The following is a 55,498-nucleotide window of genomic DNA, read 5'->3' on the forward strand; positions in this document are numbered from 1 at the left end:
GCTTGCGAAGATCATTTGAAAGAGGTCGAGTCATCCGATGCTGGCCTCCACTCCAGCCAGCATCTTGAATCACAAAACAGCCAAAAACGGAATCCCTTCCGATTCAACTAAATCCAGATACGCTCTAGCACCTCGATGCCGGCGGTCTGGCAACGTCGCAGGAAAGCCATCACCCGCACGGCAAGTGTGGGGTCATAGAACAGGTCGCCGACAAGGAGGAGATCAGGCTCCTTCGGCGGTGGTGCCGCGATGATATCGGCGGCGACGGCAATGATGTCCACGCTGTTGAGCGTCGCGTTAAGGCCGATTGCGGCGATGGCATTGGCATCGACATCAATCGCCGTCACGGCGGCAGCCCCGGCCTTGGCTGCCGCGATGGCGACGAGCCCGGAGCCGGCCCCGAGATCAAGGACGCGGCGGCCGGCGACCACTTCCGGGCGATCGAGCAGATGGCGGGCAAGCACGGCGCCACCGGCCCAGGGATAGGCCCAGTAAGGTGGCGGAGCAGTTTCGCCACGGCCGGCGAGCCGCCAGAGCCCGCTCGCGGGTCCCGCTGTGTGAAGCAGAATCTCGGGAATGGACGGAACCGTCGAGATCGGCAGATTGGCCTGGATGAAGGCGGCCGGATCGAGACGCGACGTGCCGGGGCTTTTCATCGCCGTCTGATCCCTCCGATTATGAAATCCACCAATTCGGCGCCGCTACCGGCGCAATCAGCCGGGCTTCTTCTTGGAAAACTTGCCCTTCGCTCCGGCGCTGCCTTTGCCCTCATATTTGCCGCCCTCGAATTTCGGCTTGTCGTATCTGGGCTTGTCGGATTTCGGGCCATCGAAGCCGGGCTTGCCGGGTTTCTTGCTCCACGGCTTGCTGTCGCGTCGCTCCTGGCCGGCATTGTCAGCTGCAGCATAACCACCGGCCGACCCCTTGCCGAACTTCTTTTTCGGCCGCTCGTCGCGGAAGGCGTCGCCCGGCCGTTCGTCACGCGACGACTTGCCGGCATAGGGCTTCGGCGCCGCCGCGCGGCTGAAATCCGGCGTGCCGGAAAGCCTGGTGACGCGGATGCCGCGTTCGAGCGTCTTGTTCGGCCCGAGAGCCTCCTGGAAGCTATCCGCGCTTGCTACGGCGATCTCGACATAGGTTTCCTCGGGCTGCATCTTGATCGCGCCGATCTCGCGCTTCGTTACGTTGCCGTTGCGGCAGAGCATCGGGATCAGCCAGCGCGGCTCGGCATTCTGCTTGCGCCCGACCGAGACGGAGAACCAGACGCTGGGGCCGAAATCCTCGCGCGGTCCCTTCTGCGCCGGCTCATAAGACACGGCATTGTCGCGGCGCTTGCGACTGCCCCCGTCCTGCACGGTGACCTCGATCAGGTCCTCCGGCGCCGAATGATTGGTGCGATAGAGACGCAGGAAGGCAGCGGCGAGCTTTTCGGCGCCGTGGCTGGAGAGAAGCTGCTGCACCAGCCCCTGCTCTTCCTCCTGCGGAGCGTCGTGAAAAATCGGATCGGCGAGCAGCCGCTCGTCGTCGCGCTCGTTCACTTCCTCGGCCGAGGGCGGCCGCGCCCAGGCGGCCGAAATACCGGCATTCTCGAGCAGGCGCTCGGCCTTGCGTCGTGCATTCAGCGGCACGATCATGGCGCTGATGCCTTTGCGCCCGGCCCGGCCGGTGCGGCCGCTCCGATGCAGCAGCGTTTCCGGATTGGTCGGCAGGTCGGCATGGATGACGAGATCGAGGCCCGGCAGATCGATGCCGCGGGCGGCGACGTCGGTTGCGATGCAGACGCGTGCGCGCCCGTCGCGCATCGCCTGCAGCGCATGGCTGCGTTCGTTCTGCGTCAGCTCGCCGGAAAGCGCCACGACCGAAAAATTGCGGTTGTTGAAGCGCGCGGTCAGATGATTGACGGCGGCACGCGTCGAACAGAAGACGATGGCGTTGGTCGCTTCGTAATAACGCAGCACGTTGATGATCGCGTTCTCGCGGTCGCTCGGGGCCACCATCAGCGCGCGATATTCGATATCGACATGCTGCTTTTCCTCGGCCGCAGTGCTGATGCGCACCGCATCGCGCTGATAGCTCTTGGCAAGCTTGGCGATCGCTGCCGGCACGGTTGCCGAAAACATCAGAGTCCGGCGCTCGTCCGGGGCTGAATCGAGAATGAATTCCAGGTCCTCGCGGAAGCCGAGATCGAGCATTTCGTCGGCCTCGTCGAGCACGGCGGCCTTCAGATCCGACATGTCGAGCGCCCGGCGGCGGATATGGTCGCAGAGCCGGCCGGGCGTGCCGACGACGATATGGGCGCCGCGTTCCAGCGCTCGGCGCTCGCTGCGGATATCCATGCCGCCGACGCAGCTGGCGATCACTGCGCCGGTCATCTCGTAAAGCCATTCGAGCTCGCGTTTCACCTGCAGCGCAAGCTCGCGGGTCGGGGCGATGACGAGGGCGAGCGGGGCACCGGCATTGCCGAAGCGTTCGCTGCCCTCAAGCAGCGTCGGCGCCAGCGCCAGCCCGAAGGCGACGGTCTTGCCGGAACCGGTCTGGGCGGAGACCAGAGCGTCGGACGCGGCAAGATCAGGATCGAGCATCGACTTCTGCACCGGGGTGAGTTCGGCGTAACCGCGCTTCTGCAACGCCTTGGCGATCGCCGGAACGACGCCGTTGAATTCTGTCATGAGTTCGATCTTTCGGAGCTGTCAGGCGCGAAATGCGCCATGGCCGGAGCCAGCCGGCGGGATATTTGCGCCGTTCCTAGCCGCTCCCGCAGCGATTGTCAAAGCGTGCGGCTGCGCCACAGCCAGGCGTCGATATGGCTTGCCCGGCCGCGCAGCTCCGTTTCCAGCGGCCCCTCCATGCGGCCGGCCTTCAGCAGGACGCTGTCGGTGCCTGCGGCGCGGACGATTTCGGCGCTCAGCGCCAGCTCGACACCGTTGCGGGCGGCGACCTCCATCAGCCGGGCGCCGACATTCACCGTGTCGCCCGCCGCGGTGATCTGCTGCCGATCGCCGGTGCCAAGCCGCGAGGCAGCGATCGGGCCGCAATGGGCGCCAACCTTGAAGCCGATCTTCTTTTCGGCAAAGCCCGCATGCGCGCCAAGCCAGGCCCGCGTACGCTCGCAGAGGCCGACCGCGCAGGCGGCTGCACGGGCGGCATCGTCATCGGCCGGCTCCGGCAGGCCGAACAGGATCATTGCCCCATCGCCCATGAAGCTGGTGATGGCGCCACCGTGCGAGCGGGCCTCCTCGTCGATGATTTCGAAGAAACCGCTCAGCACTTCGCTGACCTTGACCGGTCCGAGCTTTTCGCTGAGACCCGTGAATCCCGAGAGATCGATGAAGATGACGGCAGCCTTCTGGCGCACCGGCGCGGCAAGGAAATTCGGATCGCGCGCCAACCATTCGCCAAGGCCGGGAGCCTCGATGCGCTGCAAGAGGGCGCTCTGCTCGGCGAAATGGCGGGCGCGGCCGCGATCGAGCCAGAGTTCGGCCGCACCGAGCATCAATGCCGGCGGCAGCGCCGCGGCGATCGGCAGCGCCGCACTCAGCCAATAGCCATGGGCAAAGGCCGACAGATTGAGCATGGCCCAGACCACCAGAACCAGCACGATAATGAGGTAACCCGCGGCACTCCGCCGCCAAGCCACCAGCGAAACGAGCAGAAGCGCCAGGCCAATGGCCGTGGCGGCGTCGATCAGTCTCATCCTGTGATCGCGCACCATGCCGTCGCTGGCGACGAGATGGGTGATTGCCGTCGACATCACCTCGACCCCGGGCATGACGGGATCGAATGGCGTCGGGAAGACGTCGCCGCCGCCGGTGACCGTCGAACCGATGACGACGATGCGGTCTGCCACCGCTGCCCCCGGCAGCTTGCCGTCAAGCGCATCAGCGGCGCTGAAGGTGGCGATCCTGCCGCGCCCGCCATAGAAGGTCACCGGCAGGCGCTGCCCGATATCCGTGGGAATACGCAGTGCTCCGAGCGTGACGGCATCGCGCTCGATGCTGGGGTCGGCGCCGAGCGCCACCGAGGCGACACGCAGCGGAAAAGCCGGGTCCAGCCGGTCGGCGCTGCGCGAAATCAGCGGAATGAAACGCGGCGTACCGGTCTGATCGGTGGCGACATTGACGATGCCGACCGCGGCCGCTTCGGCAAAGCGCGGGAGCGGCAGCAGAAGCTGGCTTGCCTCGGGGATGGCGGCCAACGGATCCTCGGCGGCATCGGTGACCCGCTGCCTGCTTCGCGCAAAGGTGGCCGCGCCCGCGATGACGGTTGGCCCCTGGCGCAAGGCGGCGGTCAGCGCTGCATCACCCTCCTCCGGTCCGGGATCGACGAGCAGAATGTCGAGCGCCAGAGCTTTCGGCTTGCCCGCAGCGATCGCGCCGACAAGGCGGGCAAGCGTGACCCGGTCGAGCGGATAGCCGTGGGCGGCGGCAGTGCGGTCATCGATCGCGACGATCGACACGACAGGCGGCGGCTCTCTTGCCCCGACGACGAGGCTGCGGATATCCGCAAGCGTCGCCTCCATCCGGTCGAGAAGGCCGACCTCGCCGTTGAGATTGAGATAACCGAGCGCCGCGCCCCAGAGACCGGCGAACAGCAGCGCGATCACGGTCAACAGACGATGGCTCATGATATTATTGGCCGAGGCGGGCAAGAAGGGCAGCGATGCGCGGTGCCGGCCAGCGGCGCACGACAAGAGGTTCGGTTGAGCTGGACACATCGACGCCCTCGCCCGGCGACAGTACCACAGGCTCGCCGGCCGGCCGACGGACAGCCACGCTGCCCCTGACCACCAGCACCGAGGTCTTGCCGCCTGCGACGTCGACCGCCCATTGCGTACCGCGCACGGCAGCAATTGCCTGCGGCGTCACCACCTGGAAGCCACCTGTGTGCTGACTGCTGTCGACATCGACGAGAATGGCCTTGCGCCGCAGAGACGCTGAATCGGGACTGCCGTCATGGTTGCGATCGGAAAGGCGGAAAGACGCACCGGCCTCTGCCGTCACCTTGACTCCGCCGGGGCAGCTCAGCACCTGACGGGCGCCGGCGTCACGTGATATCGCGCAGCCCGCAGACTGCGCCAAGGCCGCCTCATGCGGAACGAGGCCGGCAGCCAGCGCGGCGACAAACAGGTTGCGAATCGTCGTATGCATGGAAAGCCCCCGTGACCGTGCGGAACAACTTCTGCGAAAGCGCCCGCCAACCGTCTTCTTCCATATCAGGCATGATAGCCGAATTCCGATATTTCCCTAGGCGAAAAAGCAGACCGGTGAGACTGCCGGCGAATTCTCAGGCACCGCTTTTCATCTGCGGCGCCGGCCCGGCATAACGCGCACGCGGCCGGATCAACTCTCCGCTTTCGATCTGCTCCATCGCATGCGCCAGCCAGCCGGTGGAACGGGCAAGCGAAAAAATAATGATCGGCGCCTCTCGCGGCAGATCGAAGGCGGCGGCCATGGCGGAAAGCGCGAAATCGACATTGACCTTCTCGCCGACCATCTCCTCGCCCGTTTCCCGAAGCTCGGCAAATTGCGGCGACAGGGAAAAGTGCGAAAGCAGCGCCAAAGCCCTGATATCGCCATCGGGGTAGAGCGGGTGGCCGAAGGCCGAGAGGTGATTTCCCTGGACAAGCGAGCGGCGGATCGCCTGCTCCGCGCCGAGCGCCGAAGATGACTCGATCAGGGCGTCGACGCCTTGCCAGGCGGCGCCGTGCAGCGGCCCCGTCAGCGTCGCGAGACCCGAGAGCACGGCAGCCGACAAGGCGGCACCTGCCGAGGCAGTGACCCGCGCCGCAAAGGCCGAGGCGTTGAGTTCGTGATCGGCAAGCAATACCAGCGCCCGGCGCAGGCAGTCGGCGGCATCCGGCCGTTCCCAGCTTGCCGCCAGCCGCAGATGCAGCGGCTGGTCCGCCGGCCCCGGCGCCAGCGCATCGGCAATGGTCGAGAGCACGCCGTGCGCCTCGCGCCGTAGCGCTGCTTGCGATCGGCCGATCGATGGCAGATCCGCCGTTACCCGATCTGCCAGCGCCAGGAACGCAGCCTGAAGCGACGGCGGGGCATTTCCGGAGCCTGTACCCGAGAACAATGTTTCCGCGCCATTCCACAGCAGCGCCGCCGTCTGCTCCAGCGTCGCCGCCTCGGCGAACTCGGCGGCATCCCGTCCGCGATAGAAAAGCCGTCCCGCGATGATGGTGGAAATCGCCGAGGAGAGAATCGGGTCGCCCCAGCGGATCGACTCGGCAGCAACCGTTTCGGCCTTGCGGCGGCCGGCATGGCGTTCGGCCAGTCGCTGCACGTCGGCCGCCTGGTAAAGGCTGCGGCGCGGATCGGCGGGATCGGGCTTGGCGCGGATGCGCCCGCGGCTGACATTGGCGTAAAGCGTCTGCGGCTTGGTCTTCAGCGCCTGCAGCGCCTCCTCGGCGGTCAGCCACGGCATCGGAGCCTCATATTGATCAATTGCATCAAGATTGACGTCAATGAGACTAGGTCGGATCATCCTTATCGTAAAGGAGAAACAATATGAAAAACGGCTTGGAAGACGTCATCGCCGCCGAGACGCAGCTCTCGGATGTCGATGGCGAAGCGGGGCGGCTGATCATCCGCGGCGTATCGCTGGATCATCTCGTCGCGGGCGGGACCTATGAGGGCGTTGCCGCCCTCTTGCTCGATGGCCTGATGGAGCGGAGCTTCGATCAAGCGGAATTGCGCGGCTGGCTGGCGCAAGCGCGAACGAACGTCTTCGTCCACATCGAGGCCGCCGACGCCGCCCTGCTCGCACTGCCGCCGGTCGATGCGATGCGGGCGCTAATCGCCCGGTTGCCCGATGGCGACGATTTCGACACGGCGCTCGCCCTTCTGGCAGCGCCCGCAGTCTTCCTGCCCGCGATTCTCAGGCTGCAGCGCGACCAAAAACCGATCGCGCCCGACGTTGCGCTGTCGCAGGCGGCCGATATCCTGCGCATGCTGACCGGAAAATTGCCGAGCAAGGAGCAGGTCGCGGCGCTCGATACCTATCTCGTCACGATCTCAGACCACGGCCTCAACGCCTCGACCTTCGCATCGCGGGTCATCGCCTCGACACAGGCCGGCCTCACCTCTTCCGTGCTGGCGGCGCTGAGCGCGCTGAAAGGACCGCTGCATGGCGGCGCGCCCGGACCTGTCCTCGACATGCTGGATGCCGTGGGAACGGCGGAGAATGCCGGCCGTTGGCTTGGCGAAGCGCTTGATCGCGGCGAAAGGCTGATGGGCTTCGGCCACCGCGTCTACCGCGTGCGCGATCCGCGCGCCGATGCGCTGAAAGGCGCGCTAAAGCCGCTGATCGCTTCGGGACAGGTGGACAGCGCCCGCGGCGCGCTGGCCGAAGCAGTGGAGGACGCTGCGTTGGCAATCCTGAAGGCGCGCAAGCCGGATCGGCCACTCGACGTCAATGTCGAATTCTATACTGCGCTGCTGCTCGAAGCGCTCGGCTTCCCGCGGCAAGCCTTTACCGGCGTGTTCGCAATCGGCCGCACGGTCGGTTGGCTGGCGCATGCGCGCGAACAGGCGCTCGACGGGCGGCTGATTCGCCCGCGTTCGGTCTATATTGGGCCGTTGCCGGCGGCTGCATGAAGGCTGATCCGGCAGGATCTCCGGATCCGATCCAGATCGCGCAAAATCGCGCGATCTGGTGCCGCGCTCGTCAAACGAGACGGCTCTGTTCCGTTGCTGCTTCGATGAAGCTCGCAAACAGCGGATGCGGGTCGAGCGGGCGGCTCTTCAATTCGGGATGATACTGCACGCCGATGAACCAGGGGTGATCGGGATATTCGATCGTCTCCGGCAGAACGCCATCCGGCGACATGCCGGAGAAAACGAGGCCGCAGCTCTCGAGCCGGTCCTTGTAGTCGATATTGACCTCGTAGCGGTGGCGATGACGTTCGGAAATATCGGTCGAACCGTAGATTTCCGAGATCTTCGTGCCCTTCTTCAGCGCGGCCTTGTAGGCGCCGAGCCGCATCGTGCCGCCGAGATCGCCGGCCGCGGTGCGCTTCTGCAACTCGTTGCCCTTGACCCATTCGGTCATCAGGCCGACCACCGGCTCTTTCGCAGGGCCGAACTCGGTCGATGAAGCATCCGGCACGTCGGCGAGATTACGCGCCGCCTCGATAACGGCCATCTGCATGCCGAAGCAGATGCCGAAATACGGCACCTTGCGCTCGCGAGCAAAACGCGCCGCATGAATCTTGCCTTCGGAGCCACGCTCGCCGAAGCCGCCCGGCACGAGGATGCCATGCACCTTTTCCAGATAGGGTGCCGGATCTTCCTTCTCGAAGACCTCAGACTCGATCCATTCGAGCTTGACCTTGACGCGATTGGCGATGCCGCCATGATGCAGCGCCTCGATCAACGATTTATAGGCATCCTTGAGGCCGGTATATTTGCCGACGATCGCGATCGTCACTTCGCCTTCCGGCGTGCGGATGCGATTGCAGACCTCTTCCCACTGGTCGAGGCGCGGCTTCGGCGCCGGCTCGATGCCGAAGGCGGCGAGCACTTCGTCGTCGAGGCCTTCCTTGTGGTAGGCCATCGGCACGTCGTAGATATTGGCGACATCGAGCGCCTGGATGACGGCGGACGGGCGAACATTGCAGAACAGCGAGAGTTTGCGGCGCTCGGCTTCCGGAATTTCGCGATCGGCGCGCACCAGCAGGATATCGGGATGAATGCCGAGCGCCTGCAGTTCCTTCACGGAGTGCTGGGTCGGCTTGGTCTTCAGTTCGCCGGCCGCCGGAATATAGGGCATCAGCGTCAGATGGACGTAGACGGCGGTGCCGCGCGGCAGGTCGTTGCCGAGCTGGCGGATCGCCTCCATGAACGGCATCGCCTCGATGTCGCCGACCGTGCCGCCGATCTCGCAGATGACGAAATCGTAGTCTTTATTGCCCTCGGTGACGAAATCCTTGATCTCGTTGGTGACGTGCGGAATGACCTGCACCGTCGCGCCGAGATAGTCGCCGCGCCGTTCCTTGTCGATGATGTTCTTGTAGATGCGACCGGTGGTGATGTTGTCGGTCTTGGTTGCCGAACGCCCGGTGAAGCGCTCGTAGTGACCGAGATCGAGATCGGTTTCCGCGCCGTCGTCGGTGACGAAGACCTCGCCGTGCTGGGTCGGGCTCATCGTGCCCGGATCCACGTTCAGATAGGGATCGAGTTTGCGAAGCCGGACCCGATAACCACGAGCCTGCAGCAAGGCTCCGAGAGCCGCGGCCGCGATTCCTTTTCCGAGGGAGGAAACCACGCCGCCAGTGATGAATACGTATCGCGCCATGGGATTCACCGGATACCTTTTCAAAATCGATTCCACCAGCCCAAAAATTCTTTTCCAGAACTTTCGAAGCCTGACGCGGAATCTGAACAAAAGAAAACCGGCAGACCCGAGGGCCTGCCGGCGGTTTATGTCGAAGACCGGTTTACTGTCCCGTCGGGACGCCGGAGGGCTGAGCCGGCGCCGGCGCGGCCGGAGCTGCTGGCGTTGCCGGGGCAGTCGTTGACGGAGCGGTTGCTGCCGGCGCATCCGTTGAAGGCGCGCTGGCCGCCGGGGCCTGGGCTGCCGGAGTTTGTGCGGCCGGAGCGGGCGCGGCGGCGCCGCTGCTCGGAACCCCGTTGCCGGCCGGCTGGTTGGCCGGAGCCTGTGCGCCGCCGCCGAGCGAATCGAGAATGCCGTTGCCCTGGCCGCTCGTGGCTGGGATGCGGTTGAGGATGTCGCTTGGACGGCCCTCGTAACGCGTCAGTATGCCGAGGCCGAGCGACGTCAGAAAGAACAGCGTGGCAAGGATCGCGGTCGTCCGCGTCAGCGCATTGGCCGTGCCACGGGCCGACATGAAGCCCGAACCGCCGCCGATGCCGAGGCCGCCGCCTTCCGAGCGCTGAATGAGCACGACGCCGACGAGGGCGAGCACGATCATGAGATGGATGACAATCAATACTGTCTGCATGGGTCCAGTCCTGCCCGTCTGGAGACGGACATAAGTAAGAATTCTGGCGGCTCTTTACATGAGGCTCTCGCCTATTCCAAGCCCTTCGGCCAGGAATAAACCAAGCAATGAACAATGCCTCAGGCGAGCAGCGCCTCGTAGGCCCGGTAGATGGCGAGGAAGTCGGCGGCTTTCAAGCTCGCGCCGCCGATCAGCGCGCCGTCGACATTGGCAATGCCCATCAGTTCGCCGGCATTGGCCGGTTTGACCGATCCGCCATAGAGAAGGCGCATCTTGCGGCCCTCTTCGCCGAAGCGCGCCGCCATTTCGGCGCGCATGAAGGCATGCGCCTTTTCCACGTCGCTCGATGTCGGCGTGACCCCGGTACCGATCGCCCAGATCGGCTCATAGGCGATGACAGTGTTTTCGGCGGTTGCGCCGTCGGGAACGGAGGCCGAAAGCTGGCGCTTGATGATGTCGAGCGCCTGACCGGCGCGGCGTTCGTCCGCCGTCTCGCCGATGCAGATGATCGCCGTCAGCCCGGCGGCAAAGGCAGCCTCCGCCTTGGCGCGCACCAGATGGTCCGTTTCGGCGTGGTCGGTGCGGCGTTCGGAATGGCCGACGATCACATAGGTGCCGAAACTGTCGGCGATCATTTCGGCCGAGATGTCGCCGGTATGCGCCCCGGACGCCTTTTGATGGCAGTCCTGCGCGCCGATCGAAAGCGGGCTGTCGGTGCAAAGCGCGGTCGCTACATAGAGCAGCGTCGCCGGCGGGCAGATCAGCGCCTCGACCTTATCGGCGAGCGGCGGGCGAACACCTTCGGCGATCGCCTTGATCTGATCCAGAGAGGCACGCGTGCCGTTCATTTTCCAATTTCCCGCCACGAGCGGGCGCACGTCAGGTGTCATGCCGGCCTTCCCTAATCTGCTTATGCCTGCGGCCATATCAAAAGCTTGCGGCAAAGAAAAGCATCATGCCCCTGGCGTAAGGGGAATCTCGGCGATCCTAGGCAAATTTTGCCGTTAGGTCGCAAGAATCCAGTTCAATACCCTGCGCCAGTCGACCATCCGGATCGGCGTTCCGTGATTGCCGGTCTGAAACAGCGTGAAGCGCGCCGGATATTTCGCCTTGTGCAGTTTTTCGAACAGCGCCTGCTGGTCGCCGGCGGCATAGACCGGATCACGGCTGCCATGCGCGAACCAGAGCGGCAGCTTCGCCTTGTAGAAGGCGCTTTTGGTGAAATCGGGATCGGTGACGCCGCTCATGATCAGCATGCCCTTCAGCCGCTGGACGCTGGCCTCATCGCGGGCAATGCCCCAGCAGACCTGGCTGCCCATCGAGGCGCAGGACAGGATGACCGGCCGGCCAGGCGATTGAGCGCTGGCATAGCGGATGAGGCCGGCAATGGCGGCAACGCCGTTGCTGTCGAAGCTCTTGACCGTCGGCGAATAGTAGACGCCGCCATTGCCGGCAGCGAGGTTCTTTAGCCGGTTGAAATTGCCGCCGAAACTGTAATCGTTGGCCCCGAGCCGGCGGTCGCCGTCGCGGCCATGGATGAAGATCACCGTGAAGGCGGCATTTTGCGCCGGTCCCACCCTGGTGACATCGAGGTTGATACCGTCGAGGGAGAGCGTTTCGTCCGCCTGGGCCTTGCGGATGCCGAGCGACACATATTTCTGCTGCACCCGCTTTTGCGGCACCTGGTCGCGGCCGTTGATATCGCGCATCTCGTCGTAATCGACGACCTCGAAAGCACCGTCGTCGCCCGTCTGCAGAATGGTCTGCTTGGAGAACAGTTCGTCCTTGAAGGGCGCCAGCGCGCCGGCCGCCTGCGCCGGCCCGCCTGATGACAGCATGGCCGCGGATAGGAAAAACGCCGCAATTGCGGATATAACAGTGCAATCACTTGTGGACATTCGCATGCGGATGGTTTCCTGAAGCCTGCCGCCGCTTGCCATTCCGCGCCCGGCAACGCAAATCATGTGTCAAACTCCGCCCAAATTGGCGGTGTCGCGTATAGAGGTGCTTTCTGGCAGAATCTGCCTGATTCGCAAACGTGGCATGAAATGCGGTGATTTTGGGTCGGCGGCGGATGCAAGCCCAAGACAGGATGAAGATCTGAACGGCTCCATGGACGATAGCAACGACCTTTTTTCCGGACTGCCCCTTTCTGAAAAACGCGAGGAGGCGCAGAAGCCTGCGGCTGCGGCCGAACGGCCAGCACCCGCCACCGCGACACCGCCCGCCGCCTCTGCGCGCCCGGCGCCCGCCGGATCGAATTCGGACGAATACGGCGCCTCGTCGATCCGCGTCCTCGAAGGCCTCGAACCGGTGCGCATGCGCCCGGGCATGTATATCGGCGGCACCGACGAAAAGGCACTGCATCACCTCTTTGCCGAAGTCATCGACAATGCGATGGACGAAGCGGTTGCCGGACACGCCAATTTCATCGAGGTGCATCTCGATCTGCAGGGCTATCTCACCGTCACCGACAACGGCCGCGGCATTCCGGTCGAGAACCATCCGCAGGTGCCGGGCAAATCGACGCTCGAAGTCATCATGACCAAGCTGCATGCGGGCGGCAAATTCGACGGCAAGGCCTACGAGACATCGGGCGGTCTGCACGGCGTAGGCGTCTCGGTCGTCAACGCGCTGTCCGACTTCCTCGAGGTCGAGGTGGCGCGCAACCGCAAGCTCTATCGCCAGCGCTTCTCCCGCGGTCTGCCGCAAGGCGGGCTCGAGGAATTGGGCGACGTCCACAATCGCCGCGGCACCCGCGTGCGCTTCCATCCCGACGCCCAGATCTTCGGCGAGCATATGAAGTTCGACGCCGCCCGCGTCTTTCGCATGGCGCGCTCAAAGGCCTATTTGTTCGGCGGCGTCGAGATTCGCTGGAGCTGCGACGCCGGCGTTCTGCCGGAAGGCTCGGAGGTGCCCGACAAGGCGGTCTTCCACTTCCCCGGCGGCCTGAAGGACTATCTCCAGGCGACGATGGGCAAGGAGTTCACCGTCACCCGCGAAATCTTTGCCGGCAAGACCGAGAAAGCCAGCGGCCACGGCTCGATGGAATGGGCGATCACCTGGTATGGCGGCGACCCGCAGGTGCATTCCTATTGCAACACCATCCCGACCCCCGAAGGCGGCACGCATGAGGCCGGCCTGCGCATCGCGCTGACCAAGGGGCTGAAAGCCTATGCCGAGCTGACGCAGAACAAGCGCGCCGCGCAGATCACCACCGACGACGTGATGATCTCGGCCGTCGGCATGCTGTCGGTCTTCATCCGCGAGCCGGAATTTGTCGGTCAGACCAAGGACAAGCTGGCGACCGTCGAGGCCCAGCGCATCGTCGAGAACGCGCTGCGCGACCCCTTCGATCACTATCTCGCCGACAATCCGAACGAGGCGGCCAAGCTGCTCGATTGGGTGATCGAGCGCGCCGAGGAGCGTCTGCGCCGCCGCAAGGAAAAGGAAGTCAACCGCAAGACCGCAGTGCGCAAGCTGCGCCTGCCCGGCAAGCTCGCCGACTGCTCGCAGAATACCGCCGAAGGCGCCGAACTTTTCATCGTCGAGGGTGACTCGGCAGGCGGTTCGGCCAAGCAGGCGCGCAACCGCGCCAACCAGGCGATCCTGCCGCTGCGCGGCAAGATCCTTAACGTCGCCAGCGCCGGCCGCGAGAAATTCGGCGCCAATCAGCAGCTCGCCGATCTCATCCAGGCGCTCGGCTGCGGCACCCGCGCGAAGTATCGTCAGGAAGATCTGCGCTACGAGCGCATCATCGTCATGACCGATGCCGACGTCGACGGCGCCCACATTGCTTCGCTGCTCATCACCTTCTTTTATCAGGAGATGCCGGAGCTGGTGCGCGGCGGTCACCTCTTCCTCGCCGTTCCGCCGCTCTACAAGATCACGCAGGGGGCGAAATCCGCCTATGCTCGCGACGACAATCATCGCGCCGAACTGATGCAGACGGAATTCAAGGGCAAGGCCAAGGTCGAGATCAGCCGCTTCAAAGGCCTCGGCGAAATGATGCCTGCCCAGCTCAAGGAAACCACCATGGACCCGTCCAAGCGCACCCTGCTCCGGGTGCTGATCGACGAGGTGGATTTCGAGGGCACACGCAGTGCCGTCGACGATCTCATGGGCACCAAGCCCGAGGCCCGCTTCCGCTTCATCCAGGAGCGCGCCGCCTTCGCCGAAAACCTCGATATTTAAGCAGGCCTGGAGCGCGCCGACCCGCTCGGCGCGCCCTCATTTTAGCATTCGCGATTTCACGGAACTGACGAAGAACCGTAACAGCTCCGTCAAATAACCGGCGCATGAAGCGGTCGGCGCGTTCCCTCCCCGGGGCGGAACGCCTGCGTTCGAACCTTTTCAACCTTTGCCGGATATTTGCCATGACCAAGCGTTTTCTCGCGACTGCCGCTTTCGTTCTCCTGTCCAGCACCGTCACTGCTAGCGCCACCGATATCGGCGCCACCTTCGAGACCGCCTGCCCCTTCGGCGATTGCGCCGCCGGCATTTCGCTCTCCTATCTCGGTGAATTTGTCATCGCGACCGGCCAAATGGAAAACGGCGTCGAATTCGGCGGCATTTCCGGCCTCGATTTCGATGCCGCCACCGGCCACTATTTGGCCATCAGCGACGATCGCTCGGACAAGGCCCCGGCCCGCTTCTATGAACTCGACGTCAATGTCGACGCGTCCGGCCTGAAGGCTGTTTCCATCGTCAAGCATGTGACGCTGAAGGACAAGAATGGCGAGCCTTTCGCGGCAAAAACCGTCGATCCGGAATCGATCCGTTTCGGCAAGGACGGCATCTATTGGGGCAGCGAGGGCGACGCCAAGGTGCTGTTGCCGCCGTTCATCCGCGTCGCCGCGCCGGACGGGTCGTTCCTGCGCGAATTCAAGCTGCCGGAAGGTTTTGCGCCGACCATCGACAAGTCCGCCGGCATCCGCGACAATCTCGCCTTCGAGGATCTCGCCATCGCACCCTCGGGCGACGTTTTCGTCGGCGTCGAAGCCGCCCTTTACCAGGACGGCCCGAAGCCGTCGCTGACCACGGGCAGCCTGTCGCGCATCATCCGTTATGACGGCGCAACCGGCGAGCCGAAGGCGCAATATGTTTACCCGGTCTCGCCGATTCCGCAGGCCGCCGCCAAGGCCGACGGCGGCAACGACAACGGCATGTCGGAAATGCTCGCTCTCGACGATCACCGCCTGCTCGCCGCCGAGCGAAGCTATGCCGAAGGCGTCGGCAATAACATCAAGATCATGATGATGGATCTCGCCGATGCGACCGACATTTCCGCCATCGCCTCGCTCGCCAAGAACGACCAGCGTGTCGTCCCGGTTCGCAAGAGCCAGATCCTCGATCTCAGAGCCATCGGCCTTGTCCCCGACAATATCGAGGCCATGTCGCTGGGCAAGGCCAAGGATGGCACCGATGTCCTCATTCTCGGCTCGGACAACAATTTCTCGGCCGCGCAGAAGACGCAATTCTACGCCTTCAAGATTTTGCGTCGTCCGCAACAGTAAGACATCGGCACTGGCGGCTGAATAGCGACGCTTTGTATACGCTTTCACGGCGCGCACCTTGAAACCGCCGGGTTCATAGCCCATAACCAGAAGACAAGAATAAGAAGAGGCGCGCGTGGGTGTGTTTGACCGTCAGAGAAGCAATCATGAACCGCGATGGCTGGGCTCGTCGGCGCCGACACGCACGCCGCTGATCCCCTCCATCTCCGCGGCGCGCTGGCTGCTGGTGCTGATCGTCGCCGCCGGCGTCTATTTCTTCTACGGCTTCCTCGTGCCGGTGCTGGCCGCTCTCGTTATCGGCTTCGCCAGCTGGCCGCTCTACCGCAAGCTTCTTGCCCGTGTCGGCGGCAATACGACGATCGCTGCGACCATCGCCATCATCATGATCGTCACCTTTCTGGTCATTCCGATCGGATTTGCGGCCACCTATACGACGGGCGAAGTGCGCACCTGGCTCGCCTGGGCTATCCACGCCAACCGTTCAGGCGCCTCGACACCCGGCTGGATCGCCGCCTTGCCGTTTGCCGGCCCCTATCTCGATGAGCTTTGGACAAAGTATATCGGCAGCCCGGGCGCGCTCGGCGAGCTCATCCAGGCGGTCAGCGGCGCCCACATCGGCAATATCTATCGTGCCGTCCTGGCGGCCGGCGGTGGCGCCTTCCATCTTCTGCTGACGCTGCTCTTCATGCTGATCGCGCTGTTCTTCGTCTATCGCGACGGCTTCTCCTTCTCCAAGCAGCTCGACATGCTCGGCGAGCGCATCCTGCCGAACCGCTGGGAACGCATTTCCCGGGTCGTGCCGGCGACAATCAGCTCCACCGTCATGGGTATGACGCTGATTGCGATCGGCGAGGGCATCGTACTCGGCCTTGCCTATTGGATCGCTGGCGTGCCGTCGCCGGTGACGCTCGGCGTGCTGACGGGCGTGATGGCGCTGATACCAGGCGGTGCGCCGCTCTCGTTCACGCTGGTCTCGATCTATCTCCTGGCGAGCGGCTCGCATGTTGCCGGCGTCGGCCTCTTCGTCTGGGGCACGGTCGAGCTCTTCATCGTCGACAAGACACTGCGGCCGAAGCTCGTCGGCGGTCCGATCAAGCTGCCCTTCCTGCCGACCTTCTTCGGCCTTGTCGGCGGCGTCAAGACGATGGGCTTCCTCGGCCTCTTCATCGGCCCGGTGCTGATGGCGCTGATCGTCGCCATCTGGCGCGAATGGATCCACGAGGCCCGCAACGCCGACACTGGCGAGCGGGGCCCGCAGATCGTCATCGACGAACAGGCCCCACCGTCGAAGCCGATCTCCCGCGTCGCCGAAGGCTGAAGCTGGGCCGCTCGTCGCTATCCCAGCCGTTTTTCCATGAACAGGCTGAGCGGGTCCGGCAGATAGGCGCCGAAGGCCTCGATCTCCCGATATCCGTATTTGCGATAGAGAGCGATCGCCTCGGGCTGGTAGATGCCGGTTTCGAGACGGATCGCCGTCAGCCGCTTTTCCCTCGCGACCGCCTCCAGCGCGTTCATCAGGCCGCTGGCAATTCTCAGTCCCCTCGCCTGCGGGTCGACGAACATGCGCTTGATCTCTGCGGTTCCGTCGCCGGCCTCCACCAATGCGCAGCATCCGACGATTGCGCCAAGGTTGCGCGCGACGAAGAAACTCACTGAGGGCTTTTCCAGGAGAGAAAGATCCACCAGATGATTGCTCTCGGCCGGATAGAGCGATTGCGCATAGGCATCGGAAAGATCGAGAAGGCGGATGATGCCCTCTTGCCGCGGCGGCTCCTGGGCGATGGTGACGGACATGCAAACTCCCGATGCTGGCGAGACGCAATTTTTCCCCGACGTGACGCAGAGTTAATGCTCTTGCCTTCATTCGGTTGGAATTGCGCCGTCTAAGGCAATATCGGGTTCAATAGCCAAGGAAGCAGAATATGCAAGCGGTGCTCATCGCAATGACGATTCTCGGTTGCGACGATTCCGTCAGCCAGTGCAGCTATGTCGCGACCGTCGACAAGCGTTGGGAAACGGTCGCCGCCTGCGATGCCGAAGCCGAGCGTCGGCTGAAGGCCTATGCCAATGTCAGCTATCCCTCGGTGATCGCGGTCTGCGAGGCGCCGAAAGCTCTCGCCGCCGCCGAACCGCCGAAGTCGGCGCCCGTGCCGGCCTCGATTCCTGCGCCCGAGCCTGTCGAAGAACCCGTGGGAAAACTGGCGAGCTTCGCTGAAAATATCGCCGGCCAGGTCCGCGCACACCTTCCCTCGGGCCAGGACTTCAAGGAAACGCTCTCCAAACCGGTGCACTTCGTATCCGCGAGCTATTCCTGGGTGGTGACACGGATAGCCGATTAAAGCATGTCGAGCAAAAGTGCGCGGTTTTCGGCAACGACATGCGTGAAAACCAAGAGCTAAAGCGCAAGGAGCGAATCTGAAAGATCACGATGCGCTTTAGGCCGCGGCTAGCGCGGCATAGACGCGCGCTGATTGCCGCTGTTCGGCGACGTGCAGCTTCTCCACCATATCGAGCAGTTCGCCGACCGCGCCATGTGCGCCGTCGTGACGGCGGAATTTTTCGAGAAGTCGACCGCAGACCGTGCCGAGCACGCTGCCGGGCGCCTTGCGGGCCGCCTCGCGCCACAAAAGCGTCGCCTCCACGAAGATCACGCTGATATCCCTCGGCAGACCGGCGGATTCATAAAGCGCGCGCACTGCATGCATGCGCCCCGTCGCCAGGATCGCACGCACGCGGCGCTCACCGCAGCCGGTCAGATCGACGATCGCTCCGGCGAAGAAGTCCACCTTGCCCGAGCAGAGGGCATGCATCAGGAAGGACGGCGTCAGGCGGCCGTTGAGGCGCAAATGTTCGACGAGGTCGGGTATCTCCCGCGGGGCTATATCGCCGGCGATCGATACGATCGCCGCTTCCGTCGCCTCGCGGCTGATCCGCTGCAGCCGCTGCAGCCCGATCGCCGCTTGGGCGAGCGGCAGACCGATCAGCGCATTGCTGACATGCTGGGTGAGCAGCTGGCGGGCGTCGGCCGGAAGATCACTGCGTTCGAGAAGCAGATTACGGATATCGCAGCAGCCACCGAGCCGTTCGGCGATGCGCTTCAACGAAAGGCTGGAAATGACAGCGCCCTCATTCTCGAGCAGGCAGAGCAGCTCCTCTTCATCGCCGACCTCGGCAAGGGCGGCCGACACCGGCCGCGTCACGCGCGCCCTCGCAGCGATCAGCATCCGGGTTGCGCCATTGCCGCGTGCGGCGAGATCGACGAGATCAGCATCGGTCAGAAGCGGCGAACAGGTTACGGCGTGGCAGGCGATCTCAGGCTGATCTGCGGCAAGCGAAAGGACCAGGCTGCGCGGCGCGTCGGGCGACCAGGCGACCGCCTCGGCAAGTGCCAGCCGCACGCGCGGCGACGGATCGTCGAGCAGGAAGGTCATCGCCATCTCGGCCGCCGCCCGCTCCTCCGCGCTCATCCGAGATTGCAGATAGGCTCGACCGAGTGCGTTCGCGGCCCGGGCCCGATCGCCGGTCTTGGCCGTTTCAATCCAACGAAGGAAAGCTTCTACGATCACGCGACGCCCCAGCACTTGAACGCGATTCCCTCGCGTTCCTTTCATTGCTGCGACCGTAGCGGCAAAAGGTTTAAGATTCGTTCACCATATTTCTTAAGCCTTTGTATGCCTTCGCGTCAGCGATCGACCTGCGGCCGAAGCATCTCGAAGACATCGCTGCCCTCGCTGTAATCCATGTAGCCCATGCGGGCCACAGGCCGTGCGATCGACATGTCGAGGCGGCCGTCCCTGACAATCGCCTCGTCGATGCGGATGCCGATGACCTCGCCGAACACCATGACATTTTCGGACGGCGCACCCGACAGCGTCTTCGGCTCGATGATCTCGGTGACCCTGCATTCGAGCACCGCGAAAGCCTCGCCGACATAGGGGGCATCGATGAGTTCGGCCTGCTTGGCCGTCAGCCCGGCGAAGCCGAATTCGCTCTCGCCGTAGGGCAGTGCGGCCGAAGAGAGGTTCATCTTTTCGGCGAGATCGCGGCTGACGAAATTGCAGGTGAAGACGCCGGTCTCGGCCGCGTTGCGCTGGCTGTGTTTGCGCCCGGCGGAAGAAAACATCACCAGCTTCGGCCGGTCGGCGACGGCGTTGAAGAAGGAATAGGGCGCGAGATTGATCGAACCGTCCCTGCCCTTGCTGCCGATCCAGCCGATCGGCCGCGGCGACACGATTGCCTTGAAGGGATCATGCGCCAGCCCATGGCGGTTGCTGTCGGTCGTGTAGAACATCAATCCTCTCCGCCGACCCAGGTGACGGTATCGGCAAGCTCCGGGCGCGGCCGCTCGATTGCCGGAAATGTCGTCGAGCCGATATGGATGAACCCCGCCACCTTTTCATCGGATCCGACGCCAAGCAGCGGATAGGCGCGCTCGTCATAGGCGAACCACTCCGTCAGCCAGTTGGCAACGTAACCATGAGCATTGGCCGACAGGATGACGTTGAGGCAGAGGGCGCCGGCCGACATCAGCTGCTCCCATTCCGGGATCTTGATGTGCGGCCCCGCCTTGCTGACGACTGCCACGACCACAGGCGCGCGGGTGAAGCGGGTGCGCTCGACCTGGATCATCTCTTCGGAAAGGTCGGGTTTCGTCTCGAGCGCCAGCTTCAGCAGCGCCTCGCCGAGGCGGACGCGTTCCTGCCCGCGAAAGACGATAAAGCGCCACGGCGCGATCTTGCCGTGATCGGGAACACGCGAGGCGAGACGCAGGATTTCCTCGATTTCGGCCTTCTCGGGGCCAGGTTCGCACATCTGGAAAGCAGGGATGGAGCGGCGCACGGCGAGATAGTCGATCAGCTTGATGTCGGATTTCATGCGGGAGAAACTTTCATTTTTATGCTGCTGCAAAGCGTGGGTCTTGAATTTGCCATCGCGTTGGTCTTGAAGTGGCCTTTGCGATTTCAGAAGTCAATCGGTTCACGAAACAGATGTTTGGCATTTCGCCTTTTGCACGCCTCGGCCTCGCCATCGTCCTGATGGTCGTGACGCCCCTCGGCGCCGGCGCGCAGGACGCTTTCAAGGACTTCAAGCAGATCGAATCGACGCCGAAGATGCCGAAGCTCAACGCTTTCATCGCGCCCGGCACCGCCCCTGAAGCCGCCAAGCTGCGCGACGTCGCGATGGAAGCCAAGCTGACGGCTGACGGCACGCCGGTCGAGGATGGTCTGTCCTGGTACGTCTTCAGCCCGATCGCCGGAACCGACGGCAAGCTGCCGCTGATCGCCAGCGCCAAGGGCGGGCCCGCCGCGTTCCAGCTCGCTCCGGGCGACTATTTCGTCAATGTCTCCTTCGGCCGCGCCGGCGTCACCAAGAAGCTGACGGTACCGGCCGACGGCGAGGTCGACAAGCAGGTGATGGTGCTCGATGCCGGCGGCCTGCTACTCAATGCCGTTTCCGGCACGGATGCCCGCATCCGACCCGATGAGCTCAGCTTCTCGATCTATTCCTCGGAAGTGCGCGACGATGGCGAGCGCGGCCTCGTCGTGGCCGACGTCTCGCCGAACACGGTCGTGCGCCTCAATGCCGGCACCTATCACATCGTTTCAGAATACGGCAACGTCAATGCCGTGATCCGCGCCGACATCCAGGTCGAGGCCGGCAAACTGACCGAGGCGACGATCCAGCACCGCGCCGCCCAGATCACTTTCAAGCTGGTCTCCGAAGCCGGCGGTGAGGCGATCGCCGATACGGCCTGGTCGATTCTGACGGCAGCCGGCGACAGCGTCGGCGAAAGCGTCAGCGCCTTCCCGACCATGGTGCTTGCGGAAGGCGAATATTCGGCCGTTGCCCGCAACAAGGACAAGATCTACCAGCGCGATTTCACCGTCGTTGCCGGCAAGAACACCGATGTCGAGGTTCTGATGAAGGACCAGCAGCCGCAGCAGCCGGCAAGCGCGGCCCGCACGGTGCAGCAGGTGCCTGCCGGCACACCGACGCCGCCGGGCGTTCAGCCGATCCCCGAAACGCCTCTGCCCTCCTATGAACAGCTCGCGCCGCAGAGTGGCGACGGCGCCAGCCTCGATTGATCTCACCGCAAGCGCTGCCGGCTCATCCGCGCGGTCTGGGCCGCTTCGAAGGCGCCATGACGCCTTCCTTAAGCAGCCGCACCGCCTCGTGCCGGGTCTTCATATTCATCGCCAGGGCCTCCCGGGTCTCTTCAAAGGAAATCGGCAACGAATAGGACGCCATCTCCGGCACCCTCAGGAGGTCGTTGTGAATGAGTATCTTGAAGGGACGACCGAGTTGTTCGGCAAGCGCCAGGATAGCGATGCCGTCGCCGATGCCGAAAGGGTGATTAGCGACGATGACGATCGGCTCAGTGGGAAAGGGTTCTAGCGGCCAGTGGCCCTTGACGTCGATCGCGACGTCGATGAGATCGAGCGTCCTGGCGAAGACGCGATCGCCTTTTTCCGATGATGTCGCGGCGCCAGATCTGGTAGAGGCAGGCATAGTGATTGCGGCCCGAAATCCCCTCGATCGAGCGGATCAGCCACCGCTTCAGCCGCGGATCTGCGTCATTGGCATAGGATAGTTCTTTGAAGCGCACGCCGGCCCCGGGATGATCCACTCTCCGTTCGCGACAACATTATTGCGCTTTCATATCAGATTTCCGACAGCGCCGGTTGGCGCTGCCGGATAGGACATTGTCAGGCCGCCCTGGCTTTTTTTGCTTCGGCCTTGCGGCGGATATCCGGCGGCGTCGCCTCGAGCGTCAGGCTCTCGACGGCGGCGTCGAGCCGCATCGAAACCTGGTCCTGGCTGCCGAGGCGGCGGATGTTGACCGTGCGCTCCTCGGCTTCCTTCCTGCCGCAGACGATGATGACCGGAACCTTGGTGACCGAGTGCTCGCGGATCTTGTAGTTGATCTTCTCGTTCCGGAAGTCGGTTTCGACGTTGAGACCGGCATCACGCAGCGCCTCGGCCACCTCAAGCCCGTAGGCATCGGCCTCCGAGGTGATCGTCGCGACCACCACCTGCAGCGGCGATACCCAGAGCGGCATATGGCCGGCGAAGTTCTCGATCAGGATGCCCAGGAAGCGTTCCATCGAGCCGCAGATGGCACGGTGGATCATCACCGGCTGCGTCTTTTCGGAGTTGCTGTCGATGTAGAAGGCGCCGAAACGTTCCGGCAGGTTGAAGTCGACCTGCGTCGTGCCGCACTGCCATTCGCGGCCGATCGCATCCTTCAGCGTATATTCGAACTTCGGACCGTAGAAGGCGCCCTCGCCCGGCAGAATGCCGGTCTTGATGCGGCCCTCGGACTGCGCCTCGATCGTCTTCAAAACGTCGGTCATCACGGCTTCCGCGCGATCCCAGAGCGCATCGGAACCGACGCGTTTTTCCGGCCGGGTGGAAAGCTTGACGACGATTTCCTTGAAGCCGAAATCTTCATAAACCGAGAGGATCAGGTCGTTGATCTTCAGGCATTCGGCCGCCATCTGCTCGTCGGTGCAGAAGATATGCGCGTCGTCCTGCGTAAACCCGCGCACACGCATCAGCCCGTGCAGCGCGCCCGACGGCTCGTAGCGATGCACCAGGCCGAATTCGGCAAGCCGGATCGGCAGCTCGCGATAGGACTTCAGGCCGTGTTTGAAGATCTGCACATGGCCGGGGCAGTTCATCGGCTTCAGCGCAAAGACGCGGTTGTCGGCTTCCTTGTCTTCGGGATGGGTCATCGCATGCGCCGATTTCACGGCGAACATGTTTTCCTGATACCAGCCCCAGTGACCCGAGGTTTCCCAAAGCGACGTGTCGAGCACCTGCGGCGCGTTGACTTCCTGATAATCGGCGGCGAGACGACGGCGCATATAAGCGACGAGCGTCTGGAAAATGCGCCAGCCCTTGCCGTGCCAGAAGACGACACCGGGGCCTTCCTCCTGAAAGTGGAAGAGGTCCATTTCCCGGCCGAGCTTGCGATGATCGCGCTTCTCGGCTTCGGCCAGCATATGCAGGTAATTGTCGAGATCGGCCTGGTCAGCCCATGCCGTGCCGTAGATACGAGACAGCATGGCGTTGTTGCTGTCGCCGCGCCAATAGGCGCCGGCAACCTTCATCAGTTTGAAGGCGGTGCCGACCTGGCCGGTGGAGGCCATGTGCGGACCGCGGCAAAGATCGAACCAGTCGCCCTGATGATAGATCTTCAGATCCTGTCCTTCCGGGATCGCATCGACGAGCTCGACCTTGTACTGTTCGCCCTTGGCGGCAAAAACTTCCTTGGCCTTCTCGCGCGACCAGATCTGCTTGGTGAAGGGCGCGTTGCGGGCGATGATCTCCTTCATCTTCTTTTCGATCTTCGGCAGATCGTCGGGCGTAAACGGCTCGTTCTTGGCGAAGTCGTAATAGAAGCCGTTTTCGATGACCGGGCCGATCGTCACCTGGGTGCCGGGCCAGAGTTCCTGCACGGCCTCGGCCATCACGTGCGCGGCGTCATGCCGGATAAGCTCCAGTGCGCGCCCGTCCTTGCGGGTGATGATCTCGATCTTGCCATCCGTAACGGCATCGGAAAGGTCGCGCACGGCGCCGTCGATCGCAATGGCGACGGCACTCTTGGCAAGCGACTTGGAAATGGATTCGGCGACATCCTTGCCGGTTGCGCCAGCCGGGAAGCTGCGCACGGAACCATCGGGAAATGCCAGGGAAATAGCTTGGGACATCGAAATTCTCCTTGTCCAGTCCCGCCAACGAATGCGGGTGGTTGAAACGAAGCGTCATCCACGCGGGAGGGCGCTGCCGCCTGATACCCAGATTTGCCTCGGGAGTAAAGAAGAAGCGGGTCTACATGATCATCTGAGCAAGGCCGCAGACCGTGTTCCAATTGCGCATCGTACCGATGCCTATCCGCTTGGTGGTCAGCGCCGACAGCAGTTTGGACTGGCTCGGTTTGCCGGCGAAATCGATCCAGAGGTCGCCGCCGACGATGGCGATGCGTTGGCCTTCCGTCATCAGCGGCTTCAACGCCTCGACCTTCTTCGGGTCGACCGGCAGGCGCATCACCCGGACGATCACCTGGTCGCCGCTGCCGTCCCTGAACGGATTGGTGCTGCAAAGCGCCATCCAGGTGCAGTCGCTGCGCACGATGATATCGACATGTTTTCCGAATTTCTCTTCGAAACCCTCCTCCAGCGCGACCTCGAGTTCATGCGGCCGCATTTCGTCGGCTTCGAAAACAAGATTGCCGGTCGAAACCAGCGTGCGCGGTTCGCGATAACCAAGCTCTTTGGCAAGCGCGCGCAAATCTTCCATGATCACACGGCGATCGGGCGTCAGGACGATGCTGTGCAGGAGGGCGATGAAGGTGCTCATGGCCGCCAGGACTCCTCGTTATCCCAGGTGAGAAACCACGGTCACCGAATGGTGACCATACCTCACCCGTCGTCGCCGTCGTCTCTTCGACACGCACGCAACTTCGCCTGATGTCGTCATGGCGCTCACCCTCTTTTGCGTCCGAGGGAGAGATACCGCCAGGGCGTCCACCAGTAGAAGTCGTCGCCGAGCGTCTCGGGCACCGGGTCGAGGCCGCTGGTTCCGCCCGGGCCGCAGCGGCTGACGCGAAACAGCGTCATCCAGCCGCCGGCCCACAATCCATGGCGAGCGACCGACTCATAGCCATATTCGGAGCAGGTCGGGATATGACGGCAGGAATTGCCGACAAAGCCAGACAGCGTCAACTGATAGAGGCGGATCAGCCCCATGCCGAGCAGGCGGTCGGGAGTTTTGCGGAATGCACCGGTATAATTGCGGGAATAGCGCGCAGATCTTTTCCGCGGCTGGCTCGATCCGGCCGCGCCGCCATCGCCCTCATCGTCAGCCTGCCGGACGCAGAACTCGCACATCTCGGTTACGCCTCGATCACTTCCGCCCGTGTCGCCTCGATCTGCCCGATCGCATCGACGACCGCATCGAAGGTCAGCATCGTCGAAGCATGGCGGGCCTTGTAGTCGCGCACGGGCAAGAGGTAGCGCATGTCTTCGAACCGTCCGCCGGGCCCCGCCCCGTCCGCCTTCAGCATAGCAAGCATGTCCTCGCGGGCCTGTCGCAATTCACCCGATGTAGCGCCGACGACATGGCGGGCCATGATCGAGGACGATGCCTGGCCAAGCGCGCAGGCCTTCACGTCATGAGAAAAGCCAGTAACGACATCGCCGTCCATCTTCAGCCAGATCCGCACCTTGGAGCCGCAAAGCTTGGAGTGTGCCTGGGCGGTCGCATCGGCGTCCGCCAGCGTGCCGGTCAACGGAATATTGCCGGCGAATTCGAGGATTTTGCTGTTGTAGATGTCGTCCATGCTGGGTTTCCGCTCCAAAATCGCTGCGGATCGGCCTTAATGGTGCTGTTATTGTTATTGAAACAAAAAACACACCGTGTCATGTGAGGATACTTACATACGATGGCCGTCTTCCTATATGTATGTCGTTCGAAGGCCATCAAAATGCAATGGCCTTGTGTAAGTTTGATTGGGAAACCGTGCCGGACGGGCGTTGAATTTGCCCTGAAAGCCCCGGAGCCTGCCAAAGGTGCATGAATTCCCGCATGGGACTGACCAGTGGCAATTCCGACAGATGGGTCCGCGGTGCGGACCAGGAGACCATTGATCATGGACGCCATCGTGAAGAACTTTCCGCAGCCGAACCGCGACTCGGACCGCCCCTCCCAGCAGGAGGCGGAGGAAGCCGTGCGCGTTCTGCTGCGCTGGGCCGGTGACGATCCGACACGCGAAGGCCTCATCGAGACGCCCGCCCGTGTCGCCAAGGCCTATCGCGAGCTGTTCGCCGGTTACGACATGGCGCCGGAGGACGTGCTCGGCCGGACCTTCGAAGAGGTCGCAGGCTACGACGACATGGTGCTCGTCAAGGACATTCCCTTCTACTCGCATTGCGAACATCACATGGTGCCGATCATCGGCAAGGCCCATGTCGCCTATATGCCGGATGGACGCGTGCTCGGCCTGTCGAAGATTGCCCGTGTCGTCGAGATCTATGGCCGCCGCCTGCAGACGCAGGAAACGATGACGGCGCAGATTGCCCGCGCCATCGACGATACGCTGCAGCCGCGCGGTGTTGCGGTGATGATCGAGGCCGAACATATGTGCATGGCGATGCGCGGCGTTCAGAAGCAGGGTTCGACGACATTGACGACCACGTTCACGGGAACGTTCAAGACGGAACCGGCCGATCAGGCCCGTTTCATGAGCATGGTGCGGAGCCGCTGATACGGCTCCCGCAGGAGGGCCGCGATGAGTCACCTGATCTTCAATCAACCATCCGAGGACAAGTCGGCGTTGGAAGACGCCGGCGATTTCACGCCGCGTTTCGATGATCGCGGCCTGATCACCGCGATCGTGACCGACGCCGGCGACGGTGAACTGCTGATGGTGGCGCATATGAACGCCCAGGCGCTGGCGCTGACCATCCAGACCGGCACGGCCCACTATTTCAGCCGATCGCGCGGCAAGATCTGGAAGAAGGGCGAGACCTCGGGCAACCTTCAGACGGTGAAGGAAATTCGCACCGATTGCGATCAGGACGCCATCTGGCTGAAGGTCGAAGTCGCCGGCCATGACGCCACCTGTCACACCGGCCGCCGTTCCTGCTTCTATCGCACCGTCACGCTTCGCGAGGGAAAACCGATGCTCGATATCGTCGACGACGAACGTCATTTCGATCCGCAAGACATCTACGGAAAATAGGTCGAACTTCCCGGCATCTGCCCCTTATTGTGCCAGAAACCGCTTCTATATACCATTTGGCAACTGATCGGGCACACTATCTGAGATACGTGTTCTGCTGGGAGGGGAGAGCGCAATGCTGAACTGGAGTCTGCATCGTCAAAGCGCTGAAGGCGAAGGTTCCGGTTCCGGCATGTCGACGATACTCGAGACAATCCCCTCCCCTGCGCCTGTCAAAAAAATCAAGATCGCGCTCGCGCTTGGCGGCGGCGCGGCCCGCGGCTGGGCCCATATCGGCGTATTGCGCGCCCTTGACGAAGCCGGGGTCGAAATCGGCATGATTGCCGGCACGTCGATCGGCGCCCTGGTCGGCGGCTGCTATCTTGCCGGCAAACTCGACGAACTCGAAACCTTCGCACGCTCGCTGACCATGCGCCGGATCGCAAGCCTGCTCGATCTGACCATCGGCGGCAGCGGCTTGTTCGGCGGCATGCGGCTGACCAAGCGCATGCAGGAGCATCTCGAGGGCCTGAATGTCGAGGATCTGGACCGGCCTTTTGTCGCGGTCGCCGCCGAGGTCAATACCGGCCACGAGGTCTGGATCGCCAATGGTTCGCTGATCACGGCGCTGCGCGCTTCCTATGCCCTGCCCGGCATTTTCGAGCCGGTGCGCAGCAATCACCGCACGCTGGTCGACGGCGCGCTGGTCAATCCCGTTCCCGTTTCCGTTTGCCGCGCCTATGAGCAGCCGCTGGTCGTCGCCGTCAATCTCAATTACGATCTTTACGGCCGCTCGGCCGTCGTCCGGCACAATGCCAGCCTCTCGCCCCAGGAAGTGCAGAAACAGGAAGAGGCGCCCTATGCCCGCCTCGGCATGACCGGCGTCATGGTGCAGGCCTTCAACATCATCCAGGACAGGATTGCCCGCGCCCGCCTTGCCGGCGATCCGCCCGATATTTCGCTGCAGCCGCGTCTCAGCTATATCGGTCTTTCAGAATTCCACAGGGCGGGCGAGGCGATCGAACGCGGCTACGAGGAAGCCAGAGCCAGGCTTCCCGAAATCAAGCGCATGCAGGAAGTCTACGCCAGCGCTCCGTGAGGCGTCGCCCCGCAACAGCAGCTTGGGCGACGGCATCCTTCGGACCAATGGGGCAAGCTCAGCCGGCAATATAGGCCTTGATATCCTCGGCCTCGCGCTCGACTTCGGCAATCCGCGATTTCACCACGTCGCCGATCGAGATGATGCCGGCAAGCTTGCCGTGGCTTTCCACCGGCACGTGACGGAAACGGCGGCTGGTCATCAGCTCCATCAACTCGTTGACGGTCGTCTCCTCATGGCAGCGATAGACCTTCGCGGTCATGACTTGGCCGAGCGACTGGTCGAGGCCATCCTTGCCGTGTTTGGCGATGGCATGCACGAGATCGCGCTCGGTGAACATGCCCGAAATCCGATTCTCCATGCCGACGACGACGATGGCGCCGATCTTTTTCTTGCTGAGGATGACGGCTGCCTCGGCGACGGTCGTGTTAGGCCCGGCGGTAACGACGTCCCTGCCCTTCAGGTCGAGGATTGCTTTGACTGAACTGGTCATTCGAACCTCCTATCTCGGAACTGCAACGCTTGTTACAGCTATCCGCGGCGGTTTCTCCCCCCAATCGCGGATGCTTCGATGGTGCACTGCCCCGCTCAGGATTGCAACAGATCCTTGTCCGCTTCCGCCGCTTCCTCAGGCGGCTGCGGTGCCCGGTCAAACAGCGAAAACAGAAAGAAGCCGAAGACGAAGCCGCCAATATGCGCGTCCCAGGCAATCTCCTGATCGCTGTCGCCGACGAGCGGGATGCCGACGGCGATCAGGGCGTTGCCGACCAGCCAGAGCAGCATGAAGATGACGACGGTCCGGCTCTTCAGCGCCTCGACGATGGAAAGCCGCGCATTGAGATGCGCCGCCAGCATAGGGCGCCGCTCAGCAGGAAAGGCGAAGCGGCAGGCTGCCCCCATCAGCCCGGATATGACGCCGGACGCACCGATCAGCAGCGACACGTCTCCCCAGTTGAGCACCGCGTGCAGGCCCGCGGAAGCAGTGGCGGAAAACAGCCAGAACAACACGAATCGCAGCGCCCCGATGCGACGCACGACCGGCGCGCCGAAGGCCATCAGCCAGAAGGCGTTGAAGACGATATGCTGGACGCTGCCGTGCAGCAGCGAATAGGTGACCGGCGTCCAGAACAGCTCCAGGCCCTGCTGCGACAGCGGAATCACGTAGTGGGCGGGCACGAAGCCAAAGGTGAAGAGCAGCCAGCCGACAGCATCGTCGGAGAGGACGAGCGCTTGCACCGCATAAATGACGACAAGCAGGCAAAGGCTGAAGAACAGCGCCGGCGGAAGGTTGAAGACCGGCACGCGCGGGGGACGCGCCGGCGGCTGGGCCTCGAAAGGTTCGGGCACCTTCTGCGGCTCGCCCGTCTGCTCATTCATCTGTGTTCGCCTCGTTGTGGCCTCAGCCATACAGGAGCGATGGTCAAAAAAAAAGCCGCCCGAAATGTTGGGCGGCGTAACCGGGAACCCTGAGGAAAGATCTCGGCCCGGGCAGGTTGTGCAGAACTTCGAAAGTCGAAGTGATGGCACGACAGTGTCACGACAGGCGCCACGCCTCAACCGAAACCCTTTCTTAACCTTAACGGCCGGGATTTGGCATGAAATCCGCAAGGTAGAAGTTGTCCGGGCAATGAGTGCCCGAAAATGATCCGGAATGGGACAGGTTGGTGTGAAATGCGTGTGCAAACGACCATCGAAATTTTTGACTATTGGAACCGTATCCGCGGCGCTGCCGATGCGCCGCTGAAATCTCAGGTCGAACCGTCCGCCGTACCCCATCTACTGCAAAGTCTGTTTATCCTTGAGGCGCGCGAGGACGGCGACATCGTTTTCCGGCTCGCCGGTACCCGCATCTGCGATCTCTTTGGACGGGACCTGCGCGGCGAACGGTTCTCCTCGCTCTGGGCGCATGGCCAGCACGCGGATATCGAACGCACCGCGATCGGTGTCATGGACCACGCGATGCCGGCCCTGTTCAATACCACCGGCTACAGCATCGTCGGGCACCAGGCCTCGTTCGAGATCATCATGATGCCGCTGCGGTCGTCCAACGGCGCTTGCGACCGGGTGCTCGGCGCGATCGCGCCGGTGGCGGCTGCAAGCTGGCTGGAGATCGTGCCGCTCGAATTCCTGGCGCTCGACCGCAGCCGCCTGCTGCCGGAAAAATTCAGCAAGGTCGCACCGGCCGAACTGCGCCCGATCAACGAGAGCGTCGCGGCAAAAAGCATCGGGTTCGGCCAAGCCATGCGCCGCGTGGTGTCGCAGCTGCTGAGTGCCGAGGCGCGCTGAGCGTCTCGTTTCAGCACAGCCGCCATACTCGTTTTCGGCTATGTCGCAAGAGGCCAAACAACCTTCTGTTAATGGATTGTGGGTAAAGATTGGTTTCTGCGATTTTCATGAAGAAGCCTTTTGATGCACTCGTTCCAGCCAGCTCAGACGCAACGACCTGCGCCGCGCCCTGAACAAGGCGTATTCCAGCGCGTGCCGATCAATATGCAGGGCCGGCTGATGCTTGCAAACTACGAGGAGTTCGAATGCATGGTGATCGACATGTCGCCCGGCGATATGTACGTCACCTGCCCCGGCCGGCCGCGCGCCAACGAACGCGTCGTCGCCTATATCGACCATCTCGGGCGCGTCGAAGGTTATGTCCAGACGCTCGACGGCCGCGGCTTCACTATGTCGATCAATGCCACCGAGCGCAAACGCGAAAAGCTCGCCGCTCAGCTCACTTGGCTTGCCAATAAGCACGAGCTCGGCCTGCCGGAAGATCGCCGCCACGACCGCCTGTCCCCGCGCGACATCAAGACCGAACTGACGCTCGATGATGGCACGCGATATGCCTGCCGTATCATGGACCTTTCGCTCTCGGGCGCGGCCATCGACGTCGAAATGCGTCCGTCGATCGGCACGGCCGTACGTCTCGGCAATATGCGCGGCCGTGTCGTACGCCATTTCGTCGAGGGTGTGGCAATCGAATTCCTGTCGATCCAGTCCCGCGAGACGCTGCGGGAATTCCTCTGACAGCTGCTGCCAGCGCCGGCGCGCACCCGGTCAGGTCGTGTCGACAACGGCCTGGATTTAACCGCAACAGATCTGCAAGCGGCAACAAAATCCGGCTTTGAAAAGCAGGGGCGAAATCCTGTCGCAAGTTGTTCCACCCAGTAGATATCTAATATTATGAGTGGAACAACCTGCGACACCGATCAGCCGGAGGCAGGTCGCGAAAATCGGGTATGCGCCCGGCAGTGCCGCCTCTTCCCTTCGTCATCGACATGATGGATAAGATCCGCCTCGACCGCAGAGGCACCGATGTCAGCTCTCTATCCGGAAATCGAACCCTATGATCATGGTCTGCTCGATACAGGCGACGGCAATCTGATCTATTGGGAGACCTGCGGAAATCCGATTGGGCGGCCGGCACTGGTGCTGCATGGTGGGCCGGGCTCCGGCTGTTCGACCGACGCCCGACGCCAGTTCGATCCGGCGGCCTACCGGATCGTCCTCTTCGACCAGCGCAATTGCGGCCGAAGCCTGCCGAGTGCGGCCGATCCCGCGACCAATCTTTCCCTGAACACGACCTGGCATCTCGTGGCCGATATCGAAAGACTGCGGCTTCTTCTCGGCATCGACAGCTGGTTGCTTTTCGGCAACTCCTGGGGCTCGACGCTGGTGCTCGCCTATGCCGAAACGCATCCGCAGCGGGTCGCCGCGATCGTCCTGTCGGGCGTCACCACCACGCGGCGACAGGAAATCGACTGGCTCTGTCGCGGCATGGCGCCGCTCTTTCCGGAAGAATGGCATCGTTTCCGTCAGGGAATTCCCTCCAGCATGCAGGGGCTGGATGCGGACATGGCTAGAGACTACCACCGGCTCCTCAACGATCCGGACCAGCAGACATGTCTGAAGGCGGCGCGCGATTGGCATGACTGGGAGGCAGCCTCGATCCTGCTCGCCGACCCGGACGGCCTGCCGCGCCGCTGGGCCGATCCGGCCTCTGTGCTGACGCGCGCCCGCATCATCACCCATTACTTTACCAACGGCGCCTGGCTTGAGGACAGCCAGCTGCTAAAGAACGCTGACCGGCTCGCCGGCATTCCTGGCATCCTGCTGCAGGGAAGGTTCGACATCGAGGCGCCGCTTGTCACCGCCTGGGAACTGGCGCGCGCCTGGCCCAAAAGTGAACTCCGGGTTCTTCCGCACGCTTCCCATTCCACCGGAAATCCCGATATGAGCGCGGCGATCATCGCCGCCACCGACCACTTTCGCGATTTCTCCCAAAAATAATTTTTCCGTTTGAGTCGGTGAGCGCGGTGTTTTTCCGGTGATCAGCCGGACAATTCGCGTCATTCCGGCTTTTTGTCGGAAGACCGCGTGCCGCCTGCAAGGGTCGCCTTCCCGCAGGCATTTACTCCGCTCAGCGAAAACCCTTAATGGCCGGGCGGCAGCACCGCCTCTGCGAGCGAAAAAGCCTTGCTGCGTAAATTACAATTTTAATCGACTTCGAGACAAATACACCTCGAATTTTATGCGCATTCGAGTTTGTTTTTAGCCGAGTTTTATCGGCATTTGATTCAACTAAGCATTTAATTCTATTGCGTAATTTTGCGTGAGATAAAAACGTCTGTGTCATTGTCGCCTCAACTTAGGGGAGACGGCAATGACGACTGCGAATATCCTGAAAGGCGGCCTTCTGGCCGGTGTCATCGCGATGACCATGGCAGGCTCTGGACAGGCGACGCCCGCCCGCATGGCCCTGGCAGGCAATGCCAGCCCGCCGATCGGACATTACGAATTCTGCAAGGCGAATCCGAAGGAATGCGCCTATGCCGGCGGCGATGCCGGACCGGCCATCCTCACCGAGGATCGCTGGAAGGAAATTCTCAAGGTCAACTACACCGTCAATTCGTCGATCCAGCCGGAAACGGATGAGCAGATCTACGGCGTCGAAGAGCGCTGGGCCTATCCGACCAGCGTCGGCGACTGCGAGGACTATGCGCTGCTGAAGCGCAAGATGCTGATCGACGACGGCTTCTCGCCATCCGACACGCTGATAACTGTCGTGCTGCAGCCGAACGGCGAAGGCCATGCCGTGCTGACGGTGCGCACCGATCATGGCGACTTCATTCTCGACAACATGCGCAACAAGGTGCTGCTGTGGTCGGACACCGAATATACCTATCTGAAGCGCCAGTCCGCCGACGACCCGGCCCGCTGGTCGAAGCTTCAGGATGGCCGCGCTGTCGCCGTCGGTAGCGTCAAGTAAGCAGTGACCCGCCGGCCAATCCGGCGCAGGTTTCGGCCCGGTCAGTCCCCGCATCCCGTCCCCGACCGGTGCCTAAGAGCCGTTCCCGCTGTCCCGGGAACGGCTCGCTTCATTTTGGGGCACAAGCGGCAGCTTACGCCTCCCAAATCTTAGCAATTTATTAACCCTGCCGGTCTGATCATGCCGATCAGATTCATCATCGGCACCGGCGGCTCATGTTCTTCCTGCGGCGGACCGAAACGCAACGAGCCGCCATGAGCCATGCCGCGCAAAGCGCCCCCGAAGAGCAGCCGCTGCTTTCCATGGGATTTCTCCTCCGCACGACGGCGGTGATCGCCGTCCTGGCTGTCCTGACCGTCGCCATCAGCATCGGCGGCCGTTGGTTCGGCCGGCACATCTCGCTTGCCGGCAACAGCGACAGCCCAGCTGAAATCACGCTGACCATCGGCCGCGACACGGTGAAACTGCCTGAAAATACCATCCGCTTCCCGAGCCAGCGGCATGAAGGGGCGGCCGAGCGCGTCGATCTCTACCTCGCCTGGCCTGACATGCGGGGTTACGGCAAGGACAATCATCTTCGGTTCGACGATGTCGCCCAATCCTCCGGCCTGATCTTCCTGCAAATCGCCCAGAGCACCATGTCGCGCGACATGTCCGGTCGGCTGGAGCCGATCTATTCGCACTTGATCGAAGGACCAGCCGAGGCTTTTCGCGACGGATTGACGCTCCACCGTCTTCGCGCCGACGCCGGTTATGGAGAAGAAGTGCTGCTGACGGCAGCCGTCAAGGGCGGAGCGGACTACGTCGTGCGCTGCATCTTGCCTTCAACCCCGGACAAGGCGACGAGCGGAGACTGCCAGCGAGATATCAAGGTCGGCAAGGATCTTAGCGTCCTTTACCGCTTTTCGAGCAGCCATCTCGACGACTGGGAACATATTGATGCCGCGATCCGCACCTTTGTGGAGGCGCGGCTTATGAACCGTTCTGCGACAGGTCCCTAAAATGCTTCGGGACGGCGAGTGAAACGATTCATCATAAACGGATTGGTAACGCTGAATCGGTATTTTCTAAAGACGAGCTGTGCGGCGGGGGGTGTGCGGTTCCTGCCCAATATCTGAAATGCAAGCGAAGAGTGGAATAGTGTCAAGGTCAGTCTCCTCCGTATCATCGTTCCGGTCCGGCAGCTTTTTCGCAAAGCTCCTGGCGATCCTTTCGATGGCCGTCACGGTCGTCCTGGTCGATTCGGTCAATGCCGAAGCGGAAGCGGCCAATCCGAAATATGCGGGCATCGTCGTCGACGCCAGGACCGGCAATGTCCTCTACAGCGAGAACGCCGATCGGCTGCAATATCCCGCCTCGCTGACCAAGATGATGACCCTCTACATGACCTTCGAGGCATTGGAGCAGGGTCGCATCCGCCTCGACACGCCGGTCCCCTTCTCCGCTCACGCCGCCGCCCAGGCGCCGACCAAACTCGGCGTGCGCGCCGGCGGCACGATCACCGTCGAGCAAGGCATCCTCGGCCTTGTCACCCTGTCGGCCAACGATGCCGCGACAGCGCTCGGCGAGATGCTGGGCGGCAGCGAAGATCGCTTCGCCCAGATGATGACGGCCAAGGCGCATGCGCTCGGCATGACGCGCACCACCTATCGTAACGCCAACGGCCTGCCGAATACGGCGCAGATGACGACGGCGCGCGACCAAGCCCGCCTCGGCATCGCCCTTCGCCAGCATTTCCCGCAATATTACGGTTATTTCTCCACCCGCGCCTTCAAATTCGGCACCCGGACGATCCGCAGCCATAACCGCCTGGTCGGCTCGGTGCGCGGCGTCGACGGCATCAAGACAGGATACACGCGCGCCGCCGGCTTCAATCTGGTGAGTTCGGTGCAGGTTGACGGCAAGTCGATCGTCAGCGTCGTGCTCGGCGGTACTTCGGGGCCGGCTCGCGACGCACAGATGCGCAATTTGATCGCCACCTATCTGCCGAAAGCATCGAGCCGCGGCGGATCTTCGCAGCTGATCGCTCAGGCAGCCCCTGCCCCGGCGATGATCGAAACGCCCGCCCCCGTCCAGCCGCAGAAGGCCGCACAGGTCGCCCGGCAGGCCGTGCCACAGCAGCAGGTTGCTCCCCAGCAGGTCGCAAAGACGATCACCGCGGCGCAGCCGCCGATTTCCGCCGCTGCCGCCGATCTTGGCCTGCCGCGTAAGGGGCCGCTGCCGGACGCCCGCTATCAGGTTGCCGAGACAGAAGTCGCCTATACCGAAACATCCGCCACGAAGTCCGACAATCCGCTGGTTGCCCAGGCTATGCCGGCACCGACCAAGGTTAAGATCACGAGCTTCAAGCAGCAGGCTCCCGCCGCCGCACCTGCCGAACCGGACAGCGCCACGGTCGATCATGTCACGACTGCTTCGACCAGCGCTGCCCCAGCAAGCGCCGCGCCTGCGGGCTGGGTGGTACAGGTCGGCGTCTCGCCGAGCCGGCAGATGGCCATGGACCTCCTGGAAGGCGCCAAGACCAAGGGCGGCAAGGCGCTGGCCTCGGCAAAACCCTTCGCCGTCGCCTACGGCCGCGGCAATGACCAGGTCTACCGCGCCCGGTTCGGCGGCTTCGACGATCAGCGCGATGCGGTCAACGCCTGCAAGGCCTTGAAGAAGGCCGGCATCAAGTGCTGGGCGGCTGCACAATGAGCTATCCGATGCTGTCTGCAGCATGGCCGGCAGCATCGGTCACGGCCGGAATCGGTGTTTGCGTTTCCGGCCACCATTCTTGAACTCGATCAGTAGTGCGTACGGGGAAGACAATGGCGATTAATGAGAATTTTCCGGGAATGCCAGGCGAGCGCCGCATCGGGGCCAGAGGGCGCTCAGCCCTGCATCCGCTGCACGAAGCGGCACTGCGGCTCGCCGAGATGGGCCTGCAGCGGCCGAGAGCGAAATCTGCCAAGACGCGCGATCTCATCAATCTGCTGCTTTGCCACGGCGCCCGCGCCTGGCGCTATTCCCAGCCGGAAGCCCGGATCCATCTGCATGTGACCTCGCCCGACGGCAGCGCCCCAGTGCAATTGCGCCTGCGCTGAGCCGCCGGCGCTATCGGCAACTGTTGTATTCTGCGACAGCGTTAGAGCAGGCCAAGCTCGGTAAGCTCGCGCCGCAGGTCGGCCGGCATTTCGGCGATGCCGGCGCCCAGACTCGTCAGATCGGCCGGCACGTCATCCTGCGTATAGTAGCGCCAGCCCTGGAACGGCCGCTTCGGCTGTACCGCCGTTTCGATGACTTCGGGACCAAGCATCAGGCGGCAGCGTGATATCCCTTCGTCGTCGGTGAAGGTCTCGATGTCGAGCAGCCGCTGTCTCGCCTGCACCTGCCCTTTGATCACCCAGTAGAGCGAGCCGCCGTCAAGCAGCTCCTCCATGCGTTTAGGCACCATGCGGGTCGTATGCACGGAATGCGGCTCGAGTCCGGCGGCAATGGCGCGCAGCGAACGCTCCGCCACCCATTCGCGCAGATCGTCGATCGAGTCGGCGCCGACACAGAGTTTGATGAGATGCAATGCCATACCGCCGTTGAAATCCTTTTGGCGGCGAGCGTCAAGCGCCGACGGCATGCCGCACGACACTGTGCAGCGGTTTTGCGCCTGCCTGAAAATGTCGAACCGTTCTAACGCGGTCGCAAACTCAGCATTCGACGACATTGACGGCGAGCCCGCCGGTCGAGGTTTCCTTGTATTTCTCGCTCATGTCGTGGCCGGTCTGGCGCATCGTCTCAATGCAGGCGTCCAGCGGCACGAAGTGCTGGCCGTCGCCCTTGACGGCGAGCGACGCCGCCGTGACGGCCTTGACCGCCCCGAGCGCGTTGCGCTCGATGCAGGGAACCTGCACGAGACCGGCAACCGGATCGCAGGTCATGCCGAGATGATGTTCGAGCGCGATCTCGGCGGCGTTCTCGATCTGCTCCGGCGTGCCGCCCATCACGGCGGCAAGGCCGGCAGCCGCCATTGCCGCGGCCGAGCCGACCTCGCCCTGACAGCCGACCTCGGCCCCCGAGATCGAGGCATTGTGCTTGATGATGCCGCCGATGGCGGCAGCCGTCAGCAGATAATCGCGAATACCGTTCTGGTCCCAGTCCTCGTGAAAATGCTCGTAATAGCGGATCGTCGCCGGAATGACGCCGGCCGCCCCGTTGGTTGGCGCGGTGACGACGCGGCCGCCGGCTGCGTTTTCCTCGTTGACGGCCATCGCATAGACGCTCAGCCAATCATTGGCGAGCAGAGGATTGACGCGATTGCTGCGCCACTCCTCCTGCAGCTTGTCGTGGATCCTGCGGGCGCGGCGCTTGACGTTGAGGCCGCCCGGCATGACGCCCTCGACTTTGAGACCGCGCTCGATGCAGGAGCGCATTGCCTCCCAGATGCGGTCGAGCCCCTGATCGAGCTCTTCTTGGCTGCGCTGGCTCTCCTCGTTCGCCCGCTTCATCTGCGCGATCGAAAGCCCCGAGCGCTCCGCCATGTCGAGCATCTGCCTGGCGGTCGCGAACGGATAGGGCACGCGCGTACCGCCCGCGACGTTTTTCTTCGCCCGCATCTGCTCCAGCTCGGTGTCGGTGACGACGAAGCCACCGCCGACTGAATAATAGATGCGTTTCAGCAGCAGCCGGCCGTCCCGGTCAAAGGCGGAAAAGATCATACCGTTGGCATGGCCGGGCAGCGGCTGCTTCTTGTCGAAAACCAGGTCGGTCTTCGGCTGGAACTGATAGGCGGGATGGCCCACCGGCGTGATGCGGCCGGTGCGATCGACCGTATCGATGATACCGTCCATCTTGTCGGGATCGACGCTGTCGGGTGCTTCACCCATCAGCCCCAGAATGACCGCCCTGCCCGTTCCGTGGCCGATACCGGTATGGGCGAGCGAACCATGCAGACTGACGTTGATTGCAGCGACCTGCGCGCCCGATGACGGGCGTGGCCATTCATTCGACAGGATCAGATCGAGAAACCGGTTGGCAGCCGACATCGGACCCATCGTGTGCGAGCTCGACGGCCCGACACCGATCTTGAACACGTCGAATACCGAAAGAAACATGGATGCGCCTTTTGAATATGAGGTTGCAAGCTTAAGCAAGGTCGGTTTCGAACCCGTGCGGGCCACCGACATCGCCTGCAGCCGATGCGACATTCCGGGGACCATACACCCGGAGAACGACGCCGAAAAGCGGGGGCAGTTTTCAGACGACATCACGCTCTAACTATTTAATTTGGAACAGGATTCAAATCTTGAGCCAAGCCTGCCCGAAATCATCCTGTTTCGGCGCATCGGCCGGAATATCGGAATCGCTTTTCGGAAAGTACGATCTCTCGATTCAACGTGTTACGGCGCCCTTTCGGGCCAAAATCCGGCGGCCCGCCCTTCCGGTCATTGCAGCATTTCGATGCATATGTAAGGTGGCCGCACTTCATGCGGAGACTGAATCACTGATGACGACGGCGGACTACATTGCTCTGGCCTTCTTTGCCTGCGTCTGGATGGGCTATTCCTGGCTGCTGAAGGGCCGCACCTTCTTCGGCCGCACCAGTCTGACCCATGCGATGACCGAACGGCGCCGCGAATGGATCTACAATTCGCTGCGCCGCGACCTGAAGATGATCGACACGCAGATCATGGCCGGCCTGCAGAACGGCACGGCCTTTTTCGCCTCGACCTCGATCTTCGCAATTGGCAGCTGCTTCGCGTTGCTCGGCGCCACCGAGAAGGTCGACGCGGTCTTCGCCGACCTACCCTTCGTCTTCCATGGCGGCCATGCCGCCTTCGAGATGAAGGTCGGCGGACTGGCGGCGCTTTTCGGTTATGCCTTCTTCAAGTTCGGCTGGTCCTATCGGCTGTTCAACTACTGCACCATTCTCTTCGGCTCGATCCCGATGCTGCGCGACGCCGAGAGTGATGTCATCGCCGCCGAGCGGGCCGCCGAGCGCGTCATCCGCATGAACGTCATTGCCGGCAGCAATTTCAACGAAGGCCTCAGGGCGATCTTCCTGTCGATCGGCTACCTCGGCTGGTTCATCAACCCTTATGTCTTCATGATGACGACGGCGATCGTCATCTTCGTGCTGACGCGGCGGCAATTTTTCTCGCAGGCGCGGCTGGCGATCATGGATGCCGGCCCGCCGTCCAATCTCCACCTTTCTCCCGTTCGCCGCGACATTCCGTCGAGCGGCGGAAGCGATTTGCCCGAGGGACTTTGATGACAATGCCGGCACTGCAGGCCGATGCGGCAGCGAGGCCGCCGCGCATCGGACTATTGGACACGGCCCGCGGCATCGCGCTGATCGCCATGGCGAGCTACCATTTCACCTGGGACATGGAGTTCATGGGATATCTCGCGCCGGGCACGGCCGAGACCGGCTGGCTGAAGATCTATGCCCGGGCGATCGCCACGACCTTTCTCTTCATCGTCGGCGTCAGTCTGGTGCTCTCCAGCACGCCGGCGATTCGCTGGCCATCCTTCTGGAAGCGTTTCGGCATGATTGCCGCGGCGGCCGCGGCCATTTCGATCGCTACCCGGATCGCCATGCCGGACGGCTGGATCTATTTCGGCATCCTGCATTGCATCGCGGTGCTGACGCTCATCGGCATCGTTTTCATCCGGCTGCCGCTCGCCGTCACGCTCATCGTCACGCTGGCGCTGCTCACCGCCTGGATCATCGACAATTTCGGCACGCCGGACCTGTTGCGCTCGTCCTTTTTCGATCCGCGATATCTCGCCTGGATCGGCCTTGCCGCCATGCCGGAACGGTCGAACGACTACGTGCCGCTGTTTCCCTGGGCGACGCCGTTCTTTGCCGGACTGAGCTTCGCCTTGATCGCCATCAGAACCAGGCTGCCGCACCGGCTTGCCGCCCTTGGCACCGGCTCCTGGTGGCCGGCGCGGCTTGGCCGCCACAGCCTTGCCTTCTACCTCATCCACCAACCGGTGCTGATCGCCATCGCCTACGGGATTTCCCTGCTTGTCCCGCCGCCGATGCCGGATCCGGCGGAAACTTACCTAAGGCAATGCAACTCCACCTGCGTGATGCAACAGGGCGAAGCGCTCTGCCACAGCTTCTGCCAATGTACGCTCGGAAAATTGCAGGCCCAAAGCCTGCTGATCCCACTGCAGGCAAACGAGATCAACGTCCAGAAGGATGAACGGGTCCAGACGCTCGTCACCGAATGCAGCGCCGAGGCTGAATAAGGGGCGAGCAAAGGCTCCTGCCCGTTCTCAGGTGGTGACGCCGATTTCGGCGAGGCGGCCGAGGCAGGCCTCTTCGATATTGTCGAGTTCCGTCAGCGTGTCGTCTATATCCTTGCGCTTCTGGCGCAGGTCCTCACGCTTCTCGTCGACGCGCTTCATCAGAAGCTTCAGCTGGCCGAGCTCGCCGGGCGGCTCCTTGTAGACCTGGATGATCTCGCGGATTTCCGCGATGGTGAAACCGATTCGCCGCCCGCGCAGGATTTCGCCGATCAGCCGTCGGTCCGCCGGACGGAAGAGACGGGTACGCCCCCGCCGCTCCGGATGGATCAGTCCCTCGTCTTCATAGAACCGCAGCGTGCGCGTCGAGACACCGAATTCGCGCGTGAGCTCCGTTATGCTGTAATATTTGTTCACCGGCATGTGTTCCCCGTCGTCGAACCGGTAATAATATTGACTTTTACGTAATAGTCAATTTCGAGGCCCATTCAGATGCCGAACCACCAGGTCGCGATGCCGAGAAAGGCGAAGAAGCCGGTACAATCTGTCACCGTCGTGACGAAGACCGAGGACGCGATGGCCGGGTCAGCCCCCATCTTGTCGAGCAGCAGCGGCAGCAGGATCCCGGCAAGGGCTGCCGCCATCAGATTGATGATCATCGCCGCCGCGATAACCCCGCCGAGCTGGTAGTCGTTAAACCAGACTGCTGCGATCGCGCCCATGATCGTCGCGAAGACGGCGCCGTTGAGAATGCCGACGCCCGCCTCCCTGCGGATGATGCGGCCGGCGTTGTAGATGTCGAGATCGCGGGTGGCGAGCGCGCGCACCGTCACCGTCATCGTCTGCGTGCCGGCATTGCCGCCCATCGAGGCGACGATCGGCATCAGCACCGCGAGCGCGATCATCTTCTCGATCGAGGCGTCGAACAGTCCGATGACGCTGGCCGACAGCATCGCCGTGGCAAGGTTGATCAGCAGCCAGAGGAAACGCGAGCGCGCCGTCGACAGCACATTATCCGACAGTTCTTCGTCGCCGACGCCGCCGAGGCGCTTGATGTCCTCGTCCGCCTCTTCATGGATGACGTCAACGACGTCGTCGATGGTCAGCACGCCGACCAGTCGGTCGTTTTCGTCAACGACGGCAGCTGACAGAAGGTCGTACTGTTCGAAGAGTTGGGCGGCCTCTTCCTGGTCCATCTCGGCCGGAACCGGATGGTTGGTTTCGCGCATGATCTGCTCGATCTTCGTCTGCCGCTTGGTGCGCAGGATCTGATCGAGATCGACGGCGCCGAGCAGCTTGAAGGTCGGATCGATGACGAAGATCTGCGAGAAGGAATAGGGTAGATTCTCCTCGTCGCGCATGTAGTCGATCGTCTGGCCGACCGTCCAGAACGGCGGCACGGCGACGAATTCCGTCTGCATGCGGCGCCCGGCCGAACTTTCTGGGTAGTCGAGCGCCCGGCGCAGCCGCACCCGTTCGGTAAACGGCAGCTGCGCAAGGATCTCTTCCCGGTCTTCCTTGTCGAGATCTTCGAGAATGTAGACGGCATCGTCCGAATCGAGATCGCCGATCGCCGCGGCAATTTGCTCATTCGGCATCTGGTCAACGATCTCGCGGCGGATCGCCTCGTCGACCTCGGTCAGCGCCGTCATGTCGAAATCTTCGCCGAGCAGGCGCACCAGCGCCAGGCGCTGATCCGGCTGGATCGATTCCAGCAGATCGCCTATTTCGGATTCATGCAGGCGGGCGACATTCTGGCGCAGGAACAGCGTATCGCAATCGGCGATCGCGGCGCCGACGAGGGCCAGGAAATCGCCGCGAACATTGCCGTCCTCGTCGTAAATATCCGCTTCCTCGTCATCGCGCCGGCGAATGCGGTCTTCCGTGTCGGTCGTCGTCATCTGCCGCCCTCGCCCCTGGTTCGAATTTCAACGACGGCCGCGCCGCATTCGCAAATGTCGGCCGAAAACACATTGTCAACAAGCGGATAAGCGAATCCCGCGCAAGGCTCCCGCAGTCGGAATTCCTGCTCCTGCTAGCTCAAAGCGTCCCTGCCGTAAAGCGTCAAACCGCGCTTCCTGATGACAATGCCTGCGGCCGACTATAGTTTCCCCACCCGCTCAACCAGAGGAAGCCGCTTCATGTCTATCCGTCCGATCCTGCGCTATCCACATCCGGGCCTGAAGACCGTCTGCGCGCCGGTGACGGCCTTCGATGCCTCGCTCGCCGCGCTGGCCGACGACCTGCTGGCGACAATGCGCGCGGCCCCCGGCGTCGGCATCACCGCCGCCCATATCGGCGTCTTCCTGCGCGTGATGGTGCTCGAGCTGGACAGGGCCGACGGCGTGCGCCTCTATGTTAATCCTGCGATCACCTGGCGGTCGCAGGAGACGATGATCCATGCCGAGGGCAGCGTCTCCATGCCCGGCGCGACCGATGACATCACGCGCCCGCGGGCGATCCGCTTTCGCTACCAGGATGTCGACGGCAGGATGCATGACGAGGCCGCCGAAGATTTCCTCGCCATTTGCATCCAGCACGAGGTCGACCAGCTCGACGGAATCTTCTGGCTGCAGCGGCTTTCGCGGCTGAAGCGCGACCGCCTCGTCAAAAAATGGGAGAAGGCGCAAGGCTGACAAATCGCCCGGCGCACCGAACCATTCGCCCCTGTCGACGTTCTCCCGCAGAGAAACAAGGAGCGACTATAATGGCAAGGATCGGTGACAAGACCCCGATTTCACGCGAGCCCCCGGAGCTTTCCCGCGAGGAGGATTATCGCGACCTCGAAGAACGCAATCTCGACGATGGCTGGCCCTATGCCGACGGCACCGCTGCCAGCGATCCGGCCAACCGCCCCTACGGCGAGACCAAGGCCAATTTCGACAGCGATCCCAACCAGGGCTTTCGCATCGATGGCACGGATAAGGACGGCAACGAGAACCGCCTGAAGGATTCGCTGCGCGCCGGCACGATCGATCGCGACGACAGCGACGAGCTCGAGGCGCGGGTAACCGACAATCTCGAAAACATTCCCGACGTGGACATCAACAGCATCGAGGTCCATGCCGACGGGCACGTCATCACCCTGGAAGGCTCGGTGGAGACGATCGCCATTGCCCGCAAGGTCGAGCTCTGCGCGCTTGCAGTCGACGGCGTTCATCACGTCCGCAACAGGCTGCAGCTGACCGGTGTCGACGCCCATATCCCCAACGAAGACTGAACGTCCCGCCCGATGGCGATCATAACGGGAGGCGCGCTGCCGCCTCCGTTTGGCTCTGTGCAATATTACCAAAAGTTAACAATTTTCGATTGTAGCGAGCGCGGGCAATCTGTTGCCCTTTTTGTTAGGCGGCTGACGTCACGGCCACGTCAATTTCATTGACAAGACCGTGATTTCATTTGAACAAAAGGTTTCCGACCCACCGTTTTCCGTTCACACTTTCGCCTCAATTGCGGCGCGAACTCTGAACTCGCCGGGGATGGTTTATGTTGTTGAATTCAACAACAGATTGAGGAGAAGAAACCATGCGCATCAAATTTGCCCTCGCCGCATCCCTGTTCGCCGTCAGCCTCGCAGGCGCTGCCTTCGCTCAGCCGACATATTCCGACGATTATACCAATGACAGTGATGGCTTCGCGCCGAGCCCGATGTCCAAGCCCGCTCCGGTTCACTACAGCAACCGCAAGGCTCCGGCCTATTCCAGCGATTACACCAATGACAGCGACGGTTTCGCCCCGTCCGCCATGGCCGCCCCCGCCGTCGACAAGACGGCGACCGCAAGCATCAAGCCCCTGCCCCCGTGCCACAGCATGGTCGGTCCGAGCGGCTCCCATACCAAGGGTGCCGACAGCGGCGCCTCGCGCACCGAAGCCTGCCGCGCAACCCATTGATCCAACAGCAAGGGGCCGGAAATCCGGCCCCTTCCTTCCAATCCGCTTCGAACCCGCTCAGAACACGAATGGCACGAGCCGGTAACGCGTCGTGGCCATGAAGGTGGTATAGGCCGGATCCTCCTTGAGCAGCCGTTCCTCCGCCAGAAGGCGCAGACATTGCGCGGAGAGCGCCGTCGCATAAATGGCGAAATTCAAGAGCGACGGATTGGCCAGGAAGAAACTGACATGCGTCATCAAATAGCCCGCATACATCGGGTGGCGGACAAGCCTGTAGGGGCCGCCGATCTTGACGCCACGATTGGCGGGCACCAGACCGAAGCTTCTCCGCAATACCAGCTTTGCCGATATTTGCAGGATAAAGCCGAGGCACATCACCATTCCACAGAGCCAGAGCGGCGCAAGCGGCTCCGTCGTCGTTGGCGAGACGAGCAGCGGGAAGAGCGTTCCTATGGCGGTGACAGTCCAGTCATAGACCCTTAGCGACGCATTCCTCGTCGGCCGGCGGGTCAGGATCAGAAAGGCGGCAGCGCCTTCCGAGACGAGCAGCAGGCAATCGATAATCGCTCTGTCACCGTGCGCCTGCGGCAGAATGCGCAGTACAATCGCGACAAAGAGATAGACGACCAGAACTTTCTCGATGATGTCGAGGACCAAATAGATGTCGAGGAACGACCCGCCTGTCGCGTCTTTTATCTTCATAATTCCCAATGCTTCCGCCGATACACACCGGACCGATATATATCCTGGCTGCAGCTAATGACGGGTTAAGCCGTTTACGGGAAATCTCGTATAGCGTCTCAAAATGAGATCGCGATGTTCGAGAACCGCTGATCGCTTGAGTCGCGGTTCAGATCGGTGCGACGTGTATCACTGTCGTCGATGCCCATGTCCGACGCAGCGGCAGCGACGGCCAGCCGGCCGTGTCAGACAAATAAAGTTATTAAGCTATGCCGAATTCGTCGCCCGGCGAGCGTTCCCTGAAAGGGATGGTGCGGTCGAGAAGACTCGAACTTCCACGGGTTGCCCCACAGCGACCTCAACGCTGCGCGTCTACCAATTCCGCCACGACCGCATCGTGGTAGGTGCCGATTTGCGTCGGCGGGGCAGCATGTAGCAAAAGCATTTGGGGTGCACAAGGGCGATATGACAGTTTTTTTGAAAACCTTTCACAGCATTTGAATTGGCTGAAAAACGGGTCCATATAGGTTGCCTGCCGCCCCTATATATCAGGCATTTCGGGGCAAGCGGCAAGGAATGGCCATGCTTCGCACCGATCTCGAATTCTCCATGCTCCCCAAACTCGATAGCCGCCCCGTGCGCTGGCGCATCGCCGATGGGCTCGTCGCCTATGAGGAAGCGGTGGTAGCGATGGAGCGGGAGGTGGCGGCGATCGCAGAGGGCGGCGACGAGCTCGTCTGGCTCGTCGAGCATCCGCCGCTCTACACCGCCGGCACCAGCGCCAATGCGGGTGACCTCGTCCAGCCGGATCGCTTCCCGGTCTTTGCGACGGGACGCGGCGGCGAATATACCTATCACGGACCCGGTCAGCGCGTCGCCTACGTCATGCTTGACCTGAAGCGCCGCCGCCAGGACGTGCGCGCCTTCGTCGCCGCCCTCGAGGAGGTCGTCATCCGCACGCTCGACATGATGAACGTGCGCGGCGAGCGGCGCGAGGATCGCGTCGGCGTCTGGGTGCGCCGGCCGGAAAAACCGTTGCTGGCCGACGGAACCATGGCTGAAGACAAGATCGCCGCCCTCGGCATCCGCTTGCGCAAATGGGTGACCTTCCACGGCCTGTCGCTGAACGTCGATCCGGATCTCGATCATTTCAGCGGCATCGTGCCCTGCGGGATATCGGCCTATGGCGTGACCAGCCTCGTCGACCTCGGCCTGCCTGTCATGATGGCGGATGTCGACATCAGGCTACGCGCCGCTTTCGAGACGGTTTTTGGCGAGACAGTGAACGAGCCTTGACCGCTTGCGAGGTTTGACGGCTTGATTTGCCCGGCTTTCCCGTGATTGATGGGCGCCTTTCCCGCAAGAATCGGCAGCCATGTCAGAGCCCCATCAAAACTCCCTGCAGGGCATGGCCATCATGTCCGGCGCCATGTTCATCCTGCCGATCATGGACGCCATCGCCAAATACATGGCGACCTTCGAGGCGATGTCGCCGGGCCAGGTGACTTTCTACCGATTCTTTTTCCAGATCGCCTGCACCCTGCCGATCCTCGTTGCGCTTTTCGGGTTCAAGGCGTTTTCGGCCAAGCGACCCTGGATGAATATTCTGCGCGGCGTGCTGCACGGGGCTGCAAGCCTGCTGTTCTTCGTCGCCGTCAAATACATGCCGCTTGCCGACGTCTTCGCCATCTATTTCGTCGAGCCCTTCATGTTGACCGCGATGTCGGCTGTGTTCCTCGGAGAGAAGGTCGGCTGGCGGCGCTGGATGGCGATCGCAGTCGGTTTCGGCGGCGCGATGATCGTCATTCAGCCCAGTTACGAGATTTTCGGCCTCAAGGCGCTGCTGCCGGTCGCCTGCGCCTTTCTGTTCTCGCTCTATCTTTTCCTCAACCGCGCAATCGGCGAGGCCGATTCGCCGCTCACCATGCAGACGATGGCCGGCATTGGCGGGACGGTTTTCATGGCCGCCGCCCTGCTCGTCGGCAGCGGCGCCGGCAGCGCGGATTTCGCCATCTCCCTGCCCGCCTCCGGTCTCGGTCTCGGGCTGCTTCTCGCCCTCGGCTCGATCTCCGGATATGCGCATATGCTGGTGGTCCGGGCTTTCCGGCTGGCGCCGCTGTCGCTGCTCGCACCTTTCCAATATTTCGAGATCATCTCGGCCACCGTCCTCGGCTATGCGTTGTTCAACGATTTCCCGAGTTTTTCCAAGTGGATCGGCATCTTCATCATCGTTGCATCGGGCCTTTTCATCATCTGGCGCGAGCGGCAGCAGCACAATCGCTAAAATCCCCTTGATTTCGGGAATATCGGGTTAACGCCCCTTCTTGAGGGATCGTCAATTCGCAAGCGATAAAACTGTCCCTGGCTTCATGATGAGGCCTGGAGTTAAAACATGAGCGAATTTCGTCTCGCTTTTCCGGCCTGCGTGGTGGCCGGCAAGCATCGGCTGGCGGCCGAAGATATCGTATTGCTGCGCAAACATGCCTTTCCCGAGGGAATCCGGACATCCCAGGATGTCGCGGCGATGTTGGCGCTCAACAATTCCTGTCCTGAAAAATGTGCCGAGTGGAACGCTTTCTTCGTGGAGCAGCTCGCCGGTTTCATCGTCAATCACACCTATCCGCAGGGCTCGTTGGATGAAATCAACGTTGCCTGGATCATGCGCATGTTCACGACCGATGGCGTCGTCAACTCGGCGCTGGAGCTCGAGCTCATTCTCCACGTCATGGAGATTTCGGCCGATGTTCCGGGTGAACTGCGCGCACTTGCCCTCGACCAGCTGCGCCTGGCGATCACAGACGGCATCGGCGGCTACAAGCTGTCGCGCGCCGCCGACCGCAGGAGCATCACCCGCCAGGACGTCGACTTTACGATGCGCATCTTCAGAAGCATCGCCGCGGGCGGCGTCATCGCCGTATCTCCGGCCGAATACGGCGTCTTCCAGCAGATCGAGCAGGCAACCCTGCCGGCTGCCAACCATCCGCACTGGGCCGGCATCATGGCTGCCGTCGAACTGCGCGATCGTGCCGAGCCGCGCCGCAGCCGCTGGCTTCGCATCGTCGACGAAGAGCCGGTCGCCGAAGCCGCCGTCGCCTGAGCCTTCTCAAGCCCGATTGTGCGTTCCGGTGTTTTGTGCGTAAAACTCCGGAACGCATTTCTGGGTGGAGTCTCGATGTTCAAGAAAATCCTGATCGCGAATCGCGGCGAGATTGCCTGCCGCGTGATCAAGACTGCGCGCCGCATGGGCATTTCGACCGTTGCGGTCTATTCGGATGCGGATCGGGATGCGCTGCATGTCGAGATGGCTGATGAGGCCGTGCATATCGGCCCCGCTGCAGCATCGGAAAGTTATCTTGTCGCCGAAAGGATCATCGCCGCCTGCAAGGCGACGGGCGCCGAAGCGGTTCATCCCGGTTACGGCTTTCTTTCCGAGCGTGCCTCCTTTTGCGCCGAGCTGGAAAAGCAGGGCATCGTCTTCATCGGCCCGAAGCCGAAGGCGATCATGGCGATGGGCGACAAGATCGAATCGAAGAAATTTGCCAATGCCGCCGGCGTCTCCACCGTGCCCGGCCATCTCGGCGTCATCGAGGATGCCGCCCATGCGGAAACGATCGCAGGCGGCATCGGCTATCCCGTCATGATCAAGGCCTCGGCCGGCGGCGGCGGCAAGGGCATGCGCATCGCCTGGAACCAGGCTGAGGTCCGCGACGGCTTCGAGCGCGCCCGCTCTGAGGCGAAAAGCTCCTTCGGCGACGACCGCGTCTTCATCGAGAAGTTCGTCGTCGAGCCGCGCCATATCGAGATCCAGGTGCTGGCCGATGCGCATGGCAATGTCGTTTATCTCGGCGAGCGGGAATGCTCGATCCAGCGGCGCAACCAGAAAGTGGCCGAAGAGGCGCCCTCGCCTTTCCTCGACGAAAACACCCGCAAGGCCATGGGCGAACAATCGGTGGCGCTGGCGAGGGCCGTCGAATATCAGAGCGCCGGCACCGTCGAATTCATCGTCGACCGCGACCGCAACTTCTATTTCCTCGAAATGAACACCCGTCTTCAGGTCGAGCACCCCGTCACCGAGCTCGTCACCGGCATCGATCTCGTCGAACAAATGATCCGCGTCGCGGCCGGAGAGCCGCTCAGCTTCGGCCAGGAGGATGTCAGCCTCGATGGCTGGGCGATCGAAAGCCGGCTCTATGCCGAAGATCCCTACCGCAATTTCCTGCCTTCGATCGGCCGCCTGACGCGCTACCGCCCGCCGGCGGAAGGCCGCAGCGGCAACGTCGTCATCCGCAACGATACTGGCGTCTTCGAGGGTGCGGAGATCTCGATGTATTACGACCCGATGATCGCCAAGCTCTGCACCTGGGCGCCGACGCGCGGCGAGGCGATCGACGCCATGGGCCGGGCGCTCGATGGATTCGTCGTCGACGGCATCGAACACAATATCCCCTTCCTGTCGGCGCTGATGAAACATCCACGCTGGCGTGAGGGCCGGCTTTCCACCGGTTTCATCGCCGAGGAATATCCTGAAGGCTTCGCACCGATGAAGCCGGACGGGCGGGAGGAAGCCACGCTTGCTGCGATAGCGCTGTCGGCTTCACTTATCGAAACGAACCGCCGCGAAGGTTTTGTCGATCGCCTGCGCGCCGCGTCCGGCGCACTGCGTGAGCATTGGGTGGTCAAAACAGGCGAAAACTACGTCGATGTCAGATTGCTCGACGGCCTCGTCACCATCCCCTTCGATATGGACATGGCGATAGAAGGCGAAAACCGGAGCGTTGTCACCGATTGGAGACCGGGAGATCCGGTCTGGAGCGGCAAGGTCGGCGGCCGGGATATTAAGGCCCAGATCCGTCCCGTTCTCAGCGGCTTGCGCATCGACTGGCAGGGGCTGTCCGTCACCGCCAAGGTCTTTTCGCCGCGCCATGCCGAACTCGACAGGCTGATGCCGGTAAAGCTGCCGCCCGATACGTCCAAGCTTCTGCTCTGCCCGATGCCCGGCCTCGTCGTGTCGATCGCGGTCGCCGAGGGCCAGGAGGTCAAGGCCGGTGAGACGCTTGCGATCGTCGAGGCGATGAAGATGGAGAATGTCTTGCGCGCCGACCGCGATCTCGTGGTCTCGAAGATCAATGCCGCAGCTGGCGAAAGCCTTGCCGTCGATGCGGTGATCATGGAATTCGCTTGAGCCGGGCTCACCGGCCATGCCAAGCTTCGTCCGATATAAGCAGTCGGAAACCGACAAAATCATCAGGGAGATCTAAAGATGGACGTTCGCGCCGCCGTAGCCGTTCAGGCCGGAAAACCGCTCGAAGTGATGACCGTGCAGCTGGAGGGGCCGAAGGCCGGCGAGGTGCTGGTCGAGGTCAAGGCGACCGGCATCTGCCACACCGACGATTTCACCCTGTCCGGCGCCGATCCGGAAGGCCTGTTCCCTGCTATTCTCGGCCATGAGGGTGCCGGCATCGTCGTCGACGTCGGCCCGGGTGTGACCTCGGTCAAGAAGGGTGACCACGTCATTCCGCTCTACACACCGGAATGCCGCGAATGCTATTCCTGCCTGTCGCGCAAGACCAATCTCTGCACCGCCATCCGCTCGACCCAGGGCCAGGGTGTGATGCCGGATGGCACCTCGCGCTTCTCGATCGGCAAGGACAAGATCCATCACTATATGGGCTGCTCGACCTTCGCCAATTACACCGTGCTGCCGGAGATTGCGCTGGCCAAGGTCAATCCCGACGCCCCTTTCGACAAGATCTGCTATATCGGCTGCGGCGTCACCACCGGCATCGGCGCGGTGATCAACACCGCCAAGGTCGAGATCGGTTCGACGGCGATCGTCTTCGGTCTCGGCGGCATCGGCCTCAACGTGCTGCAGGGGCTGCGGCTTGCCGGCGCCGACATGATCATCGGCGTCGACATCAATCCTGACCGCAAGGCCTGGGGCGAGAAGTTCGGCATGACGCATTTCGTCAATCCGAAGGAAGTCGGCGACGACATCGTGCCCTATCTCGTCAACATGACGAAGCGCAATGGCGACCTGATCGGCGGCGCCGACTATACCTTCGACTGCACCGGCAACACCAAGGTGATGCGCCAGGCGCTGGAAGCCTCCCATCGCGGCTGGGGCAAGTCAGTCATCATCGGCGTGGCCGGCGCCGGCCAGGAGATCTCCACCCGGCCGTTCCAGCTGGTGACCGGCCGCAACTGGATGGGCACCGCCTTCGGTGGCGCCCGCGGCCGCACCGACGTGCCGAAGATCGTCGACTGGTACATGCAGGGCAAGATCCAGATCGATCCGATGATCACCCACGCCATGCCGCTCGAAGACATTAACAAGGGCTTCGAGATGATGCACAAGGGTGAGAGCATCCGCGGCGTGGTCGTGTATTGATGGTTGCGACGCCCTACACCGCCGACCTCAAGAGTGTCGATGAGCTCCCCGCGCGCGAACTCTACGACCTCTTGAAGATGCGCGTGGATGTCTTCGTCGTCGAGCAGAACTGCCCCTATCCGGAACTCGACGGCAAGGATATCGATGCCCTGCATCTACGGCTGATGGAGAGGGGCGAGCTCCTGGCTTCGGCGCGGATTTTGAAACCGCATGAGCCGCAGGATCCGTCAAAGATCGGTCGCGTCGTCGTCTCGCCCGCCCATCGCGGCAAGCGGCTGGGCGATGCATTGATGAGCGAAGCGATCTCTGCTTGCGAACGGCTTTATCCGGCAAACCCCATCGCCTTGTCGGCGCAGGCCCACCTGCGCCGATTCTACGAAGCCTTCGGTTTCGTCGTGGCATCGGAGGAATATCTGGAAGACGGCATCCCCCATGTCGATATGATCAGACTGCCGGTTGTTCAGCCGGCATGAGGATATCATCATGATCTACGTCGATGCCGATGCCTGCCCGGTGAAGCCGGAAGTCCTGAAAGTTGCCGAACGCCACGGCCTCGAAGTCACCTTCGTCGCCAATTCCGGCCTGCGCCCGTCGCGCGATCCGATGGTTCACAACGTCATCGTCTCCAACGCCTTCGACGCCGCCGACAACTGGATCGCCGAGCACGCCGGTCCGGGCGATGTCGTCGTTACGGCCGACGTGCCGCTCGCCGTGCGCTGCGTCGTCACCGGCGCTTTCGTCAGCGGCCCGACGGGCCGTGTCTTCGACGAGAGCAATATCGGCATGGCAAGCGCCATGCGCGATCTCGGCGCGCATCTGCGCGAAACCGGTGAGAGCAAGGGCTATAACGCCGCCTTCAGCCCGAAAGACCGCTCACGCTTCCTCGAAACCTTCGACCGGCTCTGCCGCCGCGCCAAGAGCCTTTCCACCGAGGCTGGCGGGAGGCCCTGATCACGCTCGCATGAAACGGGTGGCATGGCGGCCATGCGGATTCCTACCTTGAACACAGCCGTCCCCTCACGCATATAGACACAATCGCAGACGACTGCGGCGTCCTGAGGATGCAACGTCGCGGGGACGGCCTCGCTCTTGAACAAGGAGAGTCGCATGGCCTGGTTTCTGCTTTTTCTTGCCGGCCTTTTCGAATGTGGTTGGGCAATCGGCCTTAAATATACCGACGGTTTCACGCGGCCGTTGCCGACGGCGTTGACTGTCATATCCATGGTGGTCAGCGTCGTGCTGCTCGGCTTGGCGGTGAAATATCTGCCGATCGGCACCGCCTATGCGGTCTGGACCGGCATCGGCACGGTCGGCACCGTGCTGCTCGGCGTCTGGTTGCTCGGCGATGAGGCAAGTGTCTCCCGTCTTGCCTGTATCCTCCTGATCGTCGGCGGCATCGCCGGTCTCAAGCTGACCGCCTGACCAGGAAATTGCTGCGGGGCATTAGAACGCCCCGCAGCTATGTCTGCTCAGGCCGTCTTGCGGTTATCGACGGCAAAGGCGCCGGGACCGGAGAAGAACAGGTAGAGGAAGACGAAGCAGAACAGGATTGCAGCGTCGCCCTGGTTGACGGCCGGGAAGAAGCTGTTCGGGGCATGCGCCATGAAATAGGCGACCGCCATTTCGCCGGCGAGCAGGAAGGCGACGGGGCGGGTCAGCAGGCCGACGAGAATGAGGATGCCGCCGACAAGCTCGAGAAGAGCCGCAAACAGCATCAGCGGCGGCAGCGAGCCGGACATCTGCGAAGCGGGAAAGCCGAAAAGCTTCATCGTGCCGTGTTCGATGAACAGCAGCGCGGTTATAATTCTGAGAGCGGCCAGCCCATAAGGGCGATAGGCGGAAAGACGCTCGAAAGTTGACATTAAACCTCTCCATTTAAACCAATGCAGCCGAGCGTTAGCTTGTCCCCGGGAAGGATTGAACACACGGATCGCTGACGGCCGTTCACTTTTTCGACAGCGGATAAACACCCGGCCGCGCGACTTTATTCGATAAAAAATCTCAGAGCGGGATGTTGTCGTGTTTCTTCCAGGGATTGGCGAGGTCCTTGTTGCGCAGCATCTTCAGGCCGCGCGCCAGCCGCCGCCGGGTCGAATGCGGCATGATCACCTCATCGACATAACCGCGCTCGGCGGCGACAAAGGGTGAAAGAAACCGGTCCTCGTACATTTTCGTATGTTCGGCGATCTTTTCGGGATCGGCGATATCCTTGCGGAAGATGATCTCGACCGCGCCCTTGGCGCCCATCACGGCGATCTGCGCCGTCGGCCAGGCATAGTTCAAGTCGCCGCGCAGATGCTTCGACGCCATCACATCATAAGCGCCGCCGAAAGCCTTGCGTGTGATAACGGTGAGCTTCGGCACCGTCGCCTCGGCATAAGCAAAGAGCAGCTTGGCGCCATGCTTGATAAGCCCGCCATATTCCTGTGCGGTGCCCGGCAGGAAGCCCGGCACGTCGACGAAGGTGACGATCGGGATGTTGAAGCAGTCGCAGAAGCGCACGAAGCGGGCGGCCTTGCGCGAGGCGTCGCTGTCGAGCACGCCGGCCAGCACCATCGGCTGGTTGGCGACGAAACCGACGGTCGAACCTTCGACGCGGCCAAAGCCGCAGACGATGTTTCCGGCAAAACTCGCCTGGATCTCGAAGAAATCCCCCTCGTCCGCCACCTTCCGGATCAGTTCCTTGATGTCGTAAGGTTTGTTGGCGCTCGCCGGCACCAGCGTATCGAGCGAGGCGTCGGTCTCCGTTACCGACTGGTAACATTCGATCTCGGGCAGCGGCGCGGTGTTCGACAGCGGCAGGAAATCGATCAGCCGACGCACCTGCAGCAGCGTTTCGACATCATTGTCATAAGCGCCGTCAGCAATCGACGAGCGCGTCGTATGCACCTTCGCGCCGCCGAGCTCCTCAGCGGTTACCGTTTCGTTGGTCACCGTTTTCACCACGTCGGGCCCGGTGACGAACATGTAGGAGGTATCGCGCACCATGAAGATGAAATCGGTCATGGCAGGCGAATAGACGTCGCCGCCGGCACAAGGACCCATGATCACCGAAATCTGCGGGATGACGCCGGAAGCGAGCACGTTGCGCTGGAATACCTCGGCGTAACCGCCGAGGGCCGCCACACCTTCTTGGATGCGGGCGCCGCCGGCATCATAGATGCCGACGATCGGCGCGCGGTTCTTCAGCGCCATGTCCTGCACCTTCATGATCTTCTCGGCATGCGCTTCCGAAAGCGAGCCCCCGAAGACGGTGAAGTCCTTGGCGAAGACGAAGACGGTGCGGCCGTTGACCGTGCCCCAGCCGGTGACGACGCCATCGCCGGCGATACGGCTCTTGTCCATGCCGAAATCGGTCGAGCGATGTTCGACAAACATGTCGAACTCCTCGAAGGAGCCTTCGTCGAGGAAGAGGTCGATGCGCTCGCGCGCGGTCAGCTTGCCGCGCTTGTGCTGGGCCTCGATACGCGCCTTGCCGCCGCCAAGGCGGGCGACGCCGCGGCGGCGTTCCAGTTCTTCAAGAATTTCCTTCATGCGATCTCCTTTGCCGCTGCGTAGGCTAGCGGCTACGTCCGCTGAGCGAGAAAACCGAGCGAATCCTGGCTGCCACGTCTTCGGCGATGATTTCGTCGGCAAGCTTGGGATCGGCGGCCATGCTGGTCACGTCGAAGGCGCTGACGGCGATCACCGACCCATCCTCCACCGAAGCCGCGTCGACGCTGATCTTGGCGACGTTGCGAT

Annotated in this window: 56 protein-coding genes, 1 tRNA gene and 2 pseudogenes (1 of these 59 cut by a window edge); 30 read left to right on the top strand and 29 right to left on the bottom strand. The window is 62.5% G+C overall.

Features of this window, described 5'->3' with window-relative positions; genetic code table 11:
• Positions 1–125: 125 nt before the first annotated feature.
• From EFD56_RS09910 to EFD56_RS09930, 5 genes and pseudogenes are all read right to left on the bottom strand, one after another.
• Positions 126–656: pseudogene (locus tag EFD56_RS09910) on the bottom strand (class I SAM-dependent methyltransferase); the annotation flags it as partial.
• 57 nt (positions 657–713) lie between these two features.
• On the bottom strand, positions 714–2,669 hold the full coding sequence (locus EFD56_RS09915; RefSeq protein ID WP_085742547.1) for a DEAD/DEAH box helicase: 1,956 nt from the start codon (positions 2,667–2,669) through the stop codon (positions 714–716).
• A 98-nt stretch (positions 2,670–2,767) separates the two neighbouring features.
• The gene (locus tag EFD56_RS09920) at positions 2,768–4,624 is read right to left on the bottom strand and encodes a CHASE2 domain-containing protein (RefSeq protein WP_126905187.1); all 1,857 of its coding nucleotides are present in this window, start codon (positions 4,622–4,624) and stop codon (positions 2,768–2,770) included.
• Between the two features lie 4 nt (positions 4,625–4,628).
• Entirely contained in the window at positions 4,629–5,147 is a 519-nt protein-coding gene (locus tag EFD56_RS09925; RefSeq protein WP_085742549.1) for a FecR domain-containing protein, read from the bottom strand.
• A gap of 136 nt (positions 5,148–5,283) precedes the next feature.
• Positions 5,284–6,429, bottom strand: coding sequence for a citrate synthase (locus EFD56_RS09930; RefSeq protein ID WP_183819883.1), 1,146 nt, complete (start codon positions 6,427–6,429; stop codon positions 5,284–5,286).
• Positions 6,430–6,512: 83 nt separating this feature from the next.
• Between EFD56_RS09930 and EFD56_RS09935 the strand changes: the two genes are divergently transcribed.
• Positions 6,513–7,601: a citrate synthase/methylcitrate synthase gene (locus EFD56_RS09935; RefSeq protein WP_126905188.1), complete on the top strand. Its 1,089-nt coding sequence runs from the start codon at positions 6,513–6,515 to the stop codon at positions 7,599–7,601.
• Between the two features lie 70 nt (positions 7,602–7,671).
• On the opposite strand, the gene EFD56_RS09940 is transcribed toward EFD56_RS09935, so the two are convergent.
• The 4 genes from EFD56_RS09940 to EFD56_RS09955 all read right to left on the bottom strand — a co-directional run bounded on the left by EFD56_RS09940 (position 7,672) and on the right by EFD56_RS09955 (position 11,871).
• Positions 7,672–9,300, bottom strand: a complete 1,629-nt coding sequence (locus EFD56_RS09940; protein WP_004673124.1) for a CTP synthase — start codon at positions 9,298–9,300, stop codon at positions 7,672–7,674.
• A 142-nt stretch (positions 9,301–9,442) separates the two neighbouring features.
• Positions 9,443–9,967, bottom strand: a complete 525-nt coding sequence (gene secG, locus EFD56_RS09945) for a preprotein translocase subunit SecG (RefSeq protein ID WP_064818265.1) — start codon at positions 9,965–9,967, stop codon at positions 9,443–9,445.
• Positions 9,968–10,086: 119 nt separating this feature from the next.
• Complete coding sequence (gene tpiA, locus EFD56_RS09950; RefSeq protein WP_037139000.1) at positions 10,087–10,857, bottom strand: triose-phosphate isomerase; 771 nt, start codon at positions 10,855–10,857, stop codon at positions 10,087–10,089.
• 114 nt (positions 10,858–10,971) lie between these two features.
• Positions 10,972–11,871, bottom strand: a complete 900-nt coding sequence (locus EFD56_RS09955; protein ID WP_085743636.1) for a dienelactone hydrolase family protein — start codon at positions 11,869–11,871, stop codon at positions 10,972–10,974.
• A 208-nt stretch (positions 11,872–12,079) separates the two neighbouring features.
• Between EFD56_RS09955 and parE the strand changes: the two genes are divergently transcribed.
• The 3 genes from parE (at position 12,080) to EFD56_RS09970 (ending at position 16,801) form a co-directional block, all read left to right on the top strand.
• Complete coding sequence (parE, locus tag EFD56_RS09960; RefSeq protein ID WP_037139003.1) at positions 12,080–14,161, top strand: DNA topoisomerase IV subunit B; 2,082 nt, start codon at positions 12,080–12,082, stop codon at positions 14,159–14,161.
• Positions 14,162–14,343: 182 nt separating this feature from the next.
• Complete coding sequence (locus EFD56_RS09965; protein ID WP_126905189.1) at positions 14,344–15,483, top strand: esterase-like activity of phytase family protein; 1,140 nt, start codon at positions 14,344–14,346, stop codon at positions 15,481–15,483.
• A 115-nt stretch (positions 15,484–15,598) separates the two neighbouring features.
• A complete protein-coding gene (locus EFD56_RS09970) occupies positions 15,599–16,801 on the top strand; it encodes an AI-2E family transporter (RefSeq protein WP_064822066.1) in 1,203 nt (400 codons plus the stop codon).
• Between the two features lie 17 nt (positions 16,802–16,818).
• Here the strand turns inward: EFD56_RS09970 and EFD56_RS09975 are convergent, their stop codons facing one another.
• Positions 16,819–17,277 (bottom strand): GNAT family N-acetyltransferase, encoded by a 459-nt coding sequence (locus EFD56_RS09975; RefSeq protein WP_009998489.1) that lies wholly within the window; start codon positions 17,275–17,277, stop codon positions 16,819–16,821.
• Between the two features lie 128 nt (positions 17,278–17,405).
• Between EFD56_RS09975 and EFD56_RS09980 the strand changes: the two genes are divergently transcribed.
• Positions 17,406–17,822: a hypothetical protein gene (locus EFD56_RS09980; protein ID WP_126905190.1), complete on the top strand. Its 417-nt coding sequence runs from the start codon at positions 17,406–17,408 to the stop codon at positions 17,820–17,822.
• A 96-nt stretch (positions 17,823–17,918) separates the two neighbouring features.
• Here EFD56_RS09980 and EFD56_RS09985 read toward each other — a convergent pair whose 3' ends face one another.
• From EFD56_RS09985 to EFD56_RS09995, 3 genes are all read right to left on the bottom strand, one after another.
• Positions 17,919–19,064, bottom strand: coding sequence for a DUF2336 domain-containing protein (locus tag EFD56_RS09985; RefSeq protein WP_085742555.1), 1,146 nt, complete (start codon positions 19,062–19,064; stop codon positions 17,919–17,921).
• Between the two features lie 101 nt (positions 19,065–19,165).
• A complete protein-coding gene (locus EFD56_RS09990; RefSeq protein ID WP_012483896.1) occupies positions 19,166–19,774 on the bottom strand; it encodes a flavin reductase family protein in 609 nt (202 codons plus the stop codon).
• Complete coding sequence (locus EFD56_RS09995; protein WP_004680204.1) at positions 19,774–20,358, bottom strand: nitroreductase family protein; 585 nt, start codon at positions 20,356–20,358, stop codon at positions 19,774–19,776. The genes EFD56_RS09990 and EFD56_RS09995 overlap by 1 nt, the downstream gene beginning before the upstream one ends.
• Positions 20,359–20,471: 113 nt before the next feature.
• On the opposite strand from EFD56_RS09995, the gene EFD56_RS10000 reads away from it, so the two are divergent.
• Positions 20,472–21,569 carry a hypothetical protein gene (locus tag EFD56_RS10000; RefSeq protein WP_064831736.1) on the top strand — a complete coding sequence of 366 codons (1,098 nt, stop codon included), beginning with the start codon at positions 20,472–20,474 and terminating at the stop codon, positions 21,567–21,569.
• A gap of 61 nt (positions 21,570–21,630) precedes the next feature.
• Here EFD56_RS10000 and EFD56_RS10005 read toward each other — a convergent pair.
• The 5 genes and pseudogenes from EFD56_RS10005 to EFD56_RS10025 all read right to left on the bottom strand — a co-directional run.
• Positions 21,631–22,090 (bottom strand): annotated as a pseudogene (locus EFD56_RS10005) (lysophospholipid acyltransferase family protein); the annotation flags it as partial.
• Positions 22,091–22,190: 100 nt separating this feature from the next.
• Positions 22,191–24,197 (bottom strand): threonine--tRNA ligase, encoded by a 2,007-nt coding sequence (thrS, locus tag EFD56_RS10010; RefSeq protein WP_126905191.1) that lies wholly within the window; start codon positions 24,195–24,197, stop codon positions 22,191–22,193.
• A gap of 121 nt (positions 24,198–24,318) precedes the next feature.
• Complete coding sequence (locus tag EFD56_RS10015) at positions 24,319–24,846, bottom strand: DUF1697 domain-containing protein (protein WP_004680208.1); 528 nt, start codon at positions 24,844–24,846, stop codon at positions 24,319–24,321.
• Between the two features lie 125 nt (positions 24,847–24,971).
• Positions 24,972–25,376 carry a membrane protein insertion efficiency factor YidD gene (gene yidD, locus EFD56_RS10020; RefSeq protein WP_126905192.1) on the bottom strand — a complete coding sequence of 135 codons (405 nt, stop codon included), beginning with the start codon at positions 25,374–25,376 and terminating at the stop codon, positions 24,972–24,974.
• Positions 25,377–25,381: 5 nt separating this feature from the next.
• Positions 25,382–25,828, bottom strand: coding sequence for an iron-sulfur cluster assembly scaffold protein (locus EFD56_RS10025; protein WP_004680210.1), 447 nt, complete (start codon positions 25,826–25,828; stop codon positions 25,382–25,384).
• A 309-nt stretch (positions 25,829–26,137) separates the two neighbouring features.
• On the opposite strand from EFD56_RS10025, the gene folE reads away from it, so the two are divergent.
• From folE to EFD56_RS10040, 3 genes are all read left to right on the top strand, one after another.
• Complete coding sequence (folE, locus tag EFD56_RS10030) at positions 26,138–26,752, top strand: GTP cyclohydrolase I FolE (RefSeq protein WP_010004221.1); 615 nt, start codon at positions 26,138–26,140, stop codon at positions 26,750–26,752.
• A 24-nt stretch (positions 26,753–26,776) separates the two neighbouring features.
• Entirely contained in the window at positions 26,777–27,229 is a 453-nt protein-coding gene (gene hisI / locus EFD56_RS10035; protein WP_004680212.1) for a phosphoribosyl-AMP cyclohydrolase, read from the top strand.
• 115 nt (positions 27,230–27,344) lie between these two features.
• Positions 27,345–28,307, top strand: coding sequence for a patatin-like phospholipase family protein (locus EFD56_RS10040; protein ID WP_004680213.1), 963 nt, complete (start codon positions 27,345–27,347; stop codon positions 28,305–28,307).
• A 58-nt stretch (positions 28,308–28,365) separates the two neighbouring features.
• Here EFD56_RS10040 and EFD56_RS10045 read toward each other — a convergent pair whose 3' ends face one another.
• The gene (locus EFD56_RS10045) at positions 28,366–28,800 is read right to left on the bottom strand and encodes a CBS domain-containing protein (protein WP_010005934.1); all 435 of its coding nucleotides are present in this window, start codon (positions 28,798–28,800) and stop codon (positions 28,366–28,368) included.
• A 95-nt stretch (positions 28,801–28,895) separates the two neighbouring features.
• Positions 28,896–29,684 carry a rhomboid family intramembrane serine protease gene (locus EFD56_RS10050; RefSeq protein WP_085742560.1) on the bottom strand — a complete coding sequence of 263 codons (789 nt, stop codon included), beginning with the start codon at positions 29,682–29,684 and terminating at the stop codon, positions 28,896–28,898.
• Positions 29,685–29,948: 264 nt separating this feature from the next.
• Here EFD56_RS10050 and EFD56_RS10055 point away from each other — a divergent pair, with 264 nt between their 5' ends.
• The 7 genes from EFD56_RS10055 (at position 29,949) to EFD56_RS10090 (ending at position 36,653) form a co-directional block, all read left to right on the top strand.
• Positions 29,949–30,593 (top strand): PAS domain-containing protein, encoded by a 645-nt coding sequence (locus tag EFD56_RS10055; RefSeq protein WP_184336966.1) that lies wholly within the window; start codon positions 29,949–29,951, stop codon positions 30,591–30,593.
• Positions 30,594–30,716: 123 nt separating this feature from the next.
• Positions 30,717–31,328: a PilZ domain-containing protein gene (locus tag EFD56_RS10060; RefSeq protein WP_016733131.1), complete on the top strand. Its 612-nt coding sequence runs from the start codon at positions 30,717–30,719 to the stop codon at positions 31,326–31,328.
• A gap of 288 nt (positions 31,329–31,616) precedes the next feature.
• Positions 31,617–32,591, top strand: coding sequence for a prolyl aminopeptidase (gene pip / locus EFD56_RS10065; protein WP_126905193.1), 975 nt, complete (start codon positions 31,617–31,619; stop codon positions 32,589–32,591).
• A 373-nt stretch (positions 32,592–32,964) separates the two neighbouring features.
• Positions 32,965–33,570, top strand: a complete 606-nt coding sequence (locus EFD56_RS10070; protein WP_126905194.1) for a transglutaminase-like cysteine peptidase — start codon at positions 32,965–32,967, stop codon at positions 33,568–33,570.
• Between the two features lie 215 nt (positions 33,571–33,785).
• Positions 33,786–34,571 (top strand): hypothetical protein, encoded by a 786-nt coding sequence (locus tag EFD56_RS10075; RefSeq protein ID WP_037139041.1) that lies wholly within the window; start codon positions 33,786–33,788, stop codon positions 34,569–34,571.
• Between the two features lie 118 nt (positions 34,572–34,689).
• Positions 34,690–36,264, top strand: coding sequence for a D-alanyl-D-alanine carboxypeptidase (locus EFD56_RS10085; protein ID WP_085742563.1), 1,575 nt, complete (start codon positions 34,690–34,692; stop codon positions 36,262–36,264).
• A 113-nt stretch (positions 36,265–36,377) separates the two neighbouring features.
• Positions 36,378–36,653 (top strand): hypothetical protein, encoded by a 276-nt coding sequence (locus tag EFD56_RS10090; RefSeq protein ID WP_012483910.1) that lies wholly within the window; start codon positions 36,378–36,380, stop codon positions 36,651–36,653.
• Between the two features lie 41 nt (positions 36,654–36,694).
• Here the strand turns inward: EFD56_RS10090 and EFD56_RS10095 are convergent, their stop codons facing one another.
• Both EFD56_RS10095 and EFD56_RS10100 read right to left on the bottom strand, forming a co-directional pair.
• Positions 36,695–37,132, bottom strand: a complete 438-nt coding sequence (locus tag EFD56_RS10095) for a DUF1489 family protein (RefSeq protein WP_016733136.1) — start codon at positions 37,130–37,132, stop codon at positions 36,695–36,697.
• A 118-nt stretch (positions 37,133–37,250) separates the two neighbouring features.
• A complete protein-coding gene (locus EFD56_RS10100) occupies positions 37,251–38,654 on the bottom strand; it encodes an L-serine ammonia-lyase (protein WP_085742564.1) in 1,404 nt (467 codons plus the stop codon).
• On the opposite strand from EFD56_RS10100, the gene EFD56_RS32575 reads away from it, so the two are divergent.
• The 3 genes from EFD56_RS32575 to EFD56_RS10110 all read left to right on the top strand — a co-directional run bounded on the left by EFD56_RS32575 (position 38,653) and on the right by EFD56_RS10110 (position 40,800).
• The gene (locus EFD56_RS32575; RefSeq protein WP_009997954.1) at positions 38,653–38,817 is read left to right on the top strand and encodes a hypothetical protein; all 165 of its coding nucleotides are present in this window, start codon (positions 38,653–38,655) and stop codon (positions 38,815–38,817) included. The genes EFD56_RS10100 and EFD56_RS32575 overlap by 2 nt on opposite strands.
• 229 nt (positions 38,818–39,046) lie before the next feature.
• Positions 39,047–39,811 (top strand): DUF599 domain-containing protein, encoded by a 765-nt coding sequence (locus EFD56_RS10105; protein WP_004668701.1) that lies wholly within the window; start codon positions 39,047–39,049, stop codon positions 39,809–39,811.
• Positions 39,811–40,800, top strand: a complete 990-nt coding sequence (locus EFD56_RS10110) for a heparan-alpha-glucosaminide N-acetyltransferase (protein ID WP_064825301.1) — start codon at positions 39,811–39,813, stop codon at positions 40,798–40,800. The genes EFD56_RS10105 and EFD56_RS10110 overlap by 1 nt, the downstream gene beginning before the upstream one ends.
• A gap of 27 nt (positions 40,801–40,827) precedes the next feature.
• On the opposite strand, the gene EFD56_RS10115 is transcribed toward EFD56_RS10110, so the two are convergent.
• Together EFD56_RS10115 and mgtE are read right to left on the bottom strand one after the other, a co-directional pair.
• On the bottom strand, positions 40,828–41,220 hold the full coding sequence (locus tag EFD56_RS10115; RefSeq protein WP_011425479.1) for a MerR family transcriptional regulator: 393 nt from the start codon (positions 41,218–41,220) through the stop codon (positions 40,828–40,830).
• A 65-nt stretch (positions 41,221–41,285) separates the two neighbouring features.
• Positions 41,286–42,698 (bottom strand): magnesium transporter, encoded by a 1,413-nt coding sequence (gene mgtE / locus EFD56_RS10120; RefSeq protein ID WP_085742565.1) that lies wholly within the window; start codon positions 42,696–42,698, stop codon positions 41,286–41,288.
• A 240-nt stretch (positions 42,699–42,938) separates the two neighbouring features.
• On the opposite strand from mgtE, the gene EFD56_RS10125 reads away from it, so the two are divergent.
• The 3 genes from EFD56_RS10125 to EFD56_RS10135 all read left to right on the top strand — a co-directional run bounded on the left by EFD56_RS10125 (position 42,939) and on the right by EFD56_RS10135 (position 44,688).
• Positions 42,939–43,433: a peptide deformylase gene (locus EFD56_RS10125; RefSeq protein ID WP_085742566.1), complete on the top strand. Its 495-nt coding sequence runs from the start codon at positions 42,939–42,941 to the stop codon at positions 43,431–43,433.
• A 71-nt stretch (positions 43,434–43,504) separates the two neighbouring features.
• Entirely contained in the window at positions 43,505–44,017 is a 513-nt protein-coding gene (locus EFD56_RS10130; protein WP_085742567.1) for a BON domain-containing protein, read from the top strand.
• A gap of 305 nt (positions 44,018–44,322) precedes the next feature.
• Positions 44,323–44,688, top strand: a complete 366-nt coding sequence (locus tag EFD56_RS10135; protein ID WP_012483935.1) for a hypothetical protein — start codon at positions 44,323–44,325, stop codon at positions 44,686–44,688.
• Positions 44,689–44,745: 57 nt separating this feature from the next.
• Here EFD56_RS10135 and EFD56_RS10140 read toward each other — a convergent pair whose 3' ends face one another.
• Entirely contained in the window at positions 44,746–45,390 is a 645-nt protein-coding gene (locus EFD56_RS10140) for a methyltransferase family protein (protein ID WP_064818284.1), read from the bottom strand.
• A gap of 288 nt (positions 45,391–45,678) precedes the next feature.
• Positions 45,679–45,763, bottom strand: a tRNA-Leu gene (locus EFD56_RS10145).
• Positions 45,764–45,945: 182 nt separating this feature from the next.
• Here EFD56_RS10145 and lipB point away from each other — a divergent pair.
• From lipB to EFD56_RS10185, 8 genes are all read left to right on the top strand, one after another.
• A complete protein-coding gene (gene lipB / locus EFD56_RS10150; RefSeq protein ID WP_037112968.1) occupies positions 45,946–46,665 on the top strand; it encodes a lipoyl(octanoyl) transferase LipB in 720 nt (239 codons plus the stop codon).
• A gap of 79 nt (positions 46,666–46,744) precedes the next feature.
• Positions 46,745–47,653, top strand: coding sequence for a DMT family transporter (locus EFD56_RS10155; RefSeq protein ID WP_064818285.1), 909 nt, complete (start codon positions 46,745–46,747; stop codon positions 47,651–47,653).
• Positions 47,654–47,761: 108 nt separating this feature from the next.
• On the top strand, positions 47,762–48,466 hold the full coding sequence (locus EFD56_RS10160) for a hypothetical protein (protein WP_012483939.1): 705 nt from the start codon (positions 47,762–47,764) through the stop codon (positions 48,464–48,466).
• A 75-nt stretch (positions 48,467–48,541) separates the two neighbouring features.
• Positions 48,542–50,551 carry an acetyl-CoA carboxylase biotin carboxylase subunit gene (locus EFD56_RS10165; RefSeq protein ID WP_126905195.1) on the top strand — a complete coding sequence of 670 codons (2,010 nt, stop codon included), beginning with the start codon at positions 48,542–48,544 and terminating at the stop codon, positions 50,549–50,551.
• Between the two features lie 78 nt (positions 50,552–50,629).
• Positions 50,630–51,757 (top strand): S-(hydroxymethyl)glutathione dehydrogenase/class III alcohol dehydrogenase, encoded by a 1,128-nt coding sequence (locus tag EFD56_RS10170; RefSeq protein WP_085742569.1) that lies wholly within the window; start codon positions 50,630–50,632, stop codon positions 51,755–51,757.
• Positions 51,757–52,230 (top strand): GNAT family N-acetyltransferase, encoded by a 474-nt coding sequence (locus EFD56_RS10175; RefSeq protein ID WP_085742570.1) that lies wholly within the window; start codon positions 51,757–51,759, stop codon positions 52,228–52,230. Before EFD56_RS10170 ends, EFD56_RS10175 begins: the two co-directional genes overlap by 1 nt.
• 10 nt (positions 52,231–52,240) lie before the next feature.
• Complete coding sequence (locus tag EFD56_RS10180; RefSeq protein WP_085742571.1) at positions 52,241–52,708, top strand: YaiI/YqxD family protein; 468 nt, start codon at positions 52,241–52,243, stop codon at positions 52,706–52,708.
• A gap of 156 nt (positions 52,709–52,864) precedes the next feature.
• Positions 52,865–53,179: a DMT family transporter gene (locus EFD56_RS10185; protein WP_004675552.1), complete on the top strand. Its 315-nt coding sequence runs from the start codon at positions 52,865–52,867 to the stop codon at positions 53,177–53,179.
• Between the two features lie 47 nt (positions 53,180–53,226).
• On the opposite strand, the gene EFD56_RS10190 is transcribed toward EFD56_RS10185, so the two are convergent.
• The 3 genes from EFD56_RS10190 to EFD56_RS10200 form a co-directional block, all read right to left on the bottom strand.
• Positions 53,227–53,619, bottom strand: a complete 393-nt coding sequence (locus EFD56_RS10190) for a DoxX family protein (protein ID WP_004675554.1) — start codon at positions 53,617–53,619, stop codon at positions 53,227–53,229.
• A 139-nt stretch (positions 53,620–53,758) separates the two neighbouring features.
• Positions 53,759–55,291 (bottom strand): acyl-CoA carboxylase subunit beta, encoded by a 1,533-nt coding sequence (locus tag EFD56_RS10195; protein WP_004675556.1) that lies wholly within the window; start codon positions 55,289–55,291, stop codon positions 53,759–53,761.
• A gap of 25 nt (positions 55,292–55,316) precedes the next feature.
• Positions 55,317–55,498, bottom strand: the 3' portion of a protein-coding gene (locus EFD56_RS10200; protein ID WP_064825309.1) for a calponin homology domain-containing protein. It continues 277 nt past the right edge of the window; 182 of the gene's 459 nt are visible here — the last part of the coding sequence; its start codon lies beyond the right edge, outside the window; its stop codon occupies positions 55,317–55,319.

This window comes from Rhizobium phaseoli (assembly GCF_003985125.1).
Lineage (GTDB): Bacteria > Pseudomonadota > Alphaproteobacteria > Rhizobiales > Rhizobiaceae > Rhizobium > Rhizobium phaseoli.

Coding starts and splice junctions, on each gene's coding strand:
- EFD56_RS09915 (WP_085742547.1), bottom strand. CDS start 2,669: ATGACAGAATTCAACGGCGTCGTTCCGGCGATCGCCAAGGCGTTGCAG.
- EFD56_RS09920 (WP_126905187.1), bottom strand. CDS start 4,624: ATGAGCCATCGTCTGTTGACCGTGATCGCGCTGCTGTTCGCCGGTCTC.
- EFD56_RS09925 (WP_085742549.1), bottom strand. CDS start 5,147: ATGCATACGACGATTCGCAACCTGTTTGTCGCCGCGCTGGCTGCCGGC.
- EFD56_RS09930 (WP_183819883.1), bottom strand. CDS start 6,429: ATGCCGTGGCTGACCGCCGAGGAGGCGCTGCAGGCGCTGAAGACCAAG.
- EFD56_RS09935 (WP_126905188.1), top strand. CDS start 6,513: ATGAAAAACGGCTTGGAAGACGTCATCGCCGCCGAGACGCAGCTCTCG.
- EFD56_RS09940 (WP_004673124.1), bottom strand. CDS start 9,300: ATGGCGCGATACGTATTCATCACTGGCGGCGTGGTTTCCTCCCTCGGA.
- secG (WP_064818265.1), bottom strand. CDS start 9,967: ATGCAGACAGTATTGATTGTCATCCATCTCATGATCGTGCTCGCCCTC.
- tpiA (WP_037139000.1), bottom strand. CDS start 10,857: ATGACACCTGACGTGCGCCCGCTCGTGGCGGGAAATTGGAAAATGAAC.
- EFD56_RS09955 (WP_085743636.1), bottom strand. CDS start 11,871: ATGCGAATGTCCACAAGTGATTGCACTGTTATATCCGCAATTGCGGCG.
- parE (WP_037139003.1), top strand. CDS start 12,080: ATGGACGATAGCAACGACCTTTTTTCCGGACTGCCCCTTTCTGAAAAA.
- EFD56_RS09965 (WP_126905189.1), top strand. CDS start 14,344: ATGACCAAGCGTTTTCTCGCGACTGCCGCTTTCGTTCTCCTGTCCAGC.
- EFD56_RS09975 (WP_009998489.1), bottom strand. CDS start 17,277: ATGTCCGTCACCATCGCCCAGGAGCCGCCGCGGCAAGAGGGCATCATC.
- EFD56_RS09980 (WP_126905190.1), top strand. CDS start 17,406: ATGCAAGCGGTGCTCATCGCAATGACGATTCTCGGTTGCGACGATTCC.
- EFD56_RS09990 (WP_012483896.1), bottom strand. CDS start 19,774: ATGTTCTACACGACCGACAGCAACCGCCATGGGCTGGCGCATGATCCC.
- EFD56_RS09995 (WP_004680204.1), bottom strand. CDS start 20,358: ATGAAATCCGACATCAAGCTGATCGACTATCTCGCCGTGCGCCGCTCC.
- EFD56_RS10000 (WP_064831736.1), top strand. CDS start 20,472: ATGTTTGGCATTTCGCCTTTTGCACGCCTCGGCCTCGCCATCGTCCTG.
- thrS (WP_126905191.1), bottom strand. CDS start 24,197: ATGTCCCAAGCTATTTCCCTGGCATTTCCCGATGGTTCCGTGCGCAGC.
- EFD56_RS10015 (WP_004680208.1), bottom strand. CDS start 24,846: ATGAGCACCTTCATCGCCCTCCTGCACAGCATCGTCCTGACGCCCGAT.
- yidD (WP_126905192.1), bottom strand. CDS start 25,376: ATGTGCGAGTTCTGCGTCCGGCAGGCTGACGATGAGGGCGATGGCGGC.
- EFD56_RS10025 (WP_004680210.1), bottom strand. CDS start 25,828: ATGGACGACATCTACAACAGCAAAATCCTCGAATTCGCCGGCAATATT.
- folE (WP_010004221.1), top strand. CDS start 26,138: ATGGACGCCATCGTGAAGAACTTTCCGCAGCCGAACCGCGACTCGGAC.
- hisI (WP_004680212.1), top strand. CDS start 26,777: ATGAGTCACCTGATCTTCAATCAACCATCCGAGGACAAGTCGGCGTTG.
- EFD56_RS10040 (WP_004680213.1), top strand. CDS start 27,345: ATGCTGAACTGGAGTCTGCATCGTCAAAGCGCTGAAGGCGAAGGTTCC.
- EFD56_RS10045 (WP_010005934.1), bottom strand. CDS start 28,800: ATGACCAGTTCAGTCAAAGCAATCCTCGACCTGAAGGGCAGGGACGTC.
- EFD56_RS10050 (WP_085742560.1), bottom strand. CDS start 29,684: ATGAATGAGCAGACGGGCGAGCCGCAGAAGGTGCCCGAACCTTTCGAG.
- EFD56_RS10055 (WP_184336966.1), top strand. CDS start 29,949: ATGATCCGGAATGGGACAGGTTGGTGTGAAATGCGTGTGCAAACGACC.
- EFD56_RS10060 (WP_016733131.1), top strand. CDS start 30,717: ATGCACTCGTTCCAGCCAGCTCAGACGCAACGACCTGCGCCGCGCCCT.
- pip (WP_126905193.1), top strand. CDS start 31,617: ATGTCAGCTCTCTATCCGGAAATCGAACCCTATGATCATGGTCTGCTC.
- EFD56_RS10070 (WP_126905194.1), top strand. CDS start 32,965: ATGACGACTGCGAATATCCTGAAAGGCGGCCTTCTGGCCGGTGTCATC.
- EFD56_RS10075 (WP_037139041.1), top strand. CDS start 33,786: ATGTTCTTCCTGCGGCGGACCGAAACGCAACGAGCCGCCATGAGCCAT.
- EFD56_RS10085 (WP_085742563.1), top strand. CDS start 34,690: ATGCAAGCGAAGAGTGGAATAGTGTCAAGGTCAGTCTCCTCCGTATCA.
- EFD56_RS10090 (WP_012483910.1), top strand. CDS start 36,378: ATGGCGATTAATGAGAATTTTCCGGGAATGCCAGGCGAGCGCCGCATC.
- EFD56_RS10095 (WP_016733136.1), bottom strand. CDS start 37,132: ATGGCATTGCATCTCATCAAACTCTGTGTCGGCGCCGACTCGATCGAC.
- EFD56_RS32575 (WP_009997954.1), top strand. CDS start 38,653: ATGGATGCGCCTTTTGAATATGAGGTTGCAAGCTTAAGCAAGGTCGGT.
- EFD56_RS10100 (WP_085742564.1), bottom strand. CDS start 38,654: ATGTTTCTTTCGGTATTCGACGTGTTCAAGATCGGTGTCGGGCCGTCG.
- EFD56_RS10105 (WP_004668701.1), top strand. CDS start 39,047: ATGACGACGGCGGACTACATTGCTCTGGCCTTCTTTGCCTGCGTCTGG.
- EFD56_RS10110 (WP_064825301.1), top strand. CDS start 39,811: ATGACAATGCCGGCACTGCAGGCCGATGCGGCAGCGAGGCCGCCGCGC.
- EFD56_RS10115 (WP_011425479.1), bottom strand. CDS start 41,220: ATGCCGGTGAACAAATATTACAGCATAACGGAGCTCACGCGCGAATTC.
- mgtE (WP_085742565.1), bottom strand. CDS start 42,698: ATGACGACGACCGACACGGAAGACCGCATTCGCCGGCGCGATGACGAG.
- EFD56_RS10125 (WP_085742566.1), top strand. CDS start 42,939: ATGTCTATCCGTCCGATCCTGCGCTATCCACATCCGGGCCTGAAGACC.
- EFD56_RS10130 (WP_085742567.1), top strand. CDS start 43,505: ATGGCAAGGATCGGTGACAAGACCCCGATTTCACGCGAGCCCCCGGAG.
- EFD56_RS10135 (WP_012483935.1), top strand. CDS start 44,323: ATGCGCATCAAATTTGCCCTCGCCGCATCCCTGTTCGCCGTCAGCCTC.
- EFD56_RS10140 (WP_064818284.1), bottom strand. CDS start 45,390: ATGAAGATAAAAGACGCGACAGGCGGGTCGTTCCTCGACATCTATTTG.
- lipB (WP_037112968.1), top strand. CDS start 45,946: ATGGCCATGCTTCGCACCGATCTCGAATTCTCCATGCTCCCCAAACTC.
- EFD56_RS10155 (WP_064818285.1), top strand. CDS start 46,745: ATGTCAGAGCCCCATCAAAACTCCCTGCAGGGCATGGCCATCATGTCC.
- EFD56_RS10160 (WP_012483939.1), top strand. CDS start 47,762: ATGAGCGAATTTCGTCTCGCTTTTCCGGCCTGCGTGGTGGCCGGCAAG.
- EFD56_RS10165 (WP_126905195.1), top strand. CDS start 48,542: ATGTTCAAGAAAATCCTGATCGCGAATCGCGGCGAGATTGCCTGCCGC.
- EFD56_RS10170 (WP_085742569.1), top strand. CDS start 50,630: ATGGACGTTCGCGCCGCCGTAGCCGTTCAGGCCGGAAAACCGCTCGAA.
- EFD56_RS10175 (WP_085742570.1), top strand. CDS start 51,757: ATGGTTGCGACGCCCTACACCGCCGACCTCAAGAGTGTCGATGAGCTC.
- EFD56_RS10180 (WP_085742571.1), top strand. CDS start 52,241: ATGATCTACGTCGATGCCGATGCCTGCCCGGTGAAGCCGGAAGTCCTG.
- EFD56_RS10185 (WP_004675552.1), top strand. CDS start 52,865: ATGGCCTGGTTTCTGCTTTTTCTTGCCGGCCTTTTCGAATGTGGTTGG.
- EFD56_RS10190 (WP_004675554.1), bottom strand. CDS start 53,619: ATGTCAACTTTCGAGCGTCTTTCCGCCTATCGCCCTTATGGGCTGGCC.
- EFD56_RS10195 (WP_004675556.1), bottom strand. CDS start 55,291: ATGAAGGAAATTCTTGAAGAACTGGAACGCCGCCGCGGCGTCGCCCGC.